This window comes from Caballeronia udeis (assembly GCF_001544555.2).
Taxonomy (GTDB): domain Bacteria; phylum Pseudomonadota; class Gammaproteobacteria; order Burkholderiales; family Burkholderiaceae; genus Caballeronia; species Caballeronia udeis.
In genome coordinates, this window is record NZ_FCOK02000021.1 from 57,672 (window position 1) to 115,342 (window position 57,671).

Annotated in this window: 50 protein-coding genes and 4 pseudogenes (2 of these 54 cut by a window edge); 26 read left to right on the forward strand and 28 right to left on the reverse strand. The window is 59.5% G+C overall.

The features are described from left to right. From AWB69_RS16895 to AWB69_RS16960, 12 genes and pseudogenes are all read right to left on the reverse strand, one after another. Window positions 1-935, reverse strand: the 5' portion of a protein-coding gene (locus AWB69_RS16895) for a sugar-binding transcriptional regulator (RefSeq protein WP_062086691.1). Its footprint begins 43 nt before the window's first position; 935 of the gene's 978 nt are visible here — the first part of the coding sequence; it begins with the start codon at window positions 933-935; the stop codon falls past the left edge of the window. Between the two features lie 347 nt (window positions 936-1,282). Further along, window positions 1,283-1,791, reverse strand: a pseudogene (locus tag AWB69_RS49395) (LysR substrate-binding domain-containing protein). Then, on the reverse strand, window positions 1,784-2,185 hold the full coding sequence (locus AWB69_RS49400) for a LysR family transcriptional regulator (protein WP_062086695.1): 402 nt from the start codon (window positions 2,183-2,185) through the stop codon (window positions 1,784-1,786). Before AWB69_RS49400 ends, AWB69_RS49395 begins: the two are co-directional and overlap by 8 nt. A 1,478-nt stretch (window positions 2,186-3,663) precedes the next feature. After that, window positions 3,664-4,722, reverse strand: coding sequence for a GntR family transcriptional regulator (locus AWB69_RS16915; protein ID WP_062086699.1), 1,059 nt, complete (start codon window positions 4,720-4,722; stop codon window positions 3,664-3,666). An 18-nt stretch (window positions 4,723-4,740) separates the two neighbouring features. After that, window positions 4,741-5,898 (reverse strand): ABC transporter substrate-binding protein, encoded by a 1,158-nt coding sequence (locus AWB69_RS16920; protein ID WP_062086831.1) that lies wholly within the window; start codon window positions 5,896-5,898, stop codon window positions 4,741-4,743. Window positions 5,899-6,050: 152 nt separating this feature from the next. Beyond that, complete coding sequence (locus AWB69_RS16925; RefSeq protein ID WP_062086701.1) at window positions 6,051-7,205, reverse strand: CobW family GTP-binding protein; 1,155 nt, start codon at window positions 7,203-7,205, stop codon at window positions 6,051-6,053. Then, window positions 7,202-7,567, reverse strand: coding sequence for a hypothetical protein (locus AWB69_RS16930; RefSeq protein ID WP_231937141.1), 366 nt, complete (start codon window positions 7,565-7,567; stop codon window positions 7,202-7,204). The genes AWB69_RS16925 and AWB69_RS16930 overlap by 4 nt, the downstream gene beginning before the upstream one ends. A gap of 11 nt (window positions 7,568-7,578) precedes the next feature. Then, window positions 7,579-8,613, reverse strand: coding sequence for an NAD-dependent epimerase/dehydratase family protein (locus AWB69_RS16935; RefSeq protein WP_062086703.1), 1,035 nt, complete (start codon window positions 8,611-8,613; stop codon window positions 7,579-7,581). Between the two features lie 261 nt (window positions 8,614-8,874). Further along, the gene (locus AWB69_RS16940) at window positions 8,875-10,086 is read right to left on the reverse strand and encodes an aspartate racemase/maleate isomerase family protein (RefSeq protein ID WP_062086705.1); all 1,212 of its coding nucleotides are present in this window, start codon (window positions 10,084-10,086) and stop codon (window positions 8,875-8,877) included. A 159-nt stretch (window positions 10,087-10,245) separates the two neighbouring features. Further along, window positions 10,246-11,022, reverse strand: a complete 777-nt coding sequence (locus tag AWB69_RS16945) for an SDR family NAD(P)-dependent oxidoreductase (protein ID WP_063977827.1) — start codon at window positions 11,020-11,022, stop codon at window positions 10,246-10,248. 117 nt (window positions 11,023-11,139) lie between these two features. After that, on the reverse strand, window positions 11,140-12,285 hold the full coding sequence (locus AWB69_RS16950; RefSeq protein WP_062086707.1) for a branched-chain amino acid ABC transporter substrate-binding protein: 1,146 nt from the start codon (window positions 12,283-12,285) through the stop codon (window positions 11,140-11,142). 394 nt (window positions 12,286-12,679) lie between these two features. Beyond that, a complete protein-coding gene (locus tag AWB69_RS16960; protein ID WP_062086709.1) occupies window positions 12,680-13,558 on the reverse strand; it encodes a polysaccharide deacetylase family protein in 879 nt (292 codons plus the stop codon). Between the two features lie 324 nt (window positions 13,559-13,882). Between AWB69_RS16960 and AWB69_RS16965 the strand changes: the two genes are divergently transcribed. From AWB69_RS16965 to AWB69_RS50355, 9 genes and pseudogenes are all read left to right on the forward strand, one after another. Further along, window positions 13,883-14,428 (forward strand): hypothetical protein, encoded by a 546-nt coding sequence (locus AWB69_RS16965; protein ID WP_197500255.1) that lies wholly within the window; start codon window positions 13,883-13,885, stop codon window positions 14,426-14,428. A gap of 608 nt (window positions 14,429-15,036) precedes the next feature. Then, complete coding sequence (locus AWB69_RS16970; RefSeq protein ID WP_062086713.1) at window positions 15,037-15,360, forward strand: DUF4148 domain-containing protein; 324 nt, start codon at window positions 15,037-15,039, stop codon at window positions 15,358-15,360. 493 nt (window positions 15,361-15,853) lie between these two features. Continuing rightward, window positions 15,854-16,945, forward strand: coding sequence for a serine hydrolase domain-containing protein (locus AWB69_RS45790; protein WP_075643929.1), 1,092 nt, complete (start codon window positions 15,854-15,856; stop codon window positions 16,943-16,945). A gap of 49 nt (window positions 16,946-16,994) precedes the next feature. Continuing rightward, a complete protein-coding gene (locus tag AWB69_RS49405) occupies window positions 16,995-17,432 on the forward strand; it encodes a hypothetical protein (protein ID WP_231937142.1) in 438 nt (145 codons plus the stop codon). A 702-nt stretch (window positions 17,433-18,134) separates the two neighbouring features. Next, on the forward strand, window positions 18,135-18,398 hold the full coding sequence (locus AWB69_RS16985; RefSeq protein ID WP_407923044.1) for a DUF4148 domain-containing protein: 264 nt from the start codon (window positions 18,135-18,137) through the stop codon (window positions 18,396-18,398). Window positions 18,399-18,698: 300 nt separating this feature from the next. Beyond that, window positions 18,699-18,908, forward strand: a complete 210-nt coding sequence (locus AWB69_RS47750) for a hypothetical protein (protein ID WP_156528879.1) — start codon at window positions 18,699-18,701, stop codon at window positions 18,906-18,908. Window positions 18,909-19,640: 732 nt separating this feature from the next. Then, the gene (locus AWB69_RS45810) at window positions 19,641-19,955 is read left to right on the forward strand and encodes a DUF3331 domain-containing protein (RefSeq protein ID WP_231937146.1); all 315 of its coding nucleotides are present in this window, start codon (window positions 19,641-19,643) and stop codon (window positions 19,953-19,955) included. A gap of 316 nt (window positions 19,956-20,271) precedes the next feature. Beyond that, window positions 20,272-20,370 (forward strand): annotated as a pseudogene (locus tag AWB69_RS49410) (4-oxalocrotonate tautomerase); the annotation flags it as partial. A 52-nt stretch (window positions 20,371-20,422) separates the two neighbouring features. After that, the gene (locus AWB69_RS50355; RefSeq protein WP_269447484.1) at window positions 20,423-20,557 is read left to right on the forward strand and encodes a hypothetical protein; all 135 of its coding nucleotides are present in this window, start codon (window positions 20,423-20,425) and stop codon (window positions 20,555-20,557) included. A 731-nt stretch (window positions 20,558-21,288) separates the two neighbouring features. Here the strand turns inward: AWB69_RS50355 and AWB69_RS17005 are convergent. The 3 genes from AWB69_RS17005 to AWB69_RS48685 all read right to left on the reverse strand — a co-directional run bounded on the left by AWB69_RS17005 (window position 21,289) and on the right by AWB69_RS48685 (window position 24,729). Beyond that, a complete protein-coding gene (locus tag AWB69_RS17005) occupies window positions 21,289-21,525 on the reverse strand; it encodes a hypothetical protein (protein WP_062086723.1) in 237 nt (78 codons plus the stop codon). Window positions 21,526-22,955: 1,430 nt separating this feature from the next. Further along, a complete protein-coding gene (locus AWB69_RS17010; protein ID WP_062086724.1) occupies window positions 22,956-24,371 on the reverse strand; it encodes a PAS domain-containing sensor histidine kinase in 1,416 nt (471 codons plus the stop codon). Between the two features lie 151 nt (window positions 24,372-24,522). After that, a complete protein-coding gene (locus tag AWB69_RS48685; RefSeq protein ID WP_062086725.1) occupies window positions 24,523-24,729 on the reverse strand; it encodes a hypothetical protein in 207 nt (68 codons plus the stop codon). Here AWB69_RS48685 and AWB69_RS17020 point away from each other — a divergent pair. The 3 genes from AWB69_RS17020 to AWB69_RS17030 all read left to right on the forward strand — a co-directional run bounded on the left by AWB69_RS17020 (window position 24,719) and on the right by AWB69_RS17030 (window position 26,644). Next, a complete protein-coding gene (locus tag AWB69_RS17020) occupies window positions 24,719-25,087 on the forward strand; it encodes a type I restriction enzyme endonuclease domain-containing protein (protein WP_197500256.1) in 369 nt (122 codons plus the stop codon). The two genes, AWB69_RS48685 and AWB69_RS17020, sit on opposite strands and share 11 nt — an antisense overlap. Window positions 25,088-25,217: 130 nt before the next feature. Then, a complete protein-coding gene (locus AWB69_RS17025) occupies window positions 25,218-25,475 on the forward strand; it encodes a hypothetical protein (RefSeq protein WP_062086728.1) in 258 nt (85 codons plus the stop codon). 488 nt (window positions 25,476-25,963) lie between these two features. After that, window positions 25,964-26,644: a response regulator transcription factor gene (locus AWB69_RS17030; RefSeq protein ID WP_062086730.1), complete on the forward strand. Its 681-nt coding sequence runs from the start codon at window positions 25,964-25,966 to the stop codon at window positions 26,642-26,644. A gap of 43 nt (window positions 26,645-26,687) precedes the next feature. Here AWB69_RS17030 and AWB69_RS17035 read toward each other — a convergent pair whose 3' ends face one another. Both AWB69_RS17035 and AWB69_RS49415 read right to left on the reverse strand, forming a co-directional pair. Next, on the reverse strand, window positions 26,688-27,059 hold the full coding sequence (locus AWB69_RS17035; RefSeq protein WP_062086732.1) for a response regulator transcription factor: 372 nt from the start codon (window positions 27,057-27,059) through the stop codon (window positions 26,688-26,690). 149 nt (window positions 27,060-27,208) lie between these two features. Continuing rightward, complete coding sequence (locus AWB69_RS49415; protein WP_231937143.1) at window positions 27,209-27,658, reverse strand: sensor histidine kinase; 450 nt, start codon at window positions 27,656-27,658, stop codon at window positions 27,209-27,211. Between the two features lie 572 nt (window positions 27,659-28,230). On the opposite strand from AWB69_RS49415, the gene AWB69_RS49420 reads away from it, so the two are divergent. The 5 genes from AWB69_RS49420 to AWB69_RS17065 all read left to right on the forward strand — a co-directional run bounded on the left by AWB69_RS49420 (window position 28,231) and on the right by AWB69_RS17065 (window position 32,107). Then, window positions 28,231-28,833, forward strand: coding sequence for a DUF3331 domain-containing protein (locus AWB69_RS49420; RefSeq protein WP_062086734.1), 603 nt, complete (start codon window positions 28,231-28,233; stop codon window positions 28,831-28,833). Window positions 28,834-28,897: 64 nt separating this feature from the next. Beyond that, window positions 28,898-29,107, forward strand: a complete 210-nt coding sequence (locus AWB69_RS17050) for a hypothetical protein (RefSeq protein WP_062086736.1) — start codon at window positions 28,898-28,900, stop codon at window positions 29,105-29,107. Between the two features lie 178 nt (window positions 29,108-29,285). Further along, entirely contained in the window at window positions 29,286-29,708 is a 423-nt protein-coding gene (locus AWB69_RS17055; protein ID WP_062086745.1) for a hypothetical protein, read from the forward strand. 305 nt (window positions 29,709-30,013) lie between these two features. Further along, window positions 30,014-30,706, forward strand: a complete 693-nt coding sequence (locus tag AWB69_RS17060; RefSeq protein WP_062086747.1) for a response regulator transcription factor — start codon at window positions 30,014-30,016, stop codon at window positions 30,704-30,706. Window positions 30,707-30,751: 45 nt separating this feature from the next. Further along, window positions 30,752-32,107, forward strand: a complete 1,356-nt coding sequence (locus tag AWB69_RS17065; RefSeq protein WP_062086749.1) for a sensor histidine kinase — start codon at window positions 30,752-30,754, stop codon at window positions 32,105-32,107. A gap of 120 nt (window positions 32,108-32,227) precedes the next feature. On the opposite strand, the gene AWB69_RS17070 is transcribed toward AWB69_RS17065, so the two are convergent. From AWB69_RS17070 to AWB69_RS17095, 6 genes are all read right to left on the reverse strand, one after another. Next, a complete protein-coding gene (locus tag AWB69_RS17070) occupies window positions 32,228-33,046 on the reverse strand; it encodes a formate/nitrite transporter family protein (RefSeq protein ID WP_062086751.1) in 819 nt (272 codons plus the stop codon). A 318-nt stretch (window positions 33,047-33,364) separates the two neighbouring features. Then, the gene (locus tag AWB69_RS17075; RefSeq protein ID WP_062086753.1) at window positions 33,365-34,438 is read right to left on the reverse strand and encodes a DUF3300 domain-containing protein; all 1,074 of its coding nucleotides are present in this window, start codon (window positions 34,436-34,438) and stop codon (window positions 33,365-33,367) included. A 454-nt stretch (window positions 34,439-34,892) separates the two neighbouring features. Further along, window positions 34,893-36,413, reverse strand: a complete 1,521-nt coding sequence (locus AWB69_RS17080) for an efflux transporter outer membrane subunit (RefSeq protein WP_062086755.1) — start codon at window positions 36,411-36,413, stop codon at window positions 34,893-34,895. Continuing rightward, window positions 36,410-37,690: an efflux RND transporter periplasmic adaptor subunit gene (locus AWB69_RS17085; protein WP_062086757.1), complete on the reverse strand. Its 1,281-nt coding sequence runs from the start codon at window positions 37,688-37,690 to the stop codon at window positions 36,410-36,412. Before AWB69_RS17085 ends, AWB69_RS17080 begins: the two co-directional genes overlap by 4 nt. Beyond that, window positions 37,687-40,854, reverse strand: a complete 3,168-nt coding sequence (locus tag AWB69_RS17090) for an efflux RND transporter permease subunit (protein WP_062086759.1) — start codon at window positions 40,852-40,854, stop codon at window positions 37,687-37,689. The genes AWB69_RS17085 and AWB69_RS17090 overlap by 4 nt, the downstream gene beginning before the upstream one ends. Window positions 40,855-41,173: 319 nt before the next feature. Further along, window positions 41,174-41,431, reverse strand: coding sequence for a hypothetical protein (locus AWB69_RS17095; RefSeq protein WP_062086761.1), 258 nt, complete (start codon window positions 41,429-41,431; stop codon window positions 41,174-41,176). Between the two features lie 1,460 nt (window positions 41,432-42,891). Here AWB69_RS17095 and AWB69_RS49425 point away from each other — a divergent pair. Next, window positions 42,892-43,134: pseudogene (locus tag AWB69_RS49425) on the forward strand (radical SAM protein); the annotation flags it as partial. A gap of 107 nt (window positions 43,135-43,241) precedes the next feature. Continuing rightward, on the forward strand, window positions 43,242-45,155 hold the full coding sequence (locus AWB69_RS17110; protein ID WP_062086767.1) for an AAA family ATPase: 1,914 nt from the start codon (window positions 43,242-43,244) through the stop codon (window positions 45,153-45,155). A 126-nt stretch (window positions 45,156-45,281) separates the two neighbouring features. Here AWB69_RS17110 and AWB69_RS45825 read toward each other — a convergent pair. Further along, window positions 45,282-45,773, reverse strand: a pseudogene (locus tag AWB69_RS45825) (MFS transporter); the annotation flags it as partial. A 231-nt stretch (window positions 45,774-46,004) separates the two neighbouring features. On the opposite strand from AWB69_RS45825, the gene moaA reads away from it, so the two are divergent. Both moaA and moaD read left to right on the forward strand, forming a co-directional pair. Further along, the gene (gene moaA, locus AWB69_RS17115) at window positions 46,005-47,144 is read left to right on the forward strand and encodes a GTP 3',8-cyclase MoaA (RefSeq protein ID WP_062086769.1); all 1,140 of its coding nucleotides are present in this window, start codon (window positions 46,005-46,007) and stop codon (window positions 47,142-47,144) included. Between the two features lie 33 nt (window positions 47,145-47,177). Then, window positions 47,178-47,438 carry a molybdopterin converting factor subunit 1 gene (moaD, locus tag AWB69_RS17120; protein WP_062086771.1) on the forward strand — a complete coding sequence of 87 codons (261 nt, stop codon included), beginning with the start codon at window positions 47,178-47,180 and terminating at the stop codon, window positions 47,436-47,438. Between the two features lie 179 nt (window positions 47,439-47,617). Here moaD and AWB69_RS17125 read toward each other — a convergent pair whose 3' ends face one another. Next, on the reverse strand, window positions 47,618-49,045 hold the full coding sequence (locus AWB69_RS17125) for an aminotransferase-like domain-containing protein (protein WP_062086773.1): 1,428 nt from the start codon (window positions 49,043-49,045) through the stop codon (window positions 47,618-47,620). Window positions 49,046-49,307: 262 nt separating this feature from the next. Between AWB69_RS17125 and AWB69_RS17130 the strand changes: the two genes are divergently transcribed. The 5 genes from AWB69_RS17130 (at window position 49,308) to fdhD (ending at window position 56,174) form a co-directional block, all read left to right on the forward strand. Beyond that, the gene (locus AWB69_RS17130; RefSeq protein WP_062086775.1) at window positions 49,308-51,635 is read left to right on the forward strand and encodes an FdhF/YdeP family oxidoreductase; all 2,328 of its coding nucleotides are present in this window, start codon (window positions 49,308-49,310) and stop codon (window positions 51,633-51,635) included. A 76-nt stretch (window positions 51,636-51,711) separates the two neighbouring features. Further along, a complete protein-coding gene (locus tag AWB69_RS17135; RefSeq protein WP_062086777.1) occupies window positions 51,712-53,115 on the forward strand; it encodes a cytochrome ubiquinol oxidase subunit I in 1,404 nt (467 codons plus the stop codon). A 45-nt stretch (window positions 53,116-53,160) separates the two neighbouring features. Continuing rightward, complete coding sequence (cydB, locus tag AWB69_RS17140; protein WP_062086779.1) at window positions 53,161-54,147, forward strand: cytochrome d ubiquinol oxidase subunit II; 987 nt, start codon at window positions 53,161-53,163, stop codon at window positions 54,145-54,147. 36 nt (window positions 54,148-54,183) lie between these two features. Further along, window positions 54,184-55,104 carry a bestrophin family protein gene (locus tag AWB69_RS17145; RefSeq protein WP_062086781.1) on the forward strand — a complete coding sequence of 307 codons (921 nt, stop codon included), beginning with the start codon at window positions 54,184-54,186 and terminating at the stop codon, window positions 55,102-55,104. A 155-nt stretch (window positions 55,105-55,259) separates the two neighbouring features. Next, a complete protein-coding gene (gene fdhD / locus AWB69_RS17150) occupies window positions 55,260-56,174 on the forward strand; it encodes a formate dehydrogenase accessory sulfurtransferase FdhD (protein WP_062086783.1) in 915 nt (304 codons plus the stop codon). 132 nt (window positions 56,175-56,306) lie between these two features. Here fdhD and AWB69_RS17155 read toward each other — a convergent pair whose 3' ends face one another. The 3 genes in view from AWB69_RS17155 to AWB69_RS17165 are tightly spaced (at most 54 nt apart) and all read right to left on the reverse strand, a layout consistent with a single transcriptional unit that may run on beyond the window. Then, entirely contained in the window at window positions 56,307-56,591 is a 285-nt protein-coding gene (locus AWB69_RS17155; RefSeq protein ID WP_062086789.1) for an MBL fold metallo-hydrolase, read from the reverse strand. 54 nt (window positions 56,592-56,645) lie between these two features. After that, window positions 56,646-57,095, reverse strand: coding sequence for a cyanase (gene cynS, locus AWB69_RS17160; RefSeq protein WP_062086791.1), 450 nt, complete (start codon window positions 57,093-57,095; stop codon window positions 56,646-56,648). Between the two features lie 30 nt (window positions 57,096-57,125). After that, window positions 57,126-57,671: the 3' portion of an ABC transporter ATP-binding protein gene (locus AWB69_RS17165; protein WP_062086793.1), read on the reverse strand. The gene runs 381 nt beyond the window's last position; the window shows 546 of its 927 coding nt (coding positions 382-927); its start codon lies beyond the right edge, outside the window; it ends in the stop codon at window positions 57,126-57,128.

The window sequence follows — 57,671 nt, forward strand, 5'->3', positions numbered from 1 at the left end:
GCCGTGGCCTCATCCGTTATCAACCCGCTGAGGAGGCCGCTGTTCAGAACCGCACGGATCGCCTCTACCTTCCCAGCACCGCCGGCGATGGCGACGATGCGCCGCCCGGTCAGATCAGCGAGATTGGGGGCCACCGTGCGCGCGGCCAACGATGTTTCAACAGATTTGCCGGCGTGATCGAAAAAGTGACCCAGCACTTCGCCCTGGCCACCGAGATCGCGCACCTCACGAATTTCTGCCGGCTCGATCATTTGCGACGCAACGAGCTGCGCGTCGGGCTGTGCAGTCCCGATACCGACGATCATCAGGTCCGCGTGGGCTGCCAGGTCGAACACCTCCCGCACGCCGCGCTGCGACAGCAATACCTCCCGGTCCTCGGCCGTATTGGCAAAAAACGGAAGTGGCAGCACATAGGACACGGCGCCCGTTTTTTCCGCCAGACGGTGAATCACGTCGTACGGATTCGCCGTGTAGTTGCGCGTCACCCCGCCCAACAGCGACACAAATCGCACCTTGCCTGCATCCATGCGCGGCATGTCAGCCACGACGGCCGCCAGCGTACGGCCATGCCCCATGCCGATCACTCCGCCTTGACGAGCCGCGATCTCGCGTTGCAGAAAGTGCGCTCCGGCCACGCCAAGGGCACGCAGCGGAAGGCCGGCCTCATGCAGATCCGGAACCACCTCGCAATACGCAAGACCATACCGATCGGCAATTTCCGCTTCCAGTACGACGCATTCCGCCACGTCACCATCGATCGTGACCTTCACCGCGCCACTCTGGTTGGCGCGTGTGATAAGCCGATGCGCCTTGACGTTGCTTACCCCAAGGCGCGTGGCGACATCAGCCTGCGTCTGCCCTGCCGCGTAATGCAACCACGCCGCCCTGATCGCGAGACTGTCTTCTGCATCACGCCTGTCGGCGGATTTCGTCATATCTTTTCACCTGCAAAACCTGAAAATGATTTTTTTTTCGTAAGCTGTAATTTTTTTCAACTGTGCCAAGAATAGCAAGCAGATTCGCCGTTGCCATCCGAGATAACCCTTGCTCCCATCCGCCGAACTCACGAGAAGCCCGCCGGGTAATCCGCTTTCCGTGTCGCGTCAGCGAACGCACAAGGGGGAAGCCGCACGTGACGCAAGGCGACAGGGAGCGCTTGTTCCCGGCAGCAACGGAACTGATGGGGAGGAGTTGACCGATTGCGGCAGAGACAGTCCAGCTTTGCTATGTGCCGATACCTTCTTTTAGTACGGCGCGATGACGTGCGGCGTTCATCAACCCGTCACGTCCGGCAACCTGAGCAGATCAAGGAACGCCCGCACGATCGGTGTGGCCGGCTCGCTCGCGCTGCCCTTGAAGACGGCCGCAAGCTCCCAACAGGGTTCACCCGTTTCGCGAAACATCGCCGTTGCGATCGGCGTGCCACGTGTGTCTCGAACGCGTTCGGCAGCGATGGATCCGGCACCATCGCGATCGCTAAACCCTGCGCAACGAGTTCGAGCAATATCGGCATGTCGTTGACCTCGAAGGCGATTGAGCGGTGCAGCCTCGCAGCCGCAAAACTTCGATCGACAAGCCGCCGCACGCTCCAGTCCGGACGCAGATCCGCGAACGTCTCTTCGCCGAGATCGGACAGCATGACTCGCTCGCGCCCGCAAGCCGATGACGCGTCGCGCAGACGACGACCATTCCTTCGCACGCGAACATCCGCGAGGCAAGATCGTTGGACAGCGCATCCGGCGGCTGCGTAAATGCGAGATCGAGGCGCCCTTCCAGTACCTGATCAAGCAGCGCGCGAGCCGTCGAGCGTCAACTGGATACCGATCCCGCTGAACGCGGACCGGAACAGCCCTAGTGCCGCCGGCAGGTCGACGAACGGCGCAAGACTGTGAATCGCACCAATGCTGAGCCTCCCGCGCGCAAGTCCATGGACCTGCGTCACGGCATGGCGCGCGGCGCGCGCGGCTGCGAGCACTCGTCGCGCTTCGTCGAACAGCACTTCGCCGGCCCGGGTCAGGTCGACCCGCCGCGTGCTGCGAATGAACAACGGGCCGCCAAGGTCATCCTCCAGCGAACGAATTGACGCCGACAGCCCCGACTGAACGAGATTGAGGCGCCGCGACGCGCGCGTGAATTGGCGCTCTTCGGCGACCGCCACAAAATGCTCAAGTTGTTTGAAGTCCATACGCCGCCTCGATAAAGACACCACCCGATTAATCAGAAATGGTGCTAAATCCAAGCATATATTCCTGTTGCTCCGAATCCCGCGGTCGAGGCCCTGCGGCGCGCTCGACCCTCTGTTTAAGTTCAGCGAGCCAGCATCTGTAGGCGTCGCCCCACGAATCGTCGGGCAGGTTATCGGTCATGCAGTCTCTACGGTGGCCGTTGGTTAGGCGGCGACAATGGTTAAGTCCGATCGTGTTCCCGGTGTAGCGACATTCATCTTGACCGGACGAACATGCTGCTTGACGCTATTCAGGATTGTGACAGTCGACGGTCTCACTGAGCCGCAGGACCTTCGCGATTGTTCTCCCTCAGCGTAATGCCCCGTGTGCCATGGCGAGCATACCTTCGTGCAGAGAGTGTATCTGCCGGCTCAATTCCCAACCGGTTCGCGAAATGGTTCATCAGGCTATTGAACGTCAGCGAAAATGCTTCGCTCTGGAACTGTTCATCGCTCAAGCCAAGCATGTGACAGACCTGCTGCGGAAACGTGCGCAAAAGGCGTCCAGATTCCCGCATGTCCAATCTCTCACCGTGACGCCGGACTGCGATCTGGCTGGCAAGATGCCGTTTGTCGGGCGTGGATAGCGAAGAGACAACTGCTGCGGGCGCCTGGCGCGGCCACACGTCAGGTTGACGTCCGTCAGTATCCTCGCATGGGAGGCGTCGGGTCCATTTCATTAAAACCCTCGAGGGAGCATCCGGCGTGCAAATAGCCTTCTCGACGACGTTCATTCGGTTCGCGTTTCAACCATCCTCAGGAATCGCTGCGTTCGCTCATGCTTCGGGTGATCGAGTGCCGGTGACGTTGTGAATACGCTCAATCAAATCAGTGTCGCGTCAGGGGAAGGCGCCATCGCGGCGACAGCCATTCATAGGAGCTTAGACCGCAATCCACGTTAAATGTCAGAACTGAAGTCAGGGTCCGCGTCGTCACGTTCACAACTGGGTGACCATTTCAATGTCCTTCAACTTACCCATTGGCCCGTGCTCATCAAAAGCTTAAGCGTAACAGACCGATGCATCCGAATTGCACCACAACCCTTGCCTCGACCATCACCGGCAGTCCGCTCACCTAGCGTCTGTCGTTCGGTCCCGGGCTCTGTCATCTCCTGCAACGCTCTATGTATAGCCGAGTGAACGCTGCGCCAGCATCGCTTAAGGACGATGGTCAAGATGCAAACGTATGTAAAAATTTGCCGTCTTTTCTAATTTTTCTGCAACACGCGGTAGTGCTCCGGCAGCGCTGCCAAAGCCTAGCGTGGAAGAGGACATCTGGCAGGCCGAATCGGTAAACGGCGCATTAGCTGCTCGTGCCAGTCTAGCCGCCCTCTAAGCCCTATCCCTTGGTCCACCCTCAGGCGATTCCAAGCAGCAATCTCCTTTGTATCGCAAGTAAATCAACAGCAGTTTACGGAAATTAAATCCCATACCGGTCAATCACGCAATCCGTTGCATATACTTCGGCAAATCGGGTTCGGGCAACACCGCCAGCACCTTCAAACGCTTGAGCGTGCGTTCCTGCGCGGCACGCAGATGTCCACCTAGCGCTGCAGTTGCAGCGTCGACATCGTTATCTAGCAGATGCCGCAATATCGCACGATGTTCCGTTAGCGTCGCCACGTCAGGATGCAGATTGAAGGCATTATGGAACGCATGATTCACCGTCAGCGGCATGTGCGCGTGCCCGATCGTGCGCAGTAGCTTCTTGTTATGCGCGTACTGCAGGCAGTCGACGTGCAGTGTGGTCTCAAGCCGCTGCAAACCATCCGCATCGATAGAATCCGGATCGCGGATCGCACCTTCGATTTCAGCATACGCATGGGTGAGCACATCATGCGCGAGCAAAGGCTGGCTGGCGCGAAGCGCGGCCGGCTCCAGCAACATGCGCAGTTCATAGTCCTGCGCTACCGCTCGCGCGGTCAGCGGACCAGCAAGCCAGTGCGAGTAAGCCGACTTCTCGATCAGTCCGAGATCGCGAAGTCGGTTCAGCGCTTCACGTACCGTACTGCGACTCACGCCAAATGCTTCTGCCGCTACGCTCTCGTCGATGCGGAAATGACCGAACGCGATCCCGATCGACACCGCCGCTTCGAGAGCGTGATAGATTCGCTCGCTGTTCGACGGCAGCGCTAGCGCAACCGGTGCCTCGTCCAGGCCGAGCGTCACTTCGGACAACGGTGCGCGTAACGGCTCCGCCACGCTACCGTCGGGATGTGCGACCAGGTAGCCGCGCCCTTCGAACGTGTGCAGCAGCCCGCCAGCATGCAGCATCTCAAACGCCTTGCGCACCGGCACGCGGCTCGTGCCGAAAATCTGCGCGACCGGTCCCTCGACCAACACCAGTCCAGGAGACACGCGTCCGAGCGCAATCGCCTTCTTCAGGTGGTCGTGGATCAGGCGGTAGCGTAGTCGGGTGTCTGCATCAATCGCAGCCTCCGCAAGCGAAAGCGGCAGCGAAGGCGGCAGCGGAACCGGAGCGCGTATGCGTCTTTTCATCTTTCAGGTTTTTGTGCATCAGGCTTGCTTGAATTCATTCCAGCGACGCACCAGGTAATTGTGCTCGTCCATCACCGAGTTCCAAACCGCAATGCGGCCCATGCGCGACACATAGTTGCCGCCATCGCGTTGCTGACCCGCGGCGATCAGGTGCTTGCTGGTCGGGCCCGGCAGTTCGGACTCAGCGGGCTTGCCATCGTACCAGTAAGCCCATTCCGCGGCGTCGAGATAGCCGCGCGAGCGCTCGGAGTTGGAGATATAGAAACCCTGTCGTGCCATGGCAGCGCCAGCCCAGCCGTCGAGCCACCAGTTGAGGTAATCATATGCGGCATCGAGTACGCGTCCCTGCGCGACACGCGACAGCGACATCCCTCCGAACCATGCGCGGTAGCCCTCTTTGGGACTGGCCAGCCGGAAGTGCAGACCGGCACGCTGAAGTTCGACGGCTGCGGGCGACCAGACACTTTGGATCACAACCTTGTTGGCGATCATCAGTTGCGCAGCGTCTGCGAAAGTCGACCAAAAGCCGACAAAGTGGCCGCGCCGCTTGAAGCCGATCAGCGTCGAGATCAGCGCGTCGATTTCTTCGATCGTCAGGTTGCCAATGTCCGCGAACTGCATGAGACCGCTGGCCTCGACAGCGAGCGCGGCGTCGATTGCCCCGATCGCCGCGTCCGCCTGCAATGCAACGCGACCGGCCAGTTCCGGCGCAAGCAGCCACGCCCAGCTTTCCGGCGTCGCCGCTAATGACGGCGGCAATGCGTCCTGGAGATAGACGAAGCTGTCCGCGTTGTGCGTCAGCGGCAGCATGCTGATGCGATCGGACGCCTTGCGGGCGAGCGATCCGTCAGCCTGTACGTAAAGGCGGTCAACCGGAACGCTTCCGGCGCTTGCGCACTTATGCCGCGCGAGGCTGTTCGCGCGCGGTAGCGAATTGACTTCTTGCCAGCGCCTGATTCGCGCGAGGTCGATCGGCTGAAGCGCGCGCGCGGGCCACAGGTAATCGATGCTATGAAACCACTGGTCGTAGATTTCGTAACTCTCGGGGTGCATCACGCCGGCACGCTGCACGGCCGAGCTGTCGTCGACAATGAAACGCAGCCGGATCCCCAGATCTTCCTCGGCCTGCTTGCGGATGTGTTCCTGCAGCGTGGACGTGGTGCCCAGTACACGCAGTTCGACCTTGCCCCGGTGAACCGCGGGCGCGCGGGTCGGTCGAGACGATGCGCCTGGTGTGTCGCCTGGCGCCGGGGGTGGTGATTGCGGCGTCGGCGAATGAAGTGTCGACGGATCGGACTTGCGACGGGAGGGTTTAGCGCGCACTGTGTTCAATGATCAGGTTCTTCGAGTCGTTGACGGAACCGCGCATATGACGCTTCGACGCTGTCGCGCGCGAGCCCCTCGGTGATGAAGACGAGTGTCGACCTCCTCTGGGCATCGGGCCACACGTCAAGATGCAGCACCGGATGGACCAAATGCTGTATGGCGTGTAGCACCGCCGGCTGAGCGCAGCCCGCGATAAACAGCAGGCCTTTGACCCGCAAGATCTTATCACCGTGACGATTCAGCAGCATAGTGAACCAGATCGTAAACACCTGCCAGTCGATCGGCTCGTCGATCTGCATGCAGAACGACACGATGTCCTGTGAGGCCGGTCGGTCAGGCGCAGCAAGGGAAGACATGGCGCGGCGGTGCGCGAGCAACGCGGGGTCTCTCGACCAGGTGCGGTAACTGCCTTCGTCGCGCGCGCCATTGCATTCGGTGGCGGGTTCCGCGGAAGTGGCCGAATCGAAGCCCGGAAATGCCGCTCCGCTCGCCAACTCGCGCTGCACGCGGCCGAGCCGCCGCGTCAGATCAGTCGAGATAACGGGAGCGAAAAGTATATCGCCCGTATCCGACGCGCTTGCGCGTATCACCACTTCTGCCGCCGGGTTCAGTTCCGCAAGCGTGCGGGCCAGCGCGGCAACGCTCGCAGGGTCAGCAAGGTCCGACTTGCTGATCACGAGCCGGTCGGCAGCGCTCACCTGCGCCAGCCATTCCGGATGCCGTGCGCGCTGCTGCGCGGCGTTGAGCGCGTCGACCACGGTCACCGTCGCGTTCAACGCATAGTGACTGCGGATTACCCGATCGGCGAGCAGTGTCGCCATGATCGGCGCCGGTGTCGCAAGGCCTGTAGTCTCCAGCACCACTCGGGAAAACGGCGGCAGGTCACCGCGCGCGCGTCGCGAAAACAGCGTCGCCAAGGCCTCCTTGAGTTCACCGCGAATGGAGCAGCAGACGCAGCCGTTATCGAGAAGCACGGTGCGTGCATTGACTTCGCCGACCAGCAGATGATCGAGTCCCACTTCGCCGAACTCGTTGATCAGGACAGCGGTGTCTTTTGCCGCGTCGCCGTGAAGCAAGTCGGCCAGTAACGTCGACTTTCCGCTGCCAAGGAAACCTGTTACGAGCGTGACCGGCAGGATGTCGTAACTGGGGCTCATGATGCAGATTGATTGTCCGCGAAACGGTGGCTGGTAGTGGCGGTCGCTCGATCGCCGGAGGGTGGCGTTGGGGATGGTGTTGCCTGGTCCAAGTCGAAAAGGGTGAGCGGATCGAGCAGCCTTCCCAGCATCTGTTCGGCGACGCGCCAGACCTGCCCGAAATCGCCGACCAGTTCGCTTGCGCCCGTCGGGGACGACAGGACGAACGATTGTCCATGAAAATCGTCGAGCTTAAGCCGATACGAGGCCAGCACGCGGTTCGCCAGGGCCACATGGATGAGGCGCTGGCTTCGCGCGTTCGCTCCTTTGACCGGCGGTATTGTGTTAGACCAGTGATTGCCGCCACCCAGCAGCCCGCACATTCCACACATGCTCACACTCCGTCTGATGCTGGTTTTTCTGCAACCAACGACATTTCGTTAGGGCTGGAAAACGATGGGAACCGGGCACGCCAATGAAAAAAATCTTTGAACGCGCTGTCTAAAAGGAATTGGGGTTGATAACCGGTGTCCCGTTTGAGGCGCTCGATGCTCATCGGAGCGCGCGGAGTCGATGCGCTTTGTCCGACCGTGCACTGCTCAAGTACGTCGGCGAATTCATAGCGGAACGCCGGAAAACTCCGCTTGAGATGTTGACACCACCCCGCGAGCGACCAGCGCATGCCGGCTGACAAATGGTAAATCGGCTCCGGCGTATCGTGTCGGTCGAGCAAGGCGACAATGCCGCTTGAGACGTCGGTCGCGTACACCCAGTCATCGCCCGCGCCTTGATGCACGACTGCGGAGCCACCCGCCTCGGCGATATTGAATAACTGCAGCGGCAGGCTAAGCGTGTCACGCATCCCGGTGTCATATTCCCATCTGCCGAACACGACGCCCAGCCGCGCTACCACAACGTTAAGGCCGCGGCAGCTGCGGTAGCGCACCGCGGTGCGCTCCGCCCCGTATTTGCTGATGCCGTACAGGGTAAGCGGGACGGCCGGACTAATTTGCTCATCGAGCATCGCGCTGGGTGTGCCGGCCGCGCCGAAGATCGAACCGGTGCCGAGTTGAACAACGCGGCTTACGCCGTGCCGCAACGCTGCTTCCAAAAGTTCGACCGTTCCCAGCAGGTTCACGGTAAAGATGTCGCGCGCGGCGCGCCTCTCGCGTGCGAGATCCGCCGTAATGGCCGCGCCGTGGACAACGCGGTCGATCGTATAGGAAGCAAACACGGCATCGAGATCGGCTGAGACCGATACATCGCCGTGGGCCAGCGATAACCTGCCGGGAAGGCGCTGCAGAGATGTGACTGCAGCTGGCGGCGGCGCGTCGGGACCGAACAAAATGACGTCTACGCCCCGCGCCAGCAAGTTCTCCGCCACATTCAGGCCGACAAATCCGGCGCCGCCGGAAATTAAGATCGCCATTCCAGCATCCTTTAGACAAATTGTGGCTACGCTCGAAACAGGGCCCGCAACGCCCCTCTTCCGAACAACGCGTTGCTGAATTACATGCAACGGACAACCGGATTGACGGTTTTATGGCGCAGCCGACGCGGCAAGGCAAAAATTGCGAACGGACGGCTGCACGCAGGGGGGAAGGACGGCGCAAACACTACTGTAATTTGCGCACGCCAGTCACCATCGGCTTCGTGTCGCGATCGGCGCGCTTGCGCGGGTTGCCTCGACCTAACCAGCCCATCCATGATCTGCCAATATACGGCTCACCTGCGCCGCTGCGTGTCGCAACGTGGCAATTTCACCCTCGCTCCAGACGCGCGTGCTGGGCACGTAGTGGAGCGATACAAATCCGATCAGCTCGTCGTGCGCCATCAGGGGCGCAAGCATCTGCGCCTTCACGCCGTACACAGCGGTCAACGCTTTGGGAGGCCTGACCGCGTGGTTCGCGCAATCACTCTGGATCAGCAAATCGCGATTCGCTTCCAGCCACTTCACTGTCGGCAGGCTTCGCTGGTTCATCGAAGAATTTAGTTTCAGTGGGACGATTCCCGGCGCCATAGCTTCGGCGCACACCGTATCGATATGGCAGTTGTGAGCGGGAATATCGATGCGCACAGTGGTCCGGCTCGCACCGGTCGCCTGCAACAGTGTGGCCATCGTCTGCTCCAGCGCAGTGAGCACCGGATTGTCTCGCAAAAGCTCGCCCCAGCCGTGCAGCGGCACATGAATGCCGGTCATTTGCAACGCCTTCCACAGCATCACACTGATGCTGTCGAAAATCGGCTTGCCCAATTCCGCTTCCATTTCGTCGATAACGACGGTTGCCGGCAGATTGGCGCCGGCGACGACGATACACTCGGCCTGCGACGAATCAGCCTCACGCAGCAATTGTTTGATCCGCTCGAACGGGACATCGGCGATGCGAATGCTCTCAGTTTCATCGAGCCTCGCGGACTTCACCGCGGTCAATCCCTCAGCCTCGTAAGCATTGGTGATGTTGCGAGCGGGCGCCTCGACATACGGAGTCGCCAGTCCGAAATGCTTGATGCCGTAGCGCTTCAGGACCTCGACCTGCGCCAGTGACGCGGTTGATACTGGTACGTCCGTCATCCGGCCGATGTCTTCGCACAGTGTCAGATCGGCTTTAAATCCCTCGCCGGTCCAACTGCTCGTGCCGTCCCAGAGTATTGCGTCCAGGCCGCCATCTTTAAGCAGCGTCCCTGCATCCACCATTCTCTGCGTTTGAAACGGATGGACTTCCCGGCTGTCGGGCGATAGCGCCTTCATCGGCACCCGGCTGAAATGAGCCGAGACCCGATCGCTGATCGGATGCGTCATTTGCGCCGTCAGCGGCTCCAGCACGGTGTTCGACGACGGCATGACGAAACCCACCTTTTTCAAGTCCTTGAAACTGTCCAGTTTTTTCAGCCTGCTTGCCATCTTCCACTCCTTTCCGGATGTTGCCAGCGACACAATGTCATAAGGTCAGTCGCGCGATCAGCGCGATGCAGACCGTGCTCAGTGCGGGTACAGGCGATGCGATCGATGCCGCCGGCCAGATCTCATCCGCCTGGGAGACCGGCGTTCTTGGGAATAATTTCAGGTGGCGGTGTAGCCGCCGTCAACCAACAGATCGGCACCGGTCATGAAACTCGATGCTTCGCTCGCGAGGAAAACCGCGGCGCTGGCGATTTCATTGGGTTGCCCGAGTCGGTTCAGCAGATGAGCTGGCCCCAACTTTTGACGCGCCTGCTGCATCGACCCGAACTGGTGCACCAGTCTGTCCGTTTCGATGGCGCCGGGCGACAGCGTATTGACGCGGATGCCCTGCGCGGCGTGGTCGGCAGCCATTGCGCGCGCCATGTTGAGCAATGCCCCTTTCACAGCGCAATACACTACGCGGCCTGCACGGCCAACTCCGCCCAACTGCGATGAAACGTGAATCACCGATCCGCCGCCGCTTTTGATCATGTGCGGAATCGCCGCCCTGCTGGCAAGGAAGCAGCCGGTCAGATCGACCGCCAATACCTGGTTCCAATCAGCCAGGCTGTAGTCGAGCACCGTGCCGATCGGGTCAGCCGTGGCCGCGCAGTTGACAAGGACGTGCACACCGCCAAATCCGGCGTGCACGGCATCGATCGCTGAGCCGACCTCGTCCTCCCGGGTCACGTCGACCCTGAAAGAGCGCGCTCGGCCACCCGCCTCGGTGATCTGGAGAGCGGTGGTAGCCGCGTTCGACGCGTGATAATCAAGGCACCCAACCGCGGCGCCCGCTTGTGCGTATGCGAGGCTGATGGCGCGGCCAATTGCGCCGCCGGCACCAACGACAATCGCCACCTTACCCTTCAAGGAGTAGCTATCTAGAACTGATGCCATGTATGTTCCTTAATTTGTTCGGAAGGTTTGATCAACTGCCGCTTGTCGCGGCGCGCGCCACGACTGTCTGAACGACCGGGAGCCTCTTGATGACCATCGTGCGCTTTCAGTAACCTACTAGTCTTTCATCGCCTGGAGGAACGTCTTCTGACCATCCTTGTATTGATAGATGGAAACGGAAGTGTTCAGTAAATCTCCGTTGGGCTTGAAGCGAATCTGACCGGTCACGCCAGGGTAGTTGGTCAATGGCATCATCGCGAGAATTTTTGAGGGATCGATGGATTGAGCCCGCTTCATTGCATCTACGATGACATAAACTGCATCGTAACTGTATGGCGCGTAGCTCTGGATTGGAACATTGAAGCGTTTCTCATAGGCATCCTGGAAAGCACGTCCACGTGGCATCTCCGACAAGGCAACGCCGCCCTCGGAACAGTAGACGTTTGCTGCGGCCGGACCGGCAAGCGAGCCGAGGTTCGACGTACATGCACCATCACCCATCAGCAGTTTCGAATCCAACGCCAATTGTTTGGCCTGCTTAGCCAGTGGGCCGCCTGTAGCATCCATCCCGCCGAACATGATCAGTTCGGGACGGTCGGCTTTGATCTTCGTAAGAATCCCTCGAAAATCGACAGCCTTGTCATTGGTGACCTCATGCGACGTCTCTGTGAAGCCTTGGGACGTCGCGCTTTTTTCAAACTCTTTAGTCAGGCCTTGACCATAGGCCGTCGCGTCGTCAACGACCGCCACGGTTTTCAGATGGAGACTGGTTGCCGCGAACTTGGCAAGAGCTGGCCCCTGGTCAGCATCCGTTGCAACCAAGCGGTATTCCGTCTTGAACCCTTGCAGGGTTAGAAGCGGGTTTGACGCTGCTGGCGTGATGTTCGTAATGCCAGCGTCGTTATAAAGTTTCGAAGCAGGGATGTTCACCCCAGAATTAAGGTGGCCGACCACTGCGACGACCTTGTCGTCGATGAGTCGCTGCGCAGCCTCCGTCCCGATTCGCGGGTCACTCGCGTCATCCTGAGAGTCGAGTTCCAGCTTTACTTTTTGACCATTGATGACAAGCCCTGCGCGATTGATCTCTTCTACGGCGAGGCGCGCGCCGTTTTCCAGATCCTTGCCCACGTGTGCGGCGGCACCTGTCAGCGGAGCGATGTGCCCGATTTTCACGACGGTTTCGTCCTGCGCAACCGCACCGGTTGACGCGCCAAGCGCTGCGAGAGCGAAGACGGTAAGGGAGAAGATATTTCGCACGTTCATTTTCTATTCCTATTAAATAATTAAATAAATTCCAATGTGGTTCGTCTTCGGCCTGCCTAAGCGCTGGAAACGTGCTTCAGTTAGAAATCCTAAGATTGAGTCAGAATCTATCGTTCGCACCCCGCCATTATTTAGCGGGATGTGACGAGTGGCGGGTCGTGTGCGCGAAACTGCCAGCAAGCCTCGCCCATGCTGCCAGTAATATGACCCGAACCTTTTTCGATCGCCTTTCCATCGATGCCCAGCTGGAGCCTCCGGGTAGGCGTGGCAGCCGACGAGACCGACCCGGCGACTGGTTCATAGAGCGGCTGCGAGCCTCCGCTCATCGGATACCTCCAGGATGCATATAGTTGCACGTCACGGCAATGCGCACGAGCGCTACATCGAAGCCAGATCAGCCGCGCGGGTTGTGTGCAAGGAAGTCGTCGGCCATCTCGTCGCAGGTGCAAAAGCGCACGCCGTCGTGCGCGCGGAAGTGCGCGATCAGACGTTCGAGCATCAACAGCACCTGCGGACGACCCGCGACGTCAGGGTGGATCGTGATCGGAAACACGGCATAGTCGTATTCGCGATAAACCCAGTCAAACTGATCGCGCCACATCTCCTCGATGTCACGCGGATTGACGAAGCCATGGCTGTTCGGCGACTTCTTGACGAACATCATCGGCGGCAGGTCGTCGAGGTACCAGCTCGCCGGGATCTCGACCAGACCGGTTTCCTGCCCGCGCACCAGCGGCTTCATCCAGGTGCTTGGATGCTTGCTGTAGTCGATCTTGGTCCAAGTGTCGCCAACGCGAACGTAGTACGGGTGAAAGTCGTTATGCATCAGGCTGTGGTCGTACTTGATGCCCTTCTTGATCAGCAGCTCGTTCGACACGGGGCTGAATTCCCACCAGGGCGCCACGTAACCCGTCGGCCGTTGGCCCGACAACTGCGTGATCAGTTCGATACTGCGGTCGAGCACGGCCTCTTCCTGCTCCGGCGTCATCGCAATGGGGTTCTCGTGGCTGTACCCGTGCAGGCCGATCTCGTGGCCGGCCGCCGCGACCGCCTTCATCTGTTCGGGGAAGGTTTCGATCGAATGCCCCGGGATGAACCAACTGGTCTTGAGATTTTCGCGCTCGAACAGCTTCAGCAGACGCATCGAACCCACCTCCCCTGCAAACATCCCGCGCGAGATGTCGTCGGGCGAGTCTTCGCCGCCGTAGGACCCGAGCCAGCCGGCCACGGCGTCGACGTGGATACCCAATGAGACAAGAATTTTCTTAGTCACGTGTTTTCCTTTTCCTCTGTCGATTGACGCCTAGCCGTGCAGGCTGCGAGCCGTTATTTGTATTTTGTCGTCAAGATACGTTTATTAGATCCGGACAAAATCGCATAAAATATAAGGGTAATTACCTAGATAAAACCTTCAACCACACTCGCCCTACAACGCAGCGAGGTGTTGCTTTATCTCGCTAAGGCGCCGTCACGCCGTCTATGACGGCGGTCAAGTCGACGGAAATGGCCTCCCACGGTTTGATTCACTCTCGTTTACGGCTGGCGGTCGTTCGCGGGACCGCTCTCGCCGGCGAGCCAGCGACAGGCGTTTGTGATTGTGAATACCCTGTTCGCGTGGCTGGTCAACGCGGGCTACCTGGCCGGCAATCCCCTCTCCCTGTCGCGTCAGCGTGCGCGAAAGGCGAAGCCGCGCGTGACGCGCTTCCTCGAGGATGATCTCTGGCAGGCCGTCAAAACCTCGATCGATGCGATGCCGCGCGACACCGCACGCGAGCAGGAGCACTACGCACGCGTGCGCTGGCTGATCTCGCTGCTGTATCTGATGGGTCCGCGCATCTCGGAAGTCGTGCGCAATCCGATGGGGGGCTTTTTTAGACGGCGCGACCGCGATGGCCAGGACCGCTGGTGGCTGGCGATCACCGGTAAGGGCGACAAGGAACGCTTGCTGCCGGCGACGACGGAACTGATGGCGGAGTTGACCCGCTATCGCCGACACTACGGTCTTGCGGCCCTCCCCTATGGCGGTGAAACGACACCGCTGCTGTTGCCGATCGGCGGCACTCGCCGGGCGATGACACGCGGCGCTGTGCATCTGATCATCAAACTGGACGACATCTCCGACATATGCACCGAAAAAAATTGACCATCGGATTTATATTAAATTACTTAGTAATTCTGACTATATCAAGAGCCTATGCGCGGCAAGCCCGCGCACAGCCGGACGACGGCGCCCGCGGTGCTCGACACCTGACCCTCAACAAAGATCTCACGCAAGGCCCTTCAAAGGTGAGGAAGTGCACGAACCACGGCCCTGAGTGGCGATCCAACGTTTGGTCATGCAATGGCAAGAGCAGGCTTGCGCTGTGCCGGCGACGGTCAAGGCCCTGCCCGCCCTTACTTCGCGAAGAGTACGCATCTTGAATCACATGGGACTGAACGGACACTCTATCGGTGCGCGCATTTTGGCGCTGTTTCCACGCTGAATATCGGCTGAGTGCCGCATCAAAATCAAACTCGTAATTGTGCTGCTTAACTGCGTGCAATTCGTTGCGCGGAACCGCTCAGGAACCGCTCAATGCGGTTGATAGATTTCTTCAATTAATTTCATTATTTCATTTACGAAGATTATCTATTGATCGTATAAGGGTTTCTCCTTAGCCCGGACACGCCTAGACTTTCTTCAAACGGCGGAGCACACGGCGAAGCCATTCTCACTGCTCCGTTTCCACAAAACAGATTGGAGGTTTCATCATGTTCAAGGCACTCCTTCCCGCAGTCATCATTGCTTCGGCCCTCGCCGCTCCTACGTACGCGTTTGCTCAGAGCAACGCTCCTGTGACCCGCGGCCAAGTCGAGGCGGAACTCGCCCAACTCGAACGTGCCGGCTACAACCCGGCGAGCGATCGAACCCAGTATCCGGCGAATATCCAGGCGGCCGAGCAACGCGTCGCCGCGCAAAACGAGACGGCCAATACTTCGTATGGCCCGTCGACAAGCGGCACGTCGGCTTCGGGCGCACGCGCTGTCGTTCAGCCCTCGGCCAGCTTCGACAGTAGCCTGTACCTTCGCCACTGACATGTCGCGTCGACACCGTCAGTCACGGCGACATCCGGTAGAAGCGAAACAACCTGGCGCGAAGCCTGATGCAGTTCAGCAAGCTTCGTTTGACAAGAACAGCCACGCCCAAAGGGAACGTGGCTTTCATTTTTCTGACCGGTCCATGTCCCCCCGTTCGCCCCGCTTCTGCCGCTCAAGCAGTGGCTCCGACTGTCCGTTGCGGGGCTGACAATGGGAATGCCGAGGGGCACTACCGATTTTCATCGGTCGGCCACAATGACAACCGCCTGAGGCAGCGTGATCCTGACCTGCAGATTGACGTCGGAGTCCGTCTCCGTTGGACCGATCCCACATATGGAGGTGTTCCAGGCAACGGCTCTTTGACGGGCAGCACTGCTACTCCTGTGAGCGGTAGCTCGCATATTCCGGCATTGAACGGTCAATGTGCTCCCTTAGGTAGACGTACGGATCTGTAGGCCTGAAAGGTCCTGATGGAGGTTATGTGCGTGACATGGCGAAAGCGTTTAAGAGGGACCAGGCACGCAGTTCTCATTTTCCCGACGACACCGCGCTTAAAAGAATCCTCGCCGCGCGCATTGACGTGTGGCAGCAAGGCATTGGTGTCGTACTCGGCATCGTCGAAGGGACCCGGCGGCGCATAATCAGTCACGGGCGATTCGGGCACGACGATACGCGCAAGCCAGACGGTGATACCTTGTTCGAACTTGGCTCGGTGACGAAGGGCTACACGGGACTCTTGCTAGCGGACATGATACAGCGCGGCGAAGCGGCGCTCGACGAGCCGGTGCAGGACTTGTTGCCGGAGGGCGTTTCCGTACCGGTCCGCAACGGACGCACGATTACGCTGCACGATCTCGCGACTCACAGGTCCGGACTGCCGCCCATGCCTGAGTATTTCGTGGGCGGCGAAACAGCCGACTCCTATGCGAAATACTCTGTCGATGATCTTTATCAGTTCCTGTCCACGCATCAAATGATTCACAGAATCGGTGCCAAGTTTCGATATTCAAGCCTCGGGGCCGGTCTGCTAGGTCATGCGCTTTCATGCCGCGCTGGAAGGGACTACGAATCGTTGATTCGCGAGCGAATTCTGTCACCTCTCAGTTTGAACAGCACGGCTATGGTGCTTTCCGACGCTTTGAAAAACCGGCTTGCCCCAGGCCATGATCTGAAACTCAAGCCGACCCCCAACTGGAACTATGGACCGCCTTTCGCGGGGGCTGGCGCTTTGCGATCCACGGTCAACGACCAACTGACGTTCATCGAGGCGATGCTCGGATCGCGTCGTTCGTCCCTTGAGGCCGCAATCAGCGACGCGGTCGTGATACGGAGGTCTCGCGGTGAGCGTGCTCGCGAGGTTGGGCTCGGCTGGGGCGTGGATTCCCTGGAAGACGACGAAATGGTCGTGCATAGCGGCGAGACGGCTGGGTCTGGGCTGCCAGTGGAAGGCGCTGCCGATCGACAAGGATCCGGTCGGTCGCCCCGAAATTCATCCCACGAGCGTCTACCGCATTTTCCGGCGCTGGACAGCGGATGGCTGTCTGGACGCCATACTACTCGGTTCGGTATGCAAACTGTATGAGGACCAGCTCCTCGATAGGTCCGTCATTCACGGCGATGGCACGACAACGGTGGCGAAAAAAGGCGGCGACAACCTCGGCTTCAGCGGCCACAAACACATGAAGGGCGACAAGGTCGTCGCTTTCTGCGATCGCAACTGCAATGTGATTGCGCCGTTCGTTCCGGCACCCGGCAACCGCAATGAATCACTGCTGCTGCGCGAGGCGTTACCCCAGCTCACGCAAACCGTCCGCGCGATTGGCCTTGATCTGCGCGGCACCATCGTCGGTCCGGATGACGTCTACGACTGCCGGGCCAACCGCAAGGCCATTTTCAATCGCGGCATGAAGCCCAACATCAATCCCAATCCGCGTGGCCGCGAAACCCGAAGCGCGGTCGCAAGCCGCTTTTCGACTCGGCCATTTTCGATGAACGCTTCCGCACCATCGAGCGCGTCTTCGCCTGGGAAGACAAGTTCCGCCGCCTGCTGTTGCGCTTCGAGCGTCTGAGCCACCTGCACTACGCGTTCAAGACGCTCGCCTATACGATGATCAATCTGCGGCACTACTGCCGCACCTGACCGCGTCGACGGCGGGTAGTTCATCCTCGGCGCCGTGCACCGCGATCCCGCTCGTCCGTGTCAGGCCTGAATTCCTCAATCATGACCCCTGGCACCGCGTCTTGGCGCTTCATACGCATCGCATTCTCTCTCGCCTTCCCCTCACACTGCAACACCGACTCACCGACTCGAAAACCTGCAACCAGTTGTCGCAAACGACGAGGTCGCAATCCGCGTCGGCATCGTGAACCACATGGCGAGACTTGCACGCCCTCAGTCCGTACGCGTCCAGTGAACCTTGCAGGCAGAGGTCTGTCTTCAGGCGGACATACGCAACAATGCCAGTCGAGGAAGGGTCGCCAGACGACGCTACTCCTGCTAGCCAGTTTGCCCGGCACGAATCTGCACACGCTCGGCTTGACTGCATCGGTGACCTTCGATCAGGCACCAGGCGGCGGATGGACGAACCCCGAACCTCGCTCGTCGGGTGTAGTGGGCAAAACGCGGTGTTCTGCGCATACAGGTAACAAATATTTAATTTTTGAGCTTCCCTTTCGATTGGGCCGACTCGGTAGTCTCTAAGCAACCGGGATACGCATTGACTCGCGCACTGCCCCTCGGCCCACCCCTTCCACTCCACAGCAACGAAGTCATGATGAAAACATTAACGATCACCACTCTCCTCGGCCTCGCAATAAGCACGTCGGCCTTCGCACAATCGCAGGCCCAGCCGACAGACGCGCTGCCCTCCAACGTCACCAACGCAAAGGTTGTCGCGCAAACCGGTCAATGGGTCCCCCCCGACGGTCAGACGATAGCTCCCAAAACACGTGCACAGGTGTACCAAGAACTCGTGGAAGCGGAAAAGGATGGTCAACTTGCCTACCTGAACAGCACGGTGTATGCGCATCCATGATCGGTCTAAACCAGTAGTTCTTAAGTCTGGGCGCCGGTGGCAGCAGGGAGGCGCCAAACGATCCAAGCACGTCAATCAGGCTTATTCAATCAGGATTACAGGATGAAACTCTCAGTCAAATTAACCATGAGCGTGGTCTCAACAAGCGCAGGCTTCGCGCAGAACGCTCCTCAACCGAACGTCGCCAGTAACGGGTGATGAGCCGCGTTAACGACGAAGCCTGGCGGTACCTCCCCTAACGAGACCGGTTATGAGGCACTCACATGGTTCCCGCGCGGGCGCAACGCATCCTGGATAAGCATGAAAATTATCGAGGTCTTAACCATCGCCGGACGGAAAGCCGCACATCATCTTCGATCTACCACGATGCCGCTCAAGGTCCATTTGCAACGATGCCTTGCACGCAACCGACCGCCGCGACCGACCAAAGAAGATATCGCCCGCGCCGTCGATACCGCAATCGATATCGAGCGAGCGCGGCACGAGCCCTATCCACGCCATTGGGAATGACAGCGGCGTACCGCCCGGTTGGAGTACGCCTCAGGCGGCCACGCATTTGACCATCGACTCGGGACGACCTTGGTGTTCCCGACAGGCTGGGCCGGCCCGTGTCGGGAAGCCAAATATGACATCAATGTAATCGGAATGTCATCGTGCATCAAACTTCGCTATACAAAATAAGGGAGAACCACTTTCGCTACGACGAGGACAGTCAGGTCGGGGCTTCAATCACCGTGTACGAAGCCGACCACGTGCCGAAGTGCGCACAGATCTGTTCCAATTCGAACGGGCTGCCTACCGGCCGAGCAACAACGATGTGCGCTATCCGTCCGATATTTAAGCGGCCGAGGCGCGTGTTCATGCGTGGGATATCGCAACGCCGAGCAACACGGGAGTAGGCGGAGTGTCCGATGGTTCCTCGCAGGCCGGTGCGCCGAGGACTGCGGCAGGTACTCACTCAAGCTACTTCGGTCACTGATGCGCAAGTGCGTCGCAAGTCATGGTCAGGTAATTTCTTTAGGCTTATTGCATGCCGGACTGGAATCGACGCTGGTCCTTCGTGGTTAGCGCGTCGCGTCGCCCAACGTTTCAGCAGTTTTGTTTGTTAAGGACAAGGAATCGCGGCTTTTGCAGTCCGAAATTCGCCGCGCATGATCGAGTACCCGTCAATGTTGTGAAATTCTCGAAGAGGAGCGTTTGATGTTTGAGACTAGTTCAGACGTATGGTCGCGAACTGTCGCCATGATCTCTCGTGTAGACAAGCGCCCGCGGTCTGCCGTAGCGCACGCGCAGGAGTGGACGCAGCCGACTGTAAGAGTGCTTGAGCGAGCGACTTCGCAGACGTTGACCGTGTCCTGGTGCGATTCGCGCACCGGTCACTATGGGCATCAGACCTGGGGAAGACGCATCGCGAGGCGTGCTGGGACGTGTGTGTTGAGCGGCCACGGCATAGCGGCGGGCGATCTTGTGTACAGCCCACACGTTAGGGGATCACCACCCGCGAATGCAGAAGCGATGATCATCGCTTCATGTGTGGCTCCGGATCCGATAGCGTGATCACCACGACGAACAGCGTGATCGTCGTCTCCGTTAGCCATTTTGGGGTGTCAAAGCGGTTCGCCAACCGCCTAAGGTCGGCCGCCCGGCTGCTAAAGGTTGCGTCCCAAGCGCGACGCGCTGGTGCGCTACAGCGACCGAGTTGGGGAGGCTTTGGGGGAGGCACGGAGCGATCTCGTCACGATCGGTATCGCTTAGCCTGTCGCTGGGGCTACCGAGTATCGCGCTACTGCGTACGTCTGCTCACGAAAAAGTCGAATGGCTATGGTCGGCACACGATAGTTGACATTTAGGAATACTGTAAAATGGCAGCGGCCATATCACTGAAGCTTTTTCCGCTTTCGAGGACCTGCTCGGCGATTTGCATGAAAAGAGCTACATCTATGTACAGGACGTACGCGCTGGTTCGTATTAATACGGCGGCAAGACGCAGGAATACCGCTATCACCACAGATAAGGAGCACGCGATGGCGCGCATCGGAGCTTTTTGCATCGCGAGCTGGCTGGCAGCTGCGATCCTCTACTTCGGCCAGCACTCCCCAGCGATGATCGTCTTGAGCGGCGTGGTTGTCCTCGGCGGATTCGATGTGCTGCGCCCTTGAGCGTGTGGCAGTACGCGCGGCCGGCGACGGTGGACTTTTTATCTCCGTACTGTGGATAGCCATGTTGGGCGGTTACCTGAATCGCAAGCATGACCTGCCACCCGGCCCAACCGTCATATGGCGCGGGTTCCTCCTCTTGCACGAGATCACGAAGATATATCAGCTCTTCAGGCAAATCGAATAGCATGATCATTCAGCTTGTGGTAATCCTGAGCCAAAGGATAGGGGTAGAAAACGGCGATCGGCCGTCCCCTCCCTCCGAACCCGGTGTGCAGTTTTCCCGCGACAAATGTGCTCGATCACATTTGTCGCGGGGGACCCGCATGCTGCGTTCGACGTGGCGGGAGCCGGAAACGTGACCATGGTTGCCGGATTACGGGCCGTCGCGAAAGCGGTGGAATCACCACCGGCGCCTATCGGTGTGTGCGTCAGTTCTCGATATAGGTAGCCTGTCCTGCATTCAGTGATACTGGTCACACGGCGAAGGCGGGACATGCACCCGTGGGCGACTGGTGATAAAATTCCACCGGCGGACTCGGCAGCCTTCGATGCTGGAAACCGGAACTCCCATCCTGAATCTCCACGACGTACCTCATGCCGGTTTCAAGGTTGTCGAGACAAGTCGCTCAAGCTCGTCACCGTTCACGTCGTCGATAAAGACAAGCCTTTATACGAATACGTGAATTAGGGGGCGGCGTTCGATGTCCGATACTCTGGCGGTGCCCAATCACTCAGGCGAAACTCTTGTTGCCCGCCGCCGCTTCCGGCTGGCGGAACAGCTTGATGTGCTCCGGATTCGCCGATGCCTGCAGACGCCCGTCCGGCAGACGCGCAATGACGACCTCGCCGATGCCCGAGCTCATCACCACGACTTCGTCGCGCAAGGCGAGCAGCGCATCGAGACGGCGTCGGCCGCTGACGATTTCGAGGCCGGTTTTCGTTTCACGGATAATGATCTCAACGGACATGGCGATTCTCCAGTGGCTTTCGCGTACACCACTCCGGCATCTGAGTGCGCCTCAGTGCTGGACGGCGTCCTTGTGTCTATTGGTGCGCAGAGCCTGACGCACTAATAGTTGTGGTTAAGGGGCGTTCTTGTGACTTCCCAAAAGCAACGGTCCAGGATGAACTTTTATACCTGAACACGACCGTCCGGTTCCAAAGATTGGCGAGGACCGGTCAGGGTGGACTCCAGTCCCAGTCAATGCTCGCAAGCAGCCATTCGCTGAGCGCGCGACGCGATGGGCTGGGATCGCCGCTCCGACCCAACTTGGTCGTCCGGGTTACCAGGCTAAGCTTTTGAAGGGACCAAGCTGGCACGACTGACAGAATGGAAAGCGCCATAACGGCAGATTGCAATCGCTTCAGCGTCGCACTGTGAAGCGGCCTGTGCGAAGCCAACTGACCAACGGCCGCAGCCATCGCGATAACGGATCGAATAGATGAACATGGCAATCTCCTGTTGTATTCCCTATCAACGGGCCGGCGTCCTTCGTCGCTGATCCGGACGCGTTGATTCCATTCTGGTCAACCACCGCTGACTCGATCCTGTCTCTCGGATTACATGCTTGTTATCTCGAAGCAACTTTTGCGCGTCGCAGTCATCCACCGACTTTCTTCCCCACAAACGCTAAACCCAATACAACTTCAGAGAAAGCTCCCACGCATACGTAAACGAGCGAGCGCCTTCTCGATGAGAGAAGAATAGGTTTTGCCGAAGGGCGAATCTACTCTATGGTTGGATATGCCGATACCGCGTTAGCGTTACCTGGCTATACAAGCGTATAACCGCGGTAAGAAGTCTACGGCGACATTGGCGACGATAGCTGTATGCTATTTCCGTCGAAAACGATAAAAGGCGCTGGCCCGTGCAGCCCGCATCCCCGGCCTTTGGCCTTGAGTACGGCTGGCTAAGTCGACGGCAAGTGTTAGTGTCACATGCGCAAGTTGGCGTTGATACTCAGGTCTCCCATCTACTCAATATTCCCTTCTCGCAATGCTCACAGCCGGGCTGCTTGAATGCCGTTTTCTGGCGTCCTCACAAGCGTCCCCGATTTATAGCCGATACAACGAACTGCGATGCGAGCGACGATTTCGCGACGTGGACTTCGACCGGCAAACCAGCGCTCTCCGCGTAGAACTGGACCTCCTCGTTACGCAATTTGGCGAGACTCTAAGTCGAGTGAACCAAGAGGTCTAGCCGTAAGCCAACTCGATCTAATTTGTCTCGACATCGTTGAGCTAACGCGACCGGACCTTGCTCGGTTCGTAGGGTCTTTAAAAAACGCGACAGTCAGGCCTCTACGCCAGGGGGCGCAGGCATGATTTAATTTAGAGCTGCTGCCCGGATCAACGGGGATACTCGCGCTGTTTCGAAAGGTCGACCGAATTAGTGGCATTACCGATACGCGGTGATTGTAAATTGAAATGTCATTCCCGAACCGATATTGCGGGACGCCCACACCCGTCCTCCGTGAGCCTCGACGATCGAACGACAAATAGACAGTCCCATACCCATACCATCTGCTTTTGTCGTGTAAAACGCGCTGAAAAGCCGGTCCAGCCCCTCGGGCTCCACGCCAACGCCAACGCCGACGTCCTGTACCGTCACGAGCACTTGGTCGGATTTGCGCTGTTCCGTTTGGATGGTTAGCACTCGCGCGCGATCGGTGACTGCCGCCATGGCTTGGACACCGTTGATTGCAAGATTAATGATCACTTGCTGCAGTTGGATCCGGTCGCCACGCACCAAGGGCAATCCCGGCGCAAGCTGCAGCTGCACTGTCACTCGATGGCTGAGCGCCTCCTGCTTTACGAGAGCGACCGTCTCGTCGATGACCTCGTTGATGTCGAGTGGGATCACCTCCGGATCTGCCCCCTTGGCAAGATCGCAAACTCTTCGGATCACTCCGCCCGCCCGGTTGGCGTCTTCAAGAATGCGACTCAGGTTGATGCGCGCCTCGTCTACTTCCGGAACTTCGCGGGTCAGCCAGCGCAAGCTAGCTGATGCGTTAGTGGCGATGGCAGCGAGGGGCTGATTCACTTCATGCGCAATCGAAGCACTAATCTGTCCGAGGGACGTTACACGAGTGACGCGGGCGAGTTCCGCCTGTGCCGTGTGCAATGCCTCTTGCGCTGCCCTGGCTGCTGTGACGTCCATCAGTGCACCAACGATTTCCTCCTCGCCGGATTTGTATGTCACGCGATGGGCTCGGACAGTCAGGTGTTTGATCGCTCCATTCGGCATCAGAAGACGGTGTTCGTACTCGTAGTCTTGTCCGCCTAGCGCCGCACGACCGATTTCATGCTGTACAAGTTCTCGGTCATCCGGGTGAACACGTTGGAGGACGAGGGCGATCGTCGGCTTAACCGTTTCTCCCACTCCAAATATCTGATACGTTTCTTTCGACCAAACAATGTCGCCGGTGGCTATCTTCCAGCCAAAGCTCCCCGTATGACTTAGCCATTGAGCTTCAGCCAAATAGGCCTGGCTCCGCCGCAATGCGCCTTCAGCGCATCTTCGCGCGACGGTCAGCCAGACCACAAACAGATCTGTCATCGCAAGCAGGACGATGCGCGGTAATTCCGTAGGTGCGACATCGAATGAATTGGTCGGCGGCACGAAATAATAAGTGAAACCCAAGATGGACAGCGCAGTCGCGAGCAAAGCCGGACCGAGGCCACCGAACCAGGCACTGAACATGGTCGCGCAAAGAAACAGCGATACGAACGGACTACTTTGCATGTAAGTGTCTAGTAGACGCGCGGCGACGAGCGCCGCGACAACCGACAGAACTGCAACTGCATAGTTCAAAATAGCGGACCGCCTGGACCACTGTAGAGGACTAGACTGCGACATATTTCCTGCCTCCACAAATCAGCAATGCCTCGCGCAATTTGACAGCCTAAGCCATTCGGATCGACATCTGCAGCGCTGGCTTGCCCCTGCATGACCGGACACGCGGTCACGCTCGGGTCGGTGAACTTCCGCGCTGGCGAAACTCGCGCGGCGAGCGGTGCTTCAATGCGCCGTGTGGGTACGACTCGTTGTAAACCGATTTTTTCGAGAACGTCAGCGTCTCGTCGACAATGTAGCAGGAACCATTGTCGCTGAGCCGGTTGATTTCGTTGTCGACCTTGTGCCCGCCATCGAAGCGGTTTTTGACAAGCAAGGTCTGTTCCGGACAAAGGCCGCAAGGGCTTCAGGACGAAGTTACCGTACCTTATGCGAACGATTTCCTTGCTGAGGTGCAGAACCTGCCCGAGCGCAACTCGCGGTCGAACTGCTCGAACGGCTACTCGAAGGCGAAATCAAAAGCCGCTTCGCGAGGAACGTGTGCAGGAGAAAATTTTTCCGGTGTGCTGATCAAAGTAATTACACGCTACAAGAACCGGTCGATCCAGACGGCTCAGGTGATGGAAGAACTGATCGAGATGGCGAAGAACAATACCGAACAAACAAAACTGAGTCTTCGAGCAATCGAAGGGAATAGCGAATACAAGGAGCGTCGCAAAGATCTACGTCTGTGAAACAAACGTTCATACGTGCAGGTGATTGCTGGAAATCCAACGAAGTCTCTCAATCAAAACCCATTGGTCTGCGTCCGGCCTGCCCAATACGTAAGTCTCGATCGCTGCCACTTGCATCGGCCTGGGGCGCATGAGCTACGAGCTCCGACACCTGCGCTTGCATGGCCTGATCGAGCGAGTGACCAAGACCCACCGCTATCGGCTCACAAACCTCGGCCTGCAAACGGCACTCTTCTACACGTGCGTCTACTCGCGCATCTTGCGCTCAGGCCTTCCATTGGTTAGCCCTCAGGCGCCTGCGGCCTCACCAGCGTCCTTGCAGCGCAGCTTCCGCAGCGCCGAGCAGGCCGTCAACACCTGGTGCGATCAGGTCAAAATCGCCGCGTAAAAAACTTGACTCGAATGCTACAAGATCAATTCCGTCAATGAACCTAGCGAATCCGCTGGTCTTGCATTGGGCCGCCCAGTTGCGGCAGAAACTTCCCCGCTATTGCCCTCCGCACAGAGTGGGGAGACGGCGCCGTACTGCAGGAAAAAGTGCAGAGCGGCCTGCTCAATGCGGCGCTTGTGTAATCCGCGATCGTCGAGTCGATCCAGCTTGCAAGCGGCACTGAATATTTTACGGCGACTCGTGAAGGAAGACGCCGATTGGTCCCGGCGTTGGGACTTCCTGATAGATCGTCAACCATAAATCGGACACCGCACCGAAGGCCAAATAAGCGTCCGTTCAGCGTCGCAAGCGACGCTCGGGGACGAACCCGAGTGGACAACTACCAGGGCGGTGCATGCTAGTCCCTGTTCCGTGTCGGGGGCGTATAATACTTACGGTAAACGGCGGTGGGATGCGACCGCGTTCTGGCTGTACGAGGTGCCCAAATGACTGCTGGTCCGACCCACCGAATGCCGGCTGAAACAGCAGCAACCGACGGTCCCGTCATCTACGTCGTCGACGACGACAGGGGCATCCGGCTTGCCCTCAGCACGCTTATGCGCTCCATGGGCTTGCGCGTCGAAGCGTTCGAGTCCCCTGACGAATTCCTGCGATTTCCTCACTCGGCCGGGCCAAGCTGCCTCATCCTCGACGTGCGGCTCCGCGGAAAAAGTGGCATGGCTTTTCATCAGGAAATCGTCAATAGCGGCATGCGTATTCCGGTCGTATTCATAACGGGTCATGGAGACATCGAGATGGGTGTGAAGGCGATGAAGGCGGGTGCGCTAGACTTCTTTGCCAAGCCGTTCAAAGACCAGGACATGTTGGACGCAGTTGCTCACGCGCTGGCGCGAGACAGTGAGCGGCTCGCGGCAGAAACGGCGTTAGCCGGTCTGCGCGCTTCGTATGAATCGCTGTCACCGCGCGAAAAAGAGGTGATGGCCTTCGTGCTGTCCGGCCTACTGAACAAGCAGATTGCCTCCGAGATGAACTTGAGCGAAATCACGGTCAAAGTTCACCGTGGACAGGTCATGCGTAAGATGAAGGCGCGCTCTATGCCAGACCTTGTCCGCAAGGCCGAATCCCTTGGTATCGAGCCCCATCTGCCTGACGGCCGTCGTCACTGAGCCCCACCTGCCCGAGCCACTTCTGCGGCACGTGGGTGATTCGCTACGGGTTTCCAAGAGCGACCGTGAGCCAATGAGCCATTACAGCGGGCTCGTAAGGCTTCTGCAGCAACACTAGTGCGCCGTTACTCACCGCCTTTGCCTGCAGTGACGGGGTCGGATATGCGGTGATAAAGATGGTCACAGGGGCATCCCCCTGCGCACGCAGGCACTCATGCATCTCGATACCCGACATCCCGGACATCCGAACGTCGGAAATCAGGCAGGAGGTATGAGCGGCCTGCCCGGACGAAAGAAATTCTTCTGCCGACTCATACATATGCGCCTGCCAGCCAAGCGACCGGATGAGGCTGCCTAACGCAAGACGGACGGCTTTATCATCGTCGACAATCGAAATAACAGGCGTAATTTGCAAAATGCGGCCTCGGCCTCGTTTCTCAGGGGTGACGTGCGGTCGGTGCCGCGCGCCTCTTTTAGTTTGCAGATTAGCTTACAACCGCGCCCAGTGACATGATACGAATGTATATGTGAACCGAACTACGGCCACGCCGGTCGCCTCTTGTGTCAGGTTCGTACTACCCCCTGCGTCATGCCTGGCGGCAGGCTGAATGAGAACGTCGCGCCGCCTTCAGGGTTATTAGAGGCCCAGATTTGCCCACCGTGTGCCTCAAGAATAGAACTGGAAATAGCCAGCCCCATCCCGATGCCGGAACTGCGCGTAGTAAAAAGCGGTTCAAACAGTCGCGGAAGATTGTCCTCGCGAATACCTGCCCCGGAGTCCTTCACAGCCACGACAACATTGCCTTCAGGGTCAACGCGGTCCGGCGACGCCCCCTTGATGAGCGTCCTTACACGTTGCACGATTTGGGCTGCTCTATTTCCCTCGTCTGTCATCCGGGACACGCAACCCTCTATTTCTGCCATGTTCGGAGGCTGGCGACACAGCCAGCGCAGATATGCTTCGCCGTTCGTAACGATGGTGGAAAGCGGCTGCCCCACTTCGGGGGCAATCAATGCACCCTGCTCACCAAGCACCGCGATCCGGTTTACACGTTCGAGTTCGCTTTGCGCATGCCGTACTTCGCCGTCTATTTGGTCTTGATCTACAAATAAAAGCCGACGGATGTTGTTTCGCGCAGTTCGACACCGCTCAGCAAGTCTCTTCCCCCGTTATACGTCCGTATAGGCAAGTAACGCTAACGCGGTATCGGCATATCCCACCGTAGACTAGACTCGCCCTTCGGCAATACCTACTCTTCTTTCATAGAGACAGCGCTCGCTGTTATAGCAGCGCAAAGCTCGCGGTTCCGCCCAGACGACTACATCGCCTTTTGAGTGCCTGAGCGACTACTTCCGTTTTATAACGTCCTCAAGGAATGCATCATGTCGCCTGTTCTGCATAACTGGATACATATTGGAAGCAACGCGTATATGGAGTACACATTCGTGCCGTGGCTTGGCAGGAACATCTATCGCCGTACCGTCGACCTATCCGCAATTTGCATTCAGTAGCCGCCCGGGCGGCGCTATTCGATTTCTACGCTTGTTCGATTGCTGCTTCACTCTTTGCTAAAGAAAGGAACGCGATGTTGAACGATGAACCCAATACGGCTTTGGAGATCCTGTCAGAGAATGGCGCCCGCCCCACGTCTATTGGCCCCGCGCTCCCCTCAAGCCATCATTCGTCGCCGCATCGGCCGGGCCGGCTCACTCGGTCAACGTCCGGTGATGGCGCCTCGTCGGCGAAGGGTCCGGATCCTTGGGCAACCACGCTCGCAGCCATCCATCAATTTTCTGCCCCGTCAGACTCGATGTGGAATTCTCCGGACCTGTCCAGCCTGCCGGCCTCTGCTGGCAAGCCGCGCCATCCGCGAAAGACGGACGGCGACGATGTGCGCACCTTTACTGTGACGGTCGTGGAGGAGCTTCCCAAGGCTCACTTCGCGCTGCGCTGGCATGATCCGACGCTTTGCAACTACGAGGCGCAGGTCTGGTCGCCGTGTTCCGCTCCCGCGTCGGGGCGTTGCGCGCTGTCCGGCAAGCATATCAAGCTGGGCGACAAGGTCTACCACCCCCGTAACCGCGGCCGGGTCAAGCCACTTAACGGAGACGCAATGATTCTGGCCAGGGAACTGATCAAGGCCCACATTGCGCCTGCACACGCTGATGTTAATTCGACGTCTCTCTAGTGAAACATCGTCTACGTGCTGGCCGAGTCATGGCGCGCGCTGCCGTCTGCACAGGAGGTCCAAAATGAAACTAGATCCCGCCACGTTTGTGCGACTGCGCCGTCTCGCTCCAGCTCTCGATGATGTACTCAATGCAGGCGAGGTCGAGCATGCAGATCAGGCCATGGGCCTTGCTTCGCTTGGCCAGCTATGCGCACAGTTGTTCGACGCATACCACTGCCAACACCCGGATGACATTGCGCAAGCACGACTCGACGCCCTGGAGCCGCAGTAACGCACATCGTTTGGTGCCGACAGAACCCGCGAGCGGGTTGCCTCCGGATAGCGATCGTCAAAGGCCGCAGCAATCACGCTTCTCGTATCCATTTCAACACTCGTCGCTACGACGAACCGCTTGTCGATATAAAACAAGAAGCGACTACTGTGCAACTCACGTGCGGCAGGAGAACCAAATGACCCTCGAATTTTTAAGCCATCAAGTCATTTTCGATCAGGCGGTCAAGCATCTTTTTCAGCAGCGCCAGGCAGCGTTGCTGCCGCGCCGCGGCGGCGCGTACCGTGGTTACTGCGGCGGCTGTCCGGTCGGCAGCTTCCTCAAGCCACGCGACTACCTATCGGTGATGGAAGGCGTCCCCATCCGCTATCTCAACCGGCAAATAAATGAAGTGCCTGCCTACATGAATGTGGGCGTTGCCGCGTTGAAAAAAGCGCTGTTGCGTTCAAAGATCAACGTGTACGACCCGCAGACGGTCAGCCTGCTGAGCTGTCTGCAAAACGTACATGACGTCTTCGGCGTTTGGGAATGGACCGACAGGCTGCAGTCCATCGCGCGCGAATTCGGCCTGAGCGCCGAACGAGTCAGGAACGCTGCGTGAGCTGGCCATGCTGACACCCAAGGAGATCTACGAAAAAGTCACTGCGCACCGTCAAAGTTGCCTAAGTGTGCGTTCGCCAATGACTTCGGCTACAACCGATTTGGCGCGGGCCCTTACGGCATTCGTGCGTCGATGGGCGCGGCAGCAACGGTGACGCTCCCACCATTCCCGCACACCAATGTGTCGCCTGAGACGCTCACCACTTTGCGGCTGACCGACGTCGACGGCCGATCGTTCACTACCAAATTGGAAAGTGTTCGTCGAACAATCTCGTCACACCGTCCTTTTCGCCACAGAGCCGTGAAATGACTATATCAAGAGTGCTGACTATTGAAGATGACCACCTTATCGCGAATGAAATCGTTCGTGAATTGGAAGGCCGTGGATTTTCGGTCGACTGGGTCGACAACGGGCCCGAAGGGCTGGCGCGCGCAGTAACTGACGAATACGATGCGATCACGCTCGACCGGATGTTGCCTGGCATAGATGGACTTTGCCTTCTCGCGACGATGCACAGTGCCGGCGTTCAGACGCCGGTATTGATATTGAGCGCGCTCGGCGATGTAGACGAGCGCGTGCGCGGCCTGCGCGCCGGCGGCGATGACTACCTGACGAAACCCTTCATCCCCGAAGAGCTGGTGGCGCGGCTCGAAGTACTGCTGCGCCGACGCCGCCGGGCAGCGACCGCTCAACAGGACACAGAGACAATGTTGTGCGTCGGGCCGCTCGAACTGGACTTGATCTCCCGCAAGGCCAAGCGTGACGGCGAAGAAATCGTGCTGCTGCCGACCGAATATCGCGTGCTCGAATTGATGATACGCCTTGTGGGGCAGACCATTACGCGCACGATGCTGTTCGAGGCCGTATGGGGTTATCATTTCAACCCCGGGACCAATCTTATCGATGTCCACATGAGCCGGTTGCGCAAAAAAATCGACCCGCCAGGGGTGAAACCCTTGATCCGAACTGTGCGCGGCTCGGGCTATATCCTCGCATAGTCCAAGGCCTTGAACTATTCCTCATCACCGACGCAAAGCGCCCAGGTGGGTCGCAGCTGGAACACGACGACGTTTCGACTGCTGTCTGTCTACGCCGTCATCTTTTCGATCTCGGTGATGCTGCTGATTGGCTTCATCGGGTATGCGGTGACCGGCCAGATGGAGCGCAAAGCCGACGTCGTGATCCAGTGGCAGCTCGTCTATTTCGGCTCATTACCCGACAATACGCTCGCCGACATTCTGCAAAGCCGCGTTGAACACGAACATATGCACATCAACTACTACGGTCTGTTCGCCGCGGATGGCCGGCATATGGCAGGGGACGTGCTGATGCTTCCGCCGGGATTGTCCGTCGAGCGCCGCGGCATGACACTTGAACATACGCTGTCAGTTGCCGGCGTTAAACAGGCGCCGGTGGTGCGCGCGATGGCCGTGCAGCGCAGGGACGGCACGATACTGGTCGTCGCTCACGATCTTACTCAAATCCTCACAATCCGCCTGGACATCATCAATGCGCTGATCGGCGGCGGGATATTTTTCCTCGTGACCGGTTTCGCCGTCGGTCTTGCATTCGGCGTGCGGCAGATGCGGCGTGTGAAGGCGATTCATCGCGTTACGGTGCAGATCGCTCAAGGCGACCTCAAACAGCGTCTGCCGACCGGTGGCCACGACGAACTGGACCTGTTGTCGAATCTGGTCAATCACATGCTCGATGAAGTCGAGCGCCTGATGACCGAGGTAAAGGGTGCGTGCGATGGCATCGCGCACGATCTTCTTATGCCGCTCGCCCACGTCCGTACATTGCTCGTCCATGCTGAGGAGCGCGCCGACACACTCAACGACGAACAGTTGCCGAACATGGTTGCCCGAGCGCGATCCAATACGGATAAGGTGCTGGAACGGTTCCGCGCGATGCTGCGCATCTCGGAGATTAGCGCGCTGCAGCGGCGAGGTGGCTTTGCCGATGTGCAATTGGCGGCACTCCTCTCGGAAGTCGGCGAACTCTACGAACCGCTTGCGGAAAGCAAGTCAATCAAGTTGGTGGTGCAGATGGAACCCGTTGGCGCGATTCACGCCGACCGCGCGCTGCTGTTCGAGGCGTTCTGCAATCTGGTTGATAACGCGATCAAGTTCGCGCCGACATGCGGAACGGTGTGTATAACACTCACACGGATGCCGTTCGGTCCACAGGTCGATATCGTCGACAACGGCCCGGGTATTCCGTCCAGTGAACGCCAGGCGGTGCTGAAACAATTCTATCGGAGCGAGCAGACGCGCCATATCGCGGGTTCGGGTCTCGGTCTTAGCATGGTCTCGGCGGTGATCCGCGTCCACGACTTCACAATAAGGATCGGCAACGCGGAACCCGGCACACGCGTGACCATTGCGTGCTGGTCGTGAACGCTCGCTTGAGCCGCGTCGGTTCCTCCACCCACCTCGAATCGAAACAGAAAGGCTTTCGCGCGAGCTCGCGAGGATGCAGTGGTCGCCTCGCTTAGTGGATGAATACTCGAAATCAGATTAGTTTGTGCGAACGCTTTTGGCCGACGCCGGCCTGATTGCAGTCGACGAATGACGAATACCGCCTTCCTGCAGCCAATAACCAACGCCCATGAAGACTGCGCCACCGACAAGATTGCCCAACGTGACGAAAATCTCATTATGAATGGCGCCGGCGAGCGTAATGTCGGCTGGGTGCTCGCCGATGAGTGCGAGCGCGAATACAAACATGTTCGCCACGCTGTGCTCGAACCCGCTCGCAACGAAAGCAAACACTGGCCAGAAAATGAGGCCAAGCTTCGCGCCGTCATTATTCGTCCGACCTCCCATCCAGATTGCCAGGCATACGAGCCAATTGCACAGCAGGCCCTTCGCGAACAGTGGAACGGCCGGCGTGGTCATCTTCACCACTACTGTCTTGAAGAAAATCTCCGACCCGTCGGTCAGCAACACGCCACCGCCGGCGGCGTGAAGAATAGCAGCGAGCACCACAGCGCCGATCAGGTTTCCGATCCAGCACACTATCCACACCAGCACCATACCTCCAATGCTGGTCTCGCCCCGAAATACCGCAAACGGCATATACATCGCTGTACCCGTGAATAGTTCCGAACCAGCGAACACGACGATTGTCAGCGCACAAGCAAATACCGCGCCCATGATCAGATGGACATAAGCCGGATCGACATGTGCGCCGACCGAAAACATCAGTATGTCGCCGAAGCCGATATATGCACCGGCCATTGCTGCGCCAATCAAAAAGGCAAGCGGCGTGCGGACGATAGCCGACGCTTTATGGGCGCCGACCTTCGCGAATTTATCGATGCTATCTGCGTACATAATTTCTCCTAGTTATACTAAACGTTTTAGCCGGGAAAATTGTTTACCGGAGGACGATTGGCGTCGCCGGCTTCGATCTGCAGGAGGAGCCGTCCCGGCGGCGCCTTTAGCAAGCTTGATGTCCGATAGTGTGCGTACCGCTTCGACTCGCCATGCCAGTGTCAGCAATCAGACCGATGGTTGTGGCTTGCAATTGATACCTGGCGAAATGAAGTGATCGTCTGGTTTGCGGAAGCGGGAAAGCCGGTTTGCGGCGGAACGCCGGCTTTCGCGGTGTCTGTTTTCGCGTACGGACCATCGAATGTACAGAAGCTTCAATTACCTGTGGCCTCCGCCGCCATGAGACCCTTCGCCGTAGGCATCTCCGCCTTCATGAGCAAACCCGCCAAAGCCGGCTCGTCCCTCGCCAGAAGGTTCCCGAGCGAAACCTTCATTGCCAAAACCGCTGAATCGTCCGGGGTTGCTGTCAAACCGCGCGTTTGATTCTGCGAATCCGCGCTGCGGTGCTGCCGATACATGCGGACCCGAATGCGCAAAAAATCCGCGTTCACCATGAAACGCCTGGGTACGATCGAAATTTTCGTGTCCATGCAAGTAGTCGTTTCGGTTGGTCATCGTGGCACTGCGCGAGATGTAGGGGCGGTGGTTGTAAACTACCGTTCGGCGATTCCAGTCGGGCCTCCAGTGATGCCATCCCCAGCTGTAGCCACCGAAGTACCCGAGTCCAAAGCCTACGCCAAAGGCGATTCCCGGGGCGTCCAGGTAGAGTCCCGAGTAGGGATACCAGCCCGGCCAGACTGCTATCGGTGTTCCATAGGCGAGCCATGGATCGTATTCCGGCAGGTACACGACATCAGGGGCTGTCGGCTCAACGGTGATCGTTTGATCCTGGGTGGATACCGTCTGCTGACTTGTGCTTTGTAAGCTTCCGGCTTCCTCGGCACGCTGGCGCATCACCTGCACGGCGGCCATCAACTCCTGAGGCTGCTTCAGATAGGCGTCGCCAAGCGCTGAGGCCCAGGTCAGATTCTGGTCCGCATTGGCGAGTACCGAAGGGAACTGCGTGAGGGCCTGGACGCTTGGATCCCAACTCTGTTTATTCACTTCAACGGCTAGCGCGTCCCCGGTCAGTGCAGGGTGTTCCTGCATCCATCGATTCGCTTCGACAAGTTCCACCGGATGAGTCGAGGCTGCGAGGATTTGCGCTACCAAGGCGTCCGGGTACAGCGCTATGGGTGCGACAAGCTGCTGTAGCTGGTCGCTAGTCCACTGCGTCGGCTGAGCCGGGGCGAGTACCGATTGATTGGCCTGAGCTGCGAACACGTCGTGCGCAGCACCTAGCACCAGGCACGAGGATACAAAGACCGCGAAGCCCTGCTTGAGAAGTTTCATAGATCATGCTCTCTGCGTGATTTCCTTTTTGGGAGGCCTTTGTAGTAAAACAACCGCCACACTCCGATAATGCGCGCGAGCGATGGCCGGACCCTGACCGTTTGATTACCGTTTTGAAATGAGGCTTTAGGCGAACCTGAAAACACCGCATCCCGGTTGATAGCGGCAACACAATAAATTCTTGAAGGTAGCGCCTGTCGACGCATGAGTCGCGTGCCACGACTTGATCATGTCGCTGTCGCGAGGAACGGAGCCGCCGGCATCAGCAGGGTGAGGCGATCAACGCACTCACCACCGGCAGGATCGATGCATACGCCAGCACGGCAGTCGGAAATCAGATTCTTGCCGACCGGATCGGGCATGACCTCGTTGACGCGGCGTCCCACGCCCCTGGCAATCTCGCGGGCTATTCGCCCCGAAAGGTGCGTGCTCGTGTGCCGGGGGCAACCAAGAGTTACCCGCCTAAATTCGCTTGGCGAAGGTCACCCGTCCCCCGGTGAAGTGGATTGAACGGGATTGTCTGTTGTGGGGTCGGCAGATCCGCCGTGCTCCAGCCGCCGCCCACGGCACCTATCAGCCCGACAGCGGCTTGTAGTTGGCGGCTCTGCACTTGAACGGTCGCAAGCTCGGCGCTCAACGCGGCGATCTGCGCGACGGTCACGTTGAGATAATTGTCCAGACCGTTGGTATAGAGGCGCAGTGCGAGGTCCTGCACCTTGACCGCGGACGTGAGCGCATCGTGCTGCTGGCTGTACTCGGAGGAAAGCTTGTTCGTCAGCAAGAGTTGGTCTTCGACCTCGCGAAACGCCTGCAATACAGTCGAGCGGTAATTATCTGCGGCCTGCGCAAACGCGGACGAGCTTTGCTGTTCCTCGGCTCTGCGCAGGCCGCCTTCGAACAGCGGCAACACAGCCGATGTGCCGACGGACCAGAGGCTGTTGGCCAGGGAAGCGAGGCCGCCGAAGGTGTTGTCCTCGAATCCCGCATTGGCGCTCAACTGAATGTTCGGATAGAACGCCGCGCGCGCCACCCCGATGGCCGCGTTTTCTGCCGCCATTTGCCGCTCGGACTGTGCGATATCCGGGCGCCGTTGCAGCAGCGCGGACGGCACGCCGACCGGAATCACGGGAATCGCCAGGCGTGCCAGTTCTTCGGCGGGCAGGCTGAAGGTCGACGGGTTTTCGCCAGCGAGCACGGCGATGGCGTGTTCGAGCACGGCTCGCTGCGCCTGGATGTCGGTATCGGCCGCCTGTGCCGTGGAGAGCTGGTTTTGAGCCCGCTCGACGTCGAGACCTGCCGAAATATTCCCGGAATAGCGTAGCTTCGTGATCTTGAGCGCTTCGCCGTAATAGCTGAGCGTTTTTGTATAGACGACATGCTCCGAATCGAGCCCGCGCAGCGCCATGTAGTCATTGGCCAGTTCGATTTCGAGGCTCAACCGCGCCGATGCAACCATTGCTGCGGTGGCCTGTGCGTTGCTCTTCGCATAGTTCGTCCGGTTCCGGATCTCGCCCCAGAAATCAGGCTCCCATGACAGGGCCGCCCCATAGCCGAGCGAAGCTTCCTCACTCGGCCCGGCTCCGCTGGCGCGGAACAGGCGGTGCACGGATTCGCGGTTCTGCGATCCATAAGTCTGGGCGCTCAACTGCGGAAACAACTGCGAGCGGGCCTCGCCCACGATATCCCGCGCTTGGGTGTAGGTTTCCTCCGCCGCCTGAAGGTCCGGGTTGGCCGCATTCAAGCTCGATTCCAGGTGATCGAGTTCTTCATCGCCGAACATCTTCCACCAGTCACCTTCAGCGAGTTGGTCTTCCGGATGCGCGAGCGCGAACGGTCCCGTTCCTTTGTAACTGGCGGGCAGCACCATATGCGGAGGCGCATAGGGCGGCGCAAGGCTGCATCCGGCAAGCGCCCCGAGCAGTGTCAGGAGCGTGGCGGTGGCGAGACGGCGAGCAGGTTTGAAGTAACGCATCATTTCGGATCATTCTTGGCAACTGCGACGTTGGCTTGCTGTTCCTCGCCTGGATGCGCGGGCTCAGATGTCGAAGTACGGATGGTTGTTTGCGGTGCGATTCCCGGTACGCCGCTTACGATTTGCACTTTCTCTCCCTCGAGCGTGCCCGCGGAAGGATTGACCATAAAGCGGTCGGTAGGTTTCAGGCCAGAAAGTACTTGAACGTTCTGGCCGAGATTCAACCCGAGCGTGACGTTTTGCAAATGAACTTTGTCATCCGGACCCACGACCGCCAGCTGCATGCCCTGGTCGCGGAACAGCAACGCCTGTTCGGGCACGACGAGCACGCTCCGGTTCGTCGGTATAACGAAATGAACCGTCGCATACGTGCCGGGCCATATAAGATGATCCGGGTTTGGCGCCACCAACTCCGTAATGACGGTTCGCGTCTGCGGGTCGAACGCATTCGCGGTCGTCGAGAGCGTCGCCTTGAACTGACGGCCCGGATACTGGGGCAGCGTGAACGTCGCCTCGAGGCCCGGCTTCAGCATGTCCGCATAGTCCTGCGGCACGGATACGAAGAGCCGCATCTCGTGGATATCCGCTACTGAGAACAGATCATCCGCCGCACCGTGGGAACTGACATCACCGCCCGCGGCGTTCACGTAATTACCGATGTCGGTGTCGCGCGAGGTGATGACACCGTCGAACGGCGCGACGATATCCTTGAACCCTTCCAACGCATGGTAGCGCGCGACCTCATGCTGCGCTGCCACCACTTGCGCCTTCTTCACCGCGGCACTCGCGACTTGCACGTCCACCTCCTCTTGCGCGACAGCTTCCGTGCCCGCAAGCGCTTTCCAGCGCTGTGCCGTCACGTCGGCAAGCGTGCTGTTGGTTTTCGCGACGTCGAGATTCGCGAGCGCCGTCTGGTACTGCTCGTCGACGGTGGGCGCGTCGATCGTGGCGAGCAGCGTACCGGCCTTGACGAACGCGCCGTAATCCACGTACCACTTGCGCACGTAGCCGGAGACCTGTGCATAGATCGGGGCGGTGTTCCAGGCTTTGATGTTGCCGGGTAGCGAGATCGAGCGCGTGGCAGGCCCTGGCACGGGCATCATGACCTGCACCTGCGGTACGGACTCCTCGTTAGCGAGCGTTTGCAGATCAGTGACATTGTCGTGGCGTTGGACGATGCCGTGGACAACAAGGCCGGCAAGGACAAGGGCGGCGATCGCGACGGACCATTTAAGTCGAACTCGGCCTGGGGCCACAACTTCGCGGTTTACTACGTTCATGGATGAGACTCCGTGGCTTGTCTGTCGTTGCGATGCATCATCGCGAACACGCAGGGAACGAATAGCAAAGTGGCGAACGTCGCGACGAGAAGTCCACCGATAACTGCTCGTCCGAGCGGTGCGTTTTGCGTATTGCTCATCGACATCGGCAGCATCCCGATGATCATCGCGAGCGCGGTCATCAGAACCGGGCGGATACGGGCGTATCCGGCTTCGATGGCCGCGGCGATTGCATCACCGTGTTCCGCGAGGCGCTCGCGGGCAAACGATACGACGAGGATTGAGTTGGCTGTCGCAGTGCCCATGCACATGATCGCGCCCGTGAGCGCAGGCACTGAAGCGTTCGTGTGCGTGAGAAAGAGGCTCCAGACAATGCCGGCCAGCGCGCCTGGGAGTGCCGTGATGATGATGAACGGGTCCAGCCAGGACTGGAAATTAACGACGATCACGAGATAGACCAGCAGCACCGAGAGCGCCAGTCCCCCCAGAAGTTGCGTGTACGCACTGCCCATCGTCATAGCCTGGCCTCGCAGGTGCACGCTCGCGCCTTTCGGTAGCTGCGATTTCATCTCCTTCGCGACCTGTGCGACTTGATCGTAGACGGCACCGAGGTCCCGCCCCTGGTTGCTGACGTAGATGTCGATCGAGGGCAGGATGCTGTAATGGGAGACCAGCAGGGGCGTGCCCGTTTGCGTCACGGTGCCGAGCGCGCCAAGCAACTGCGACTGCTGGCCGCCTGGATCGCCGTTGCCTCCATCGATCGGAATCGTCTCGAGGTCGTTGATCGACGCGAGCTGGTCTTGCGGCGTCTGCATGTTGACGAGGTGCGAGATGCCGTTCGTCGTGTCGAGCCAGTACGTCGGCGCCGTCTGCCCGCTGCCGGACAGCGTCGCAAGTGCGTTGTTCGCGATGTTGCCTTCGGTCAGGTTCATTCCCGAGGCAAACGAGCGGTCCGCCGCAACTCTGAGCGTCGGTTCGTTGAACGCCTGTTGAACGTTGACGTCGGCGGCGCCGGGAATCTTGCGGATGCGTGCAGCGAGCGCCTGCGCGTAAGCCATGTTCGCCACTTGTCCACGGCCCGAGATCTGCACGTCGATGGGCGCAGGCAGGCCGAAGTTCAGGATCTTGGCCGTGATGTCGCCGGGCAGGAAGGTAAACACCGTGCCGGGAAAAAGCTTCGGCAGTTCGCGACGCAGCGAGGACCGGTAGTCGTCCACAGGCGACTGTTCATTCTTCAGACTGATCGTGATGTCGCAATCCTGCGGGCCGATCGTGCCGTCCGAGGTATAGGCCAGGTTGAGGCTGCTCGAGGGCAGCCCGCAGTTGTCGACCAGATTGGTGACATCACCCGGCAAAATCTTCCGGATCTGGCTATTGACGAGCACCGCGATCTTAGATGCATCTTCGAGCCGCGTGCCGATCGGTGCGCGCATGTGCATATCGATTTCGCCGGACTTGATGCTCGGGAAAAAGTCACGGCCGAGAAAAGGGAGCAGACTCATCGACGCAACCGTGCACGCAACGAAGGCCATGATAAAGCGCTTGCGATGAAGCACGGCAAGGCTCAGCACTTCCCGGTATCGATCGCGAAACAGCGAGAAGGCCTGCTCGAAGCGCCGCTGAAACCGGGTGAAGAAGCCAGGATTGCCTTCGTGTCCATGGCCATGCCCGTGCGTTTTCACCTGGCCGCGCAGCAGCCATGCGGCCATCGTCGGCACCAGCGTGCGCGAGAGGACGAACGAAGCGATCATCGCGAAGATGATGGCTTCGGCGAGCGGCTGGAACAGATACCCCGAGATGCCGCCCAACTGGAACAACGGCAGCCAGACAATACAGATGCACAGCGTCGCGACGAACGTTGGCACAACGATCTGGTTTGCCGCCGCAATAATCCCGGGCTCTAGCTCGGCGCCCGCTTCGAGGTGAGAATCGATGTTTTCGATCATGACGGTTGCGTCGTCGACCAGAATACCGACCGCGAGCGCCAATCCGCCAAGCGTCATGACATTGATCGTTTGCCCGATGTAGTGCAGCGCCAGGATCGAGGACAGGATCGCGAGCGGAATCGATGTCGCTACGATCAACGTCGAACGCCAGGTGCCGAGAAAGAGCAGCACAGTCAACCCCGTCAGGACCGCCGCAGTGATCATCTCCTGAACCACCTCTGCCACCGAATCGCGCACAAACCCCGAGGCGTCGTTGAGCGGCGTGATTTTGACGCCCGGCGGCAGCGTCCGGATAATGCCGGGCAGCGCGTGCTTGATGCCTGCTACCACGGCGAGTGTCGAAGCGTCGCCGCTCTTGAAGATTTGGATCAGCACCGACTGCTTGCCTTTTACCAGGACCGCGTTCGTCTGCGGTGGTGCACCGCGGTGCACATAGGCGACGTCGCGTAGATAGACGGTTGCGCCGTTCACCGTCTTGATCGGCAGGTTGTTGAACGTCGGTACCTGGAGAGGACTCGAATTTGTTTGGACCATGAAGTCAAGTCCGCCGATCTTCTGGTCGCCCGCAGGAAGCACCACGTTCTGCGACCTGAGCGCGGCCGCTACGTCTGCGGCCGAGAGGCCGTGCGCCAGCAATTTCGTCTGGTCCAGATCGATTTCGACGTTCAGCGAAGCGCCCCCGTATGGCGCCGGAATCGCGACGCCCGGCACGGCCACCAGTTGCGGGCGGACCAGGTTAGACGCCATGTCGTACACCTGCGCGGCCGTCATGTTCGGCGCAGAGACTTGAAGGTCCAGTACCGGGACCGAGGACGCGTTATACACCAGCACTTGAGGTGGCGTGATGCCCGCCGGCATTTGCTTCAGCACGGTCTGCGAGATGGACGTGACCTGGGCTTGAGCGGCGGCGATGTCAGTGCCCGGCTGAAAGTAGATCTTCACGATGCCGGCACCATACAGGGACTGGCTCTCGATGTGTTCGATGTTGGCCACCGTCGCGGTCAAAGCGCGTTCGTAGTAATAGACCACGCGGCCAGACATGTCCTGCGGGGACAGTCCGTTGTAGTTCCACACGACCGCGATTACCGGGATGCGGATGGCGGGAAAGATGTCCGTCGGCATCTTCAATACGGCCATCGTGCCGAACAGGATGAGGAGGATGCTCATCACCACGAAGGTGAGGGGGCGGCGCAGGGCAACCAGGACAATGGCGTTCATGTAAAAGTGTCTATGTCGGATGAGGCATTGCGTCGGCGCCCCTGGCCCTACGGGGACCGGCGAGGCGTGCAAAACAGGTGCCTATAGTCGGGGGTGCGGGATTGCCGAACATCGACACGCGAATTAAGCTTTATTTAATCGTCACAGAACCATGCATCTCGCCGGCCGCCGAACGGGATGCCGTCATCGTTCTGTCGTTGTGCCGACAAGGCCGTGGTTGAGGAATGCGATAAGAACCAAGACGTAAAGAAGCCGTAGCTTCCTGACGATCATCCGACGGTTGTCGGGGTGCATCGCCGTCAGTTTGGAAGGCAGTGCTTTAATCTCGTTGAATCAACCAACAAAACTGGCGGCTTCTCGCCCTCTGCACTATTTGCACCACAGCCCACACGGCACCGGCAGGCGACAGGCCAGTGTCAAAGTAAGCGTGCAGTCGCAGGATGGTCGTGTCATCGGGATGCCATGGAGGTCGAATGAAGCCCGCTGCGACGGCTTTACCGTACACAGCGTTCGTCCATGCATGCAGGCGAAGATCGAGCGGAAAAGCGAGGGCGATCTGGTTGGATTTGCTGAACATGACAACCTCCACGACATCGAAAACGCATTCCTTTCCTTGTCTCCACGATCCGAATGCGCTATGGACATACTCATAAGAACAGCACGATTCCCACGACAACAAGGAAGCAGAGCATGTAGATAAGCACGATGTTCATCACGGCCTGGCCCTCCTAGAGATATGCCAAAGCGGCGCGGCCGGCAACACCCCGGGCTCCCGCTCGCGATCATTGTCTTTCTAAACATGAAATCCACGCACACCACGCGGTTGGAGCCCGCGCTCACCCACGCACTTCCATCGGTCGTGAGCGAATCGTCTCGCCGGGCTTCAATTGGTAATCGCCGGTGCGCTTATCGAGCGTCACCCAAAGCAGGCTCACGTGCGTGGTGATCGCCGTTGCCCGAGCCGCCACGAGGCGCGCCGGCGCCTCCACAGCGGCACAACTGTCAACGGATCCTGCGCGAACGCATCGACACTGTTTGGCTCGTACTTGTCCACATAGCCCACGCTGTCCGCCCGTTTTGGCAGACCGTGTGATTAGGAACACGATGAAACATAGCTGGCCTCCATGAACCAAGCAGTCTCGGCTTGCGACAGGAGCGGTTGGATCGACACGATGTTCATGTCATTGCATGCAGACGCGGTTCGGATCCACTGTCCGCCGATTCACATACTTGTTCAGCCACGGTACATACGCGTACTGTCGTATGCGTTGCTACCAAGTACGATCCAGATGCGCAGAGCGGCGGGCATGGCAATCTCCTTGAATCGTCAAGTGACCGGATTCGAATTCGCGCTTTGATCGAGCGAACTGGGCGATCAAAAAACGGCCCGTTGCAGGCGCACCGCGCGGGCACATCAGCCTTCAGATCAAGATACACGTCCGAGGTACACGAAACCATCCTACGATCGGTTCAGACTACCCCTACATGCGAATGACAATCTTATACGTGCGTATATCGCGGGCAATTGCGGCAGGTCAGTCGCGTGTTATGTATTCAAACTCATCCGGACGACGCATCGCACCATTGACGAGGTTGCCCATGTAGATGCTGCAAAATTGGTAAGCATCGGACAGCGCATTGCGTTCAACGCGGAGTCCAAGCCAAACCGCTCAAACAGAGCGTTCAGTCGCTGCTCGTCTTCTGTTGCAAAATCAGGGTATCCATCCGGCCCGATATCGCAAGGAGGTAAAAACTTATTGAGTAGGGCTTCGAGTTCCGGGTCGTCGGCGAGCGGCGGTAATGCTGCTCGTTAGAGGTGGTTTCAGATGGCGGCGAATTTATTATCGATATTGCGGTGGGCGCTCGAATTCACCGACAATCTACGCGATGCGCGATACCCTCTAGCCAGGAACAAAAGCGCCAATTGGAGCAGCGTGTCGGATAACAAAACGGTAATGTTCCTGACGGTGTGGCGCAACGTGGAGATCGCATACTGAAGGCAGCTTCCACTGCGACCAGATGACATTCCTGGCCTAGGCGTTCGTTGTGCTCGGCGTCGAAAAGATCCGCGTTACGGGTGGCGAACCGCTGCTGCGCAAAGATCTCGGGACGCTGATCGAGAGACTTGCTCGCCTTCGTACGCCCGAAGGAAAGGACGTCGAAATCGCGCTCACGACGAACGGTTCGTTGCTTGCGGCAAAGGCCCGCCCGCTGCGCGATGCCGGTCTGTGGCGCGTGACCGTCAGTCTCGACGATGCCGTAATGCCTTGCGCGGCCGACAACTCATCCGGCTCTCAAGTGCGCCGCGATCTGTGCGTCTCATCGGATCTGTTCAACGCTGACCCAGCATCAAAGGCCATGATATGGCCCGCTTTAGGACTCAATTGATGAAACCGGCAAAGAATTCTTTTTTCTCCCGATACGGACGTTACGTGACGCTAGGAGTGACTGTTGCGGCCTTCGCCGGACTCGTCACGTTTCTGCATTGGCGCCACGAGCAACATGACGCACGGGTTTCGCCGGCGCTCAATGGAGTCGCGAGCCAGATGCGCAACGACGCATCGGCGTGGACGCATCAGGAGAAAGACGCTTCGGAAATGCTGCGCGATATTCGCGAGCAGGACGTGACGGCGATCGGCGTGAGCCCGAATGCGATTCTGGTGTCGACACGCGACGGCGCGAAGTACTTCGTTACTGATCACAACGCGACTTTCTCTAATGCACTGCTGCTTGGCGACATAAAAGCCGACGTGCGCTCGCCATATCAGCTCGCGTGGCTGCCGGATGCGAACATTCGCACGGGCACGTCACGCTGGATCGACGCGTTCGACAAGACGCACGATGCGATTAGCCTGTTGCTGCCACTGTTGCTGATCGGTGGATTGATCTGGCTCATGCGCCGTGAAATGACGGCCGGCGCGAAGCTGCTCGACCGTGCGCCGGCGCTTTGCTTCGACGACGTGATCGGCGCGGAAGAAGCGAAGGCCGCGCTCTCCGACATTCAGGCGTATCTGACCAACCCGAAGCAATTCACCGACATGGGCGTGCGCGCACCGTGCGGTATCTTGATGGTCGGCGGCCCGGGCGTCGGCAAGACGCGCCTTGCGCAGGCGCTCGCAGGCGAATGCGGCGCCAACTTCATTTCGATTACCGGCAGCTATTTCAGCGCGAAGTACTACGGCGTCGGCATTCAGAAGGTCAAGCATCTATTCGATCTCGCGCGCAAGAATGCACCGACCGTGATTTTCATCGACGAAGCCGACGGCCTCGCGAAACGCACGGATACGGGCAGCGGTCCTGTCGAAGCGGAGAGCAACCGGATCATCAATCAGTTGCTTGCGGAAATGGATGGCTTTGCGTCGAACGAAGGCGTGATCATCGTTGCGGCGACCAATCATCCGGACAATCTCGATGAAGCGTTGCGCCGTCCGGGCCGTTTCGATCGCACCGTGCACGTGCGTCTGCCCGATCTCGAAGACCGCGCGAAAATATTCCGTTTCTACGCCGGGAAGCTGACGTCGAAATCCGATGACATCGACTTCAATCAACTGGCGCGTTTGACGACGGGGCTGTCGCCGGCCACACTCGCGATGGTCGTCAATCAGGCTGGCCTGGTCGCGCGCAAAGTGGGCGATGACGAGGTGGCGTCAAAGCATTTCGTCGAGGCGATAAAGATTGCGCGCATCGGCGACGTAAGCGGCGCCGAGCGCGCGCTCAACGAAGGCGAACGCACGCGGATCGCGGTTCACGAAGCGGGCCACGGACTCGTCGCCGCGGTGCTCGGCACTGGCGTGCTCGAAGAGGTAACGATTCTGCCGCGTGGCGGCGCATTGGGCGTCGCGCTGATCACGAAGACGCAGGACAAGCACCTGTACCGGGAGACCGAAATGCGCGACGAGATTCAGGTGCTGCTGGGCGGACGGAATGCGGAATTGCTGGCGTTCTCGGAAGCGTCGAGCGGCGCAGCGCAGGACTTGCAGGAAGCGTCGCGGATCAGCCTTGATATGGTGTCGAAGTTCGGCTTCAATGTGGATGGCAATCTGTTCAGCCTTGCGGCATTGCCGGCGCAGTACGCCGGTTTGCAGATGAAAACCTCGATCGCGCATGCGAACATTCTGCTAAAGGACTTGAACGAAGCATGCTACGCGCTGCTGCGCGACAACGAGCCGGTGCTGCGTGCGATTGCCGAACAACTGCTCGAATCGGAGACGGTGCCGGGCGCGACCGTCTATCGGCTGATCGAAGAGCACAAGGCAAAGAAGGACGGGTTGCATCTTGCGCAAAAGCCGGCGGCGGCCTGAACGTCGCCCATGAACTGACCCGGCTTCGAACGAAAGCCGGACACCCCGCCTCCCTGGTCGACGCCTCAACGCTGTCGCGGGTCGCTCTGAAATCTCGAACTGCACCGGCCGTTGCGTCTTCTGTTGCCCGATCACCAGCATCGAGATGGCGGGAAAACCGGTGAGCAAGCCGACCCAGTTGAACGAGCGGAAGCGTTCCAGCCTCTGCGGGTCTTGCGGCAGGCCATACGCAATAGCCGCGGTGCTGACGAGGCAAAGCGGCACCACCTGCCAGAACACCATGCGCCAATTAACGTATTCGGTCCAGAAAGCGGCTAACGGCGTGCCCAGGTCGGGTCCGAACGTAGCAGTGAGCGCATAGCTGGCGAGGCCGTACAGCTTGATGTTGGGCGGCAGGTAGCGCAGCGCTGCCGTCATCAGCATCGGCGGCAGGCAGCCCCCTGCAAGCCCCTGCAGCGCCCTCAGGACGGCGAGCGTCTCGACATTGGGGGCGAACGGGCAAAGCAGGCCCAGCAGCGCGAACATCAGCGCAGCGCCAATGATAAAACGCCGCAGCGACAAGGTGACCGCGCACCATGGCGCGAACGCCATGGCGGCGACGTCGGTGGCCTCAAAAAGAGCCGGCCTGCGTCGAAATGCACAACATGCGCACGTCGTGCATAGGCGATCTTTCCCTTTGAATGTTCGCCCCGTATGCGCGTGTCGATTTCTGTGCTCCTCCAATGGCCAAGCGACTGTACTCGGTCGATGCGCTGATTTCGCCCTATCCTTTCCGCATGAATCGGCCGAGCGCCGGAATTCGGTACCGCACCGCGTGTCGCGCAAGCGGAAACAAAACCACTCTTTGCCATGAAGCACACAGAGGTCGACGTGAGCACCGTCCACTACGTACTGCGCAGCGCCCACGCAGCACCTCCCGTCGCTTCGGGCGAAGCCGACTTGACGCCACTGCTGTCCGAATGCACGGACAAACTGGGGCGGCCGCTAAAAGACTTGCGGCTGTCAGTCATCGATCAGTGCAACTTCCGCTGCACGTATTGCATGCCGAAGGAAGTCTTCACGAAGGACTATCCGTTTCTTAGTTCGGCATCGCGTCTGTCGTTCGACCAGATGACATTCCTGGCCAAGGCGTTCGTCATGCTCGGGGTCGAAAAGATCCGCATTACGGGTGGCGAACCGCTGCTGCGCAAGGATCTCGAGACGCTGATCGAGAGACTTGCTCGCCTTCGTACACCCGAAGGCAAGGACGTCGAAATCGCGCTCACGACGAATGGTTCGCTGCTTGCAGCAAAGGCGCGCTCGCTGCGCGATGCAGGTCTGCGGCGCGTGACCGTCAGTCTCGACAGTCTCGACGACGCCATATTTCAAAGGATGAACGACGTCGGTTTCCCGGTTGCACCGGTCCTGGAAGGCATTCAAGCAGCGGCGGCGGCAGGTCTGTCGCCGGTAAAGGTTAATACCGTTGTCGAGAGGGGCGTGAACGAGAACCAGATCTTGCCGATCGCGCGGTACTTTCGAAACACGGGTGTGGTCGTCCGCTTTATCGAGTTCATGGACGTTGGCGGTGCCGCGTCCTGGGCAAGAAAAAACGTTTTCACCTCCGACGATGCACGGCGCCTGATAGAAAGCGAGTTCGCACTTCAACCTCTGCTCACGCAACGCGCGAACGACACCGCACGTAACTTCGAGTATGCGGACGGGGCGGGAAGCGTCGGATTCATCTCCAGCGTATCACAGCCGTTTTGTGGGGACTGCACGCGCGCGCGCGTCTCCTCCGACGGCAAGATGTTCACGTGCCTGTTCGCAACGGGATCGTTCGATCTCAAGCCATGGCTCGGCGAAGCCCTGGCGCCCGAAGCCCTTGCGAGGGAAATCCTCACCCGCTGGCGCGACCGTGACGACCGATATTCGGAACTGCGCGGCGTGCGCGCGCGAGTCGGTTCAAAGAAGCTCTATCCGACCGTGCGCATGTCCCTCGTGGGGGGCTAGGCGGCATCCAAACACATTGCTGAGGCGTCGAACGTGAAGATTGAAGTCAAATATTTCGCAAGCATCCGCGAAGCAACCGGGTTGACGCACGAAACGGTCACGCTAAACGCGGGCGCTACGCTGACCGTGGATAGCTTGCGCACGCTGCTGGCGCAACGCAGTTCGGGGCTTCGCGAAGCGCTCGCAACGGGGCGTCCCGTTCGAGCGGCGGTTGATCACGTGATGCGCACGGGAAGTTTCGAACTGGCGGACGGTTGTGAAGTGGCATTCTTTCCGCCGGTGACGGGCGGCTGATATCGAGTGGCCTCATATGCAGGTATCAATCGAAGTATCCGTTAGCGCCTAACGCACGCTCGGGTTCGTGAACATTGCCGCGACCATACCTCATGTGAAGCTGCACTGACGCTCAGACCTGCCGCGTCGACTCGACGGCGCCGGCATAACGGAATAAGACCGCGCGCAAGTATCGACGCTTAGCGCATGCACACGCCGACGAGCTTGCCGACTGTGATCAGCGCCTTTTCGATTTCCGGCGACCACGTATAGCTGTAATTGAGCCGGATGAAATTGCGGTAGCTGTTCGTCGTGGAGAACATATAGCCCGGTCCGATCGTAATGCCTTGTTGGAGCGCGAGCTGGTAGAGCTTCATCGAGTCCACGGCTGGCGGCAACTCGACCCAAAGCACATACCCACCCATCGGATTCGATGTGCGCGTGCCTTCGGGGAAAAACCGCTTGATGATCGCAGCCATGAGGTTCGCCTGCTGCGCATACACCTTGCGCACGCGGCGCAAGTGATGCTCGTAGCCGTCATGCTCCAGGTATTCGGCAATCGCGAGCTGCGGGATCGACGGTGTCGTCAGCGTGTTGAGGAACTTGAGTTTTTCCACTTGGTCCCGGTAACGACCCGGGATCGCCCAGCCGATCCGATACGCCGACGTCAGGCTCTTCGAGAACGACGCACAGTGCAGTACGAGCCCCTTCGTGTCGTAGGACTTGAGGGGAGAGGGGTGCGAGTCGCCGAAGTACAGTTCGTTGTAGACGTCGCTTTCTATGGCTGGAACGTCGTGCCGCTCCAGCAGTTCGACCAGCTTGCGCTTTTTCTCGTCGGGCATCTGGAACCCGAGGGGATTCTGGAAATTCGGCATCACCATGCACGCGGCGATGCGGCGGGTGTCGAAAAGCCGGGAAAGCACACCAATATCAATTCCTTCACGAGGATGCGTCGCGACTTCGATCGCGCGCATTCCCATCCGCTCGATCGCATGCAGCATCGCGTAGAACGTCGGCGACTCGACGGCCACCGTATCACCCGGTTTCCCAACCGCCTGCAAGCAGAGATTGATAGCCTCGGTCGCGCCGAGCGTCACGACAATCTCATTGGGATCCACCGACACGCCGTTCTCCAGGTACCGCCGCGCGATTTGTCGGATCAATTGCGGGTTCCCCGGTGGCAGTTCGTCGGTCACGCCCCATTGCGTCTTGCGGCGCGTGATGTTGTACGCGTAGCGGTTGATCTTGTCGAACGGGAACAGCTTCGGATCGGGGTAAGGCGAGCCCAGCGGCGTCGCCGACTCGGCGCCGATCGAGCGCAGCGTCGACAACACGAGCCGGCTCACGTCCACGTGCGCGGACACCGCGATCGGCTTCGACGTCAGCAGCTCGTTCGCAGCCTTACTGCCCGCACCGTCCGGCGTGAGACGAACGAAGTACCCGGATTGCGGGCGGCTTTCGATGATGCCCTTACTTTCGAGCAGCAAGTATGCGTGGATCACCGTCGTGATGCTGAGCTTGTGATGCTGGCTCGTCTGCCTGACCGAAGGAATGCGATCGCCGTGCCGAAGCACGCCGCGCAGAACCTGGCCTTCGATGTCCGCCGCCAATCTTTCGTAAAGCTTCATCGACTCCCTCCAGCTAGCGCGGCCCACGCACCACCCTGGCGCGAGTTGTGTCGCCGCCCCATCTTTTGACGGTCGACTGTACCCTTTTAGAGCACAGTTTACGGGCGCAGGCATCGTACTAGAACTGTACCCTTTTCATCGCCGCGAATGTGTGCGCTCCGCGCTTGGCCGAACGCTTTTAACCTTCAGTCACAGCATGCGCCAAGCGATACGCCCGACATCCGGGACGCAGGCAAAGCGTAAAGTCTACGGAACCGACGTCATGGAAAAATCAAAGCCACAGGGTCGCATCGAGCCCTATCACCACCCGGCCGCCGGCTGGGGCGCGCTGAAGTACGTTGCCATCAACCTGATCAAAGAGAGGGTTGCGGGCGGCAACTACAAGACCCTCTTCAAGCAGAACCAGCCTGATGGTTTCGATTGTCCCGGCTGTGCGTGGCCGGACCGGCAACATGCTTCGACCTTCGAGTTCTGCGAGAACGGTGTGAAGGCGGTTGCCGCTGAGGCGACCAGCAAGCGGGTGACGCCAGCGTTCTTCGACGAGTACACGGTCGAAACGCTGATGAAGCAGACCGATTACGAACTAGAGCAGCACGGCCGGTTGACCGACCCGATGGTCTATAACGCGCTCTCCGACAAGTACCAGCCGATCTCCTGGGACGACGCGTTCCGGCTGATCGCGAAGCACCTGAATACGCTCGGCAACCCGGACCAGGCAGCGTTCTACACGTCGGGCCGCGCAAGCAACGAAGCCGCATTCCTGTATCAATTGTTCGTGCGCATGTACGGCACCAACAACTTTCCGGATTGCTCGAACATGTGTCACGAGGCGACGAGCCGCGGCCTGCCCACCACGGTGGGCGTCGGCAAGGGCACGGTCACGCTCGACGATTTCGAGCTCGCCGATACGCTGCTGATCTTCGGCCAGAATCCCGCAACCAACCATCCGCGCATGCTCGGCGAGCTGCGCGAATGCGCTAAACGCGGCGCCACCATCGTGTCGATCAATCCATTGCGTGAACGCGGGCTCGAGCGTTTCTCAAGTCCCCAGCACCCACTGGAGATGCTGACGATGTCGAGCACGAAAATCGCATCGACCTTTATCCAGCCGAAGCTCGCCGGTGATTTCGCGCTGCTCAAGGGCGTCGCGAAGCGCGTGGTCGAACTCGATGACGAAGCGCTCGCGCAAGGCAGCGAACGGATTCTTGACGTTCCGTTCATCGAACAGCACACGTCCGGCTTCGAGGCTTTCGCAACCGATCTGCGCGCCGAAAGCTGGGCCATACTCGAAGCCGAATCCGGTGTCGCCCGCGAAGACATCGAAGGCCTCGCCCGCATCTACGTCAACGGCAAGCGCGTGATCGCGACCTGGGGCATGGGCCTCACGCAGCACAAGAACTCGGTCGCGACCGTGCACATGCTGTCGAACCTGATGATGATGCGCGGCAATATCGGCCGCGAAGGCGCGGGCCTGTGTCCGGTGCGTGGCCACTCGAACGTGCAGGGCAACCGCACGGTCGGCATCGAAGAGCAGCCGTCGCAGGAATTCCTCGACCGCCTCGGACAGGTGTTCGACTTCGAGCCACCGCGCGAGCACGGCTACGACGTCGTCGAAACGATCGAAGCGATGCTCGAAGGCCACGTCAAGGTGTTCCTCGGCCTCGGCGGCAACTTCTCGATCGCGACACCCGACACGCCGCGCACGTGGGATGCGCTGCGCGCCTGCGACCTGACCGTCCATATCACCACCAAGCTCAACCGCAGCCATCTTGTGCACGGCAAGGACGCGCTAATCCTGCCGACCCTCGGCCGCACCGAAATCGATATCCAGGATGGCGTGTCGCAAGGCGTGAGCGTCGAGGACTCGATGAGCATGGTCCACATCTCGTACGGCATGAACACCCCGGCGTCGAAGAACCTGATGTCGGAAACAGCGATCGTCGCGCACATTGCGAGCGCGACGCTCGGCAACGCGAAAGTCGACTGGCCTGGCCTTGCAAAGGATTATTCGCGCGTGCGCGACGCGATCGAGAGCGTGCTCGACGGCTTCGAGCACTACAACCAACGGATCGCGCATCCGGGCGGTTTTCACCTGCGCGTCGCTTCCCGCGAACGCGACTGGCAGACGCATACCGGCAAGGCCAACTTCGTCGTGCACCAGATCGAGGAGGACACCCCGATCCGCCGCGCGAAGAAGCTGCACGGCGAACGCGTGCTGACGCTGATGACGACCCGTTCGCACGACCAGTACAACACAACAATCTATGCGCTCGACGACCGCTATCGTGGCGTGTTCGGGCAACGCCGTGTCGTGTTCGTGAACCCCAGGGACCTGGAGATGCTCGGCTTCAAAGCCGGCGATTGGGTCGACATGACGACCGTGTGGGACGACGGCATCGAACGGCGGGCCGACTCGTTCCTGCTCGTCGAGTACGACATTCCGCGTGGCTGCATCGGCTCGTACTACCCGGAGACGAACCCGCTCGTCCCGCTCTCGAGCGTCGGCGACGTGTGCAACACGCCGACCTCGAAGTCGGTCCCGGTGCTGCTGCATCGGTCCGCGCCGCCGGCCGCAAGCGCCGCAGCGTGAGGCCATCGCCTCATGAACTGAGCAGCGCGCCGGGCGGCGCGCTCACCTGATTTTCACTTTACCCTTGGTGCCCGACATGCCACTCGAAGCCTTACATCTCGCGCGCGGCCAGTTCGCAATGACCGCCATCTTCCATATCCTGTGGCCGATTCTCACGATCAGTCTGTCGGCCTTTCTGCTCGTCGTCGAAATTCTCTGGGTGCGCACGAACGAGGTTGTGTGGTATCGCCATGCTCGCTTCTGGAGCAAGCTGCTTGTTTTGAATTTTGCCGTCGGCGTCGTGAGCGGCATTCCGATGGAGTTTCAGTTCGGCACCAACTGGGGGCCGTTTTCGCAGTTCACCGGCCAGTTCTTCGGCAATATCCTCGGCTTTGAAGGCGCGATGGCCTTCATGCTCGAGGCGGGCTTCGTCGGCATCATGATGCTCGGATGGGGACGCGTGCCGAAGGGGGTGCATCTGTTCGCCACCTCGATGGTCGCGCTGGGATCGTCGATCTCGGCGTTCTGGATCATGGTGGCCAACTCATGGATGCAGACGCCAGCCGGCGTCGCGGTCGTCGACGGCAAGATCGTCGTAACCGATTATGTGAAGGCAATCTTCAGCCCTGACATGGCCTGGGGCGTGTCGCACATGTGGTTCGCCGCGCTCGAAACCGGCCTTGTGGTCGTAGCCGGCCTTTCCGCCTACTACCTGCTGAAGCGCCGCAATCCCGAGTTCTTCGTGCGTTCGTTCAAACTTGCGCTCGTGTTGCTCGTGTTTATTGCGCCGGTGCAGATCTGGCTCGGCGATTCGAGCGGCGTCGACGTGTTCGCAACTCAGCCCGCCAAGGGCGCGGCGATCGAAGGCCACTGGGAAACCAACGCCCCCGGCACCGGCGCCTCCTGGTCGCTGCTCGCATGGCCCGACAAGGCGAAACAACGCAATGACTGGTCGATCGAAGTCCCCGGCCTGCTGAGCGTCCTCGGCACGCACAGCCTGCACGGCCAGGTCAAAGGTCTCGCGGACATTCCGGTAGTCGACCAGCCGCCGATGCTGCCGCTCCTCTACTACACGTTCCGCGTGATGGCGGGCATCGGCTTCCTCTTCATGGTCCTTGCTTTCTGGACGACATTCGCGTTGCGCAAGGCGCGCGGCCGGCTCGATGCGCTGCTCGCGCAACGCAAGTTGCTGCTCGCATGGGTGCTGGCCATTCCGCTGCCTTATATCGCGGTCGAATGCGGCTGGATCGTCCGCGAAGTCGGACGACAGCCATGGGTCGTGTACGGATTGCTGCGCACCGAACACGCGGCTTCCGCCATTTCTCCCATTGCGATTACCGGCAGCATGGTGATGTTCGCCGTCTTCTACGCGGTGCTGCTCTCGTCGTTCTTCTACTTCGCGCGCCGCTGGCTGAAGAACGGACCCGACCTAACGCTTCCGCCTCCGGCCGAGCCATCGCCGTCGCCTCGGTCTGTCGCGCACGCCGCGGTCGAGCACTAAGCCGACGGCGCCTCCGTTCAAGATCATCGAGAAAGGTTACCCAAAATGAATCCAGTCACCGCTGAAAGTTTGTTAAGTCAGGCGTGGTTTTGCCTGATCGGGCTGATGCTCGTGCTTTACGTGATCACCGACGGCTTCGACCTCGGTGTCGGCATCCTGAGTCTCTTCCGTTCGAAGGAATCCGAGCGAGACCTGATGATCCAGTCAATCGGGCACGTCTGGGACGCCAACGAAACGTGGCTCGTCGTGCTCGGCGGCGCCCTCTTCGGCGCATTCCCGGCTGCGTACGCGATGTTGCTGTCGGACCTGTACGTGCCTGTGATGGTGCTGATCGCTAGCCTGATCATGCGCGGCGCCGCGATCGAATTTCGTCACGCGGCTACGGGCGCGCGGCCGATATGGGACCGCGTATTCGGCATCGGCAGCCTGCTTACCGCGGCGTGCCAGGGTGTGATTCTCGGCAAGGTCATCACCGGCCTGTTGCCGGGCAGCCTTCATGTGGGATTCGTCGCGATGACCGCAATCGGCGTCGTGTCGGGCTATGCGCTGCTCGGCGCAACGTGGCTCGTGAAGAAGACCAATGGCCGGCTGCAAGCGGCTGCACGGCGCTACTCGTTGATCGCGGTCGTCACGACGGTGGCCGCCGCCATCGTCATCTCGATCGGCACGCTGATGGTGAGCCCGATCGGCGCCGAGCGTTGGGCACAAGCCGGAGTGTTCCATGTGCTGGTCGCCCTCGCGATCGTCGCAGCGCTGGCGTTCTGCTACGTGCTCTATTCGGTGTATATGAGCGGCGAACACGGGCCGTTCAACGCGTCGATAGTCCTGTTCGTCGCGTCGTTCGCCGGCCTCGCTGTCAGCCTCTTCCCGTACATCGTGCCGGGACAGTTGAGTATCGCGTCTGCCGCATCGAACAGCAGCACGCTGATCTTCATGCTGATCGGCATCGGCACCGTGATGCCGATCATGATCGGCTACAACCTGTACCAGTATCACCTGTTCCGCGGCAAGGTCATCCCGGTCCACCATTGATAGACAGCCTTACACCGGCAAACATCGGAGCGCTAAGTGATCGTCAGGCCCCCGCATAACTGGTTCCGCATGCTGTTCGTGTGGTACGGATCGGTACTTCAATCGATCATCCCGCAACTGGCCCTCCTGACGTTCGTGGGAGTACTGGCAGTCATCGCCCACCGGTACAATTTCGGCCCGATGATTCCGCTCAACACCACGCCGTTCACGCTGTGCGGTGTCGCGCTCACGATCTTCCTCGCATTTCGGAACAACGCGAGCTACGACCGCTTCTGGGAGGCCCGGCGCCCTTGGGGGAATATCCTCATCTCGGCGCGGAATCTGACGTCGCAAGCGCTGTGCTACGTGCCGGACGATGCGCCGGAGTTCGACCGGACCGAGTTCGTGCGCGGGATCATCGGCTTCGTCTATGCGCTCAAGCATCAATTGCGCAAGACCGATCCGGCGCCCGATCTCCAGCGCTACGTCGGCGCCGAGCGCGCCCGCGCGCTGCAGGCGAAACGCTATCGGCCCACGGCACTCCTGAACGAGGTCCGGCATGCGGTGAGCAAGTTGCAGCGGTGCGGCGCGATCTCCGACACGCAGGTGTGGATGTTCGACAACCAGTTGAACGAACTGGGAACGATGGTCGGCGGCTGCGAGCGGATCGCGTCAACACCGATACCCTACCCGTACGGCGTGCTGCTTCATCGCACCGTGTACTCCTACTGCTTGCTGCTGCCATTCGGCCTGGTCGATTCGATCGGCATCGCGACCCCGCTCATCTCGGTGTTCGTGTCTTACACGCTGATTGCGCTCGAGGCGATCGCAAGCGACGTCTCAGAGCCCTTCGGCGTTGCGCCGAACAACCTGGCGCTCGACGCGATGACCCGCAACATCGAGCGCACGCTGCTCGAACTGTGCGACGAAGCGCTTCCTGCCGAAACGAAGCCCGGCCGGCGCTACCAGGTGACGTAAACGCGGGCTGCATCGCGCGGCCGCGATTCTGTAGCTTGCCGATTCAGACCGCTCTGTACTCTCCCGCCGGCCACAGCTTGCGTACGATGCTTCATACGGAATGCGGGCCGGCTAAAGCGCGACGCCCTACACTCCATTGTCCTGAAGGAGAAAAGATGTCCTGCGATCTAGCCACCGAACATACAGGAAGCGTTTCGCGCCCGATCGTTCGCCGCCGGCGAGGCCTGTCGACGGCCATCATGGATCGTGTCGTCGAGGAATTCCCGGTCGCGCTCGTCTACAACGGTATTTCGCACGCGGTCATGATGGCGACTCCACTCGATCTCGAAGCGTTCGCGGTCGGCTTTGCCCTGACCGAAGGCATTGTCGAGCGCGCCGCCGACATCTACGATCTCGAAGTTATCATGCACGCCGACAGCGCAGAGGTGCAGCTGACGATTGCACAACCAGCGTTCCTGCAATTAAAAGGCAAGCGGCGCGCCCTTGCCGGCCGTACCGGCTGCGGCGTATGCGGGATCGAAAGCATCGAATTGCTGGATCTGCAACCGCAGAAGATCGCGCGTCGAAAGGGTGCCGCCGACGTATCGCCTTCGGCGATCGCATCGGCCGCGCGCGAACTACCGGACCGGCAGATCCTGATGCGCGAGACAGGAGGAATCCACGCGGCGGCATGGTGCAAGCCCGACGGCTCCATCGTCGAGGTATTCGAGGACGTGGGCCGCCACAACGCGCTCGACAAGCTGATCGGCGGTCTCGCTCGCCGCCGGGAAGACATGCAGGACGGCTTCGTTTTTCTGTCGAGCCGGGCGAGCTACGAGCTGGTGCGCAAGGCGGCACGAATGAACATTGCGTTGCTCGCCACGATATCGGCGCCAACCTCGCTCGCGATCGACATCGCTCAACGTGCCGGCATGCGTCTCTTGAGCTTCTGCCGGCAAGACGGCTTTGTCGAGTACACGGCGAACGACCTTCCGGATCCGGTGCGCCAACCTGCATCGACGGCAACTGTTAGCACGGATGCGGCACAAGCCAACGGACCCAACCCAGACCCCTTCGACAATGGCTTCTGACCGGAGGGGCCCAGTGTTGTGACTGGCGCAGAATGACCGGCCTCGGCTGAACCCCAACTTCCGAGATGGTCGACGACGTTGTTGTGGCAGAGATGGAAAGATGGTGAGTCGCTAAGCGACATCGGCCGCTCGCTAGGCAAGCATGCGGCGTCGATTCACGCGATCGTGCGACCGCACGGCGGCATTATGCCGATGGTAAGGAAACGGTCGGCCCGAGTGCTGACGCTTGCCGATAGAGAAGAATCTCGCGCGGCATCCATGCAGAACGAGCTGCGCGCCGATCTCCTCGATGACCGCCAGGTAGGCGGCGAGTTGTGCCTTCACCGGATCGATGATCAGCGCCCCACCGCCCGCTCGCGATGCCATCAGATACGTGAACGTGCTCGATACCGGGTCGAAGAACTGCTTGAAGATCATCCTGGCTCCCTCCACCGTTGCCGCGACTTCATTACACGCAGACCGGCGGACCATTCAATAGCTTTTATAAGGCAGGAACTTGCCCGACAGCACGACTTTGACGCGGTCGCCTTTGGGATCGGCCTCGCGCTGGATGTCCATCGAGAAGTCGATGGCGCTCATGATGCCGTCGCCGAATTCCTCATGGATCAATTCCTTGATGGTCGTGCCATAGACGCTGACAATTTCATACCAGCGGTAGATCAGCGGATCAGTCGGCACGGCGCTCGCAAGCGAGCCCTTGTACGGCACGATCTGCAGCCAGGCCGCGGCCTCTTCCGAGAGTCCGAAGATCTCGCTGACGGTCTCGGCCTGCATCTTGTTGAGCGTCATCTGGCCGAGACACGCGGCGGTCGTCCACTCCTTGCTCTGCCCTACTTTTTCCGCGATATCGCCCCACTTCAAACCTTTGGCCACCTTGGCGGAAACAATCATCTGCGTCACTTCATTGCGGCTGGAAATCATCGTAATTCTCCTTGTTGAAAAACTTGCGGATCAGGCTACCGCCTTGATGACAGGTGCGGTATCACCGATAAGCGCTTCGCCCGAATTGAGGCCCGGACGCATCAGACGCGGCGTAAATGCCGAGGGATCATGCCCATCATCGGCGGGTTGAAACTCACGTGAACGACGAACGAGAAATTCGACCAGATGATTACGTATCCGATAAAACTGCGGATCGTGGTGCATCGTTTCGCGTCGACGGTTTGCCGGCATCGTGTTCACGACGATCTCCGCGATCCGTGCATGCGGCCCGTTGCTCATCAACATGATCTTGTTTGACAGCAAAATGGCTTCGTCCACGTCGTGCGTGATCATGAACACGGTCTGCCGCGTGGCCGCGCAGATCTTCAGCAACTCGTCCTGGATGACGCCGCGCGTCAGCGCGTCAAGTGCGCCGAAAGGCTCGTCGAGCAGCAGCATTTTTGGTTCGACCGCAAAGGCGCGTGCAATCCCCACGCGCTGCTTCATGCCGCCCGACAGTTCTGACGGTCTCTTCCTTTCCGAGCCTTTCAGCCCAACCATTTCGATAAACCGCAG

Bases quoted from the DNA above. Each gene is read 5' to 3' on its own strand.
- AWB69_RS16915 (WP_062086699.1), bottom strand. From the start codon at position 4,722: ATGAAAAGACGCATACGCGCTCCGGTTCCGCTGCCGCCTTCGCTGCCG.
- AWB69_RS17080 (WP_062086755.1), bottom strand. From the start codon at position 36,413: ATGATGCGTTACTTCAAACCTGCTCGCCGTCTCGCCACCGCCACGCTC.
- AWB69_RS16970 (WP_062086713.1), top strand. From the start codon at position 15,037: ATGTTCAAGGCACTCCTTCCCGCAGTCATCATTGCTTCGGCCCTCGCC.
- AWB69_RS17130 (WP_062086775.1), top strand. From the start codon at position 49,308: ATGGAAAAATCAAAGCCACAGGGTCGCATCGAGCCCTATCACCACCCG.
- fdhD (WP_062086783.1), top strand. From the start codon at position 55,260: ATGTCCTGCGATCTAGCCACCGAACATACAGGAAGCGTTTCGCGCCCG.
- AWB69_RS16940 (WP_062086705.1), bottom strand. From the start codon at position 10,086: ATGGCAAGCAGGCTGAAAAAACTGGACAGTTTCAAGGACTTGAAAAAG.
- AWB69_RS17110 (WP_062086767.1), top strand. From the start codon at position 43,242: ATGAAACCGGCAAAGAATTCTTTTTTCTCCCGATACGGACGTTACGTG.
- AWB69_RS17155 (WP_062086789.1), bottom strand. From the start codon at position 56,591: ATGATCTTCAAGCAGTTCTTCGACCCGGTATCGAGCACGTTCACGTAT.
- AWB69_RS17005 (WP_062086723.1), bottom strand. From the start codon at position 21,525: ATGTCCGTTGAGATCATTATCCGTGAAACGAAAACCGGCCTCGAAATC.
- AWB69_RS17090 (WP_062086759.1), bottom strand. From the start codon at position 40,854: ATGAACGCCATTGTCCTGGTTGCCCTGCGCCGCCCCCTCACCTTCGTG.
- AWB69_RS45810 (WP_231937146.1), top strand. From the start codon at position 19,641: ATGATCTCTCGTGTAGACAAGCGCCCGCGGTCTGCCGTAGCGCACGCG.
- AWB69_RS17135 (WP_062086777.1), top strand. From the start codon at position 51,712: ATGCCACTCGAAGCCTTACATCTCGCGCGCGGCCAGTTCGCAATGACC.
- AWB69_RS17025 (WP_062086728.1), top strand. From the start codon at position 25,218: ATGAGCTACGAGCTCCGACACCTGCGCTTGCATGGCCTGATCGAGCGA.
- cydB (WP_062086779.1), top strand. From the start codon at position 53,161: ATGAATCCAGTCACCGCTGAAAGTTTGTTAAGTCAGGCGTGGTTTTGC.
- AWB69_RS17070 (WP_062086751.1), bottom strand. From the start codon at position 33,046: ATGTACGCAGATAGCATCGATAAATTCGCGAAGGTCGGCGCCCATAAA.
- cynS (WP_062086791.1), bottom strand. From the start codon at position 57,095: ATGATTTCCAGCCGCAATGAAGTGACGCAGATGATTGTTTCCGCCAAG.
- AWB69_RS17085 (WP_062086757.1), bottom strand. From the start codon at position 37,690: ATGAACGTAGTAAACCGCGAAGTTGTGGCCCCAGGCCGAGTTCGACTT.
- AWB69_RS17060 (WP_062086747.1), top strand. From the start codon at position 30,014: ATGACTATATCAAGAGTGCTGACTATTGAAGATGACCACCTTATCGCG.
- AWB69_RS16925 (WP_062086701.1), bottom strand. From the start codon at position 7,205: ATGAGCCCCAGTTACGACATCCTGCCGGTCACGCTCGTAACAGGTTTC.
- AWB69_RS17030 (WP_062086730.1), top strand. From the start codon at position 25,964: ATGACTGCTGGTCCGACCCACCGAATGCCGGCTGAAACAGCAGCAACC.
- AWB69_RS17055 (WP_062086745.1), top strand. From the start codon at position 29,286: ATGACCCTCGAATTTTTAAGCCATCAAGTCATTTTCGATCAGGCGGTC.
- AWB69_RS16950 (WP_062086707.1), bottom strand. From the start codon at position 12,285: ATGAACGTGCGAAATATCTTCTCCCTTACCGTCTTCGCTCTCGCAGCG.
- AWB69_RS16985 (WP_407923044.1), top strand. From the start codon at position 18,135: ATGATGAAAACATTAACGATCACCACTCTCCTCGGCCTCGCAATAAGC.
- AWB69_RS16945 (WP_063977827.1), bottom strand. From the start codon at position 11,022: ATGGCATCAGTTCTAGATAGCTACTCCTTGAAGGGTAAGGTGGCGATT.
- AWB69_RS47750 (WP_156528879.1), top strand. From the start codon at position 18,699: ATGAAAATTATCGAGGTCTTAACCATCGCCGGACGGAAAGCCGCACAT.
- AWB69_RS17075 (WP_062086753.1), bottom strand. From the start codon at position 34,438: ATGAAACTTCTCAAGCAGGGCTTCGCGGTCTTTGTATCCTCGTGCCTG.
- AWB69_RS17095 (WP_062086761.1), bottom strand. From the start codon at position 41,431: ATGTTCAGCAAATCCAACCAGATCGCCCTCGCTTTTCCGCTCGATCTT.
- AWB69_RS17125 (WP_062086773.1), bottom strand. From the start codon at position 49,045: ATGAAGCTTTACGAAAGATTGGCGGCGGACATCGAAGGCCAGGTTCTG.
- AWB69_RS49420 (WP_062086734.1), top strand. From the start codon at position 28,231: ATGTTGAACGATGAACCCAATACGGCTTTGGAGATCCTGTCAGAGAAT.
- AWB69_RS16935 (WP_062086703.1), bottom strand. From the start codon at position 8,613: ATGGCGATCTTAATTTCCGGCGGCGCCGGATTTGTCGGCCTGAATGTG.
- moaA (WP_062086769.1), top strand. From the start codon at position 46,005: ATGAAGCACACAGAGGTCGACGTGAGCACCGTCCACTACGTACTGCGC.
- AWB69_RS50355 (WP_269447484.1), top strand. From the start codon at position 20,423: ATGGCGCGCATCGGAGCTTTTTGCATCGCGAGCTGGCTGGCAGCTGCG.
- AWB69_RS17050 (WP_062086736.1), top strand. From the start codon at position 28,898: ATGAAACTAGATCCCGCCACGTTTGTGCGACTGCGCCGTCTCGCTCCA.
- AWB69_RS16930 (WP_231937141.1), bottom strand. From the start codon at position 7,567: ATGTGCGGGCTGCTGGGTGGCGGCAATCACTGGTCTAACACAATACCG.
- AWB69_RS45790 (WP_075643929.1), top strand. From the start codon at position 15,854: ATGGCGAAAGCGTTTAAGAGGGACCAGGCACGCAGTTCTCATTTTCCC.
- AWB69_RS49400 (WP_062086695.1), bottom strand. From the start codon at position 2,185: ATGGACTTCAAACAACTTGAGCATTTTGTGGCGGTCGCCGAAGAGCGC.